Raw genomic sequence first — 55,438 nt, forward strand, 5'->3', positions numbered from 1 at the left:
GACCTGCGCAAGAAGCTCCTCTTCACGCTCGGGATCATCGTGATCTACCGGGTCGGGACGCACATCCCCATCCCCGGTGTCGACTACACGTCCGTTCAGCGGTGTGTCGACGAGGCGTCCGGCAACCAGGGCCTCTTCGGTCTGGTGAACATGTTCAGCGGCGGCGCGCTGCTGCAGATCACCATCTTCGCGCTGGGCATCATGCCGTACATCACGGCCAGCATCATCCTTCAGCTGCTGACCGTGGTCATCCCGCGTCTGGAAGCCCTCAAGAAGGAGGGCCAGGCCGGCACGTCGAAGATCACGCAGTACACCCGCTACCTCACCGTGGCGCTCGCCATCCTGCAGGGCACCGGCCTGGTGGCCACCGCCCGCAGCGGCGCCCTGTTCTCCGGTTGCTCGGTCGGCTCGAGCATCGTCCCGGACCGCGCGATCTTCACCACCATCGTCATGGTCGTCTGCATGACCGCCGGTACGGCCATGGTCATGTGGCTCGGTGAGCTCATCACCGACCGCGGCATCGGCAACGGCATGTCGATCCTGATGTTCATCTCGATCGCCGCGACGTTCCCGTCCGCGCTGTGGGCCATCAAGAAGCAGGGCACCCTGGCGGGCGGCTGGATCGAGTTCGGCACCGTCATCCTGGTCGGCCTGGTCATGGTCGGTCTGGTGGTCTTCGTCGAGCAGGCGCAGCGCCGGATCCCCGTGCAGTACGCGAAGCGCATGATCGGCCGCCGGTCCTACGGCGGTACCTCGACGTACATCCCGCTCAAGGTGAACCAGGCCGGTGTGATCCCGGTCATCTTCGCCTCGTCGCTGCTCTACATCCCGGCCCTCGTCGCCCAGTTCTCCAGCGGGACCTCCGGCTGGAAGACCTGGATCGAGACCAACCTGACCAAGGGTGACCACCCGATCTACATCAGCATCTACTTCTTGCTGATCGTTTTCTTCGCGTTCTTCTACGTGGCGATCTCCTTCAACCCCGAGGAAGTCGCCGACAACATGAAGAAGTATGGTGGCTTCATCCCGGGCATCCGGGCTGGCCGGCCGACCGCTGAGTACCTGTCGTACGTGCTCAACCGGATCACCTGGCCGGGTTCGCTGTATCTGGGTCTGATCGCCCTTGTCCCGACAATGGCGTTGATCGGTTTCGATGCGAACCAGAACTTCCCGTTCGGTGGTACCAGCATCCTGATCATCGTGGGTGTCGGTCTCGAGACGGTGAAGCAGATCGAGAGCCAGCTCCAGCAGCGCAATTACGAAGGGTTCCTCCGCTGATGCGTATCGTCCTCGTCGGGCCGCCGGGCGCCGGAAAGGGAACGCAGGCCACTCGCCTTGCCGAGAAGTTGCGCGTTCCGCACATCTCCACGGGCGACCTGTTCCGCGCCAACATCAGCCAGAAGACGGAGCTCGGGAAACTCGCGAAGTCCTACATGGACGCCGGCAACCTCGTCCCCGACGAGGTCACCATCGCCATGGCCAAGGACCGCATGGAGCAGCCGGACGCCGAACTCGGCTTCCTGCTCGACGGGTTCCCGCGCAACGTCTCTCAGGCCGAGGCGCTCGACGAGCTCCTCACCACCGAGGGCATCAAGCTGGACGCGGTACTGGACCTGGAGGCCCCGGAGGCGGAGGTCGTCAAGCGGATCGCCGGCCGGCGCATCTGCCGTAACGACTCCTCGCACGTCTTCCACGTGACGCACAAGCAGCCCGCGGCGGAAGGCGTCTGTGACGTCTGCGGCGGCGAGCTGTACCAGCGGGACGACGACTCCGAGGACACCGTCCGCACGCGGCTCGAGGTCTACCACACGCAGACCGAGCCGATCATCGACTACTACAAGACGCAGGGACTGGTCGTCACCATCTCCGCGATGGGCAAGGTCGACGAGGTCACGGCTCGCGCCATGGGCGCGCTCCAGCGTGACGAGGACGGCAAGTAGCAGCGTTCGAGATTTCGTGGAGAAGCCCCCGTCGTCCACCAGGACGGTGGGGGCTTCTTTGCTGTTTTTTGTCCGTGGACATGCAGGATCTTGGTTGTTAAGGTCGAGACGATCACTGCGGGGCGGCCGTCAACTGGGCTGTTCTGCAAGCTAGTTGGGTCGTTCTGCGACCTACGGGGAAACGGGGTATGTATGGCCAGGACCAAGTTCGCCCGCGCCGGCGTAGTCGCCGCGGCGGCTGTGACGCTGATCGGCTTCGCAGCCTCTCCGGCCGCCGCCGACAACCTGAAGATCAGCCTGCCGAACGGCCGCGGCACGATGGAGCACATCGACGGCGGCGACAAGTTCAGGGTCTGCGACACCAGGGCCGACGGCCACGGCGTCAAGGGTCAGCTTCGGGGCATCGATGCCAGAAACCACATCTTCGTCATCATGACCATCAACGACGGCGGCGACGCCGACTGTGGCGTCGCGTCGCACGACATTCGTCTCGACACGCCCCACGACATGGTGCTGTGTTGGAACGGCGGCGGCGCCTGCGTGATCTCGCGCGTCTTCGACGAGTGAGCCTCGCGCGCTGACGAGCAAGCCCCGGTCGCGTGTGTCGGCCGGGGCTTGCCCGCGTCTGGCGTGAAGGCCTTCGGCGCTTCGGCGTACGTCTGTACGTACGCGTATTCTGGTGTGCCGCAATACCCGTGGCCAGGAGGCGCAACTCATCATGGTGCAGATCAAGACCCCCGAGCAGATCGCCAAGATGCGGGCGGCGGGGCTGGTCGTCGCCGCCATCCACGCTGCCACGCGCGAAGCGGCGGTGCCGGGGGCGACCACCAAGGACCTGGACGAGGTCGCGCGCAAGGTCCTGGCGGAGCACGGCGCGAAGTCGAACTTCCTGGGGTACGGGGGCTTCCCCGCCACCATCTGCACCTCCGCGAACGACGTCGTCGTCCATGGCATCCCCTCCGACGAGGTCGTCCTCAAGGACGGCGACATCATCTCCATCGACTGCGGCGCGATCGTCGACGGGTGGCACGGGGACGCGGCGTACACGGCGTTCGTCGGGTCCGGTCACGCCCCCGAGCTGGTCGAGCTGTCGCGGGTGACCGAGGAGTCGATGTGGGCCGGCATCGCCGCCATGAAGCCCGGCAACCGCCTGGTGGACGTCTCGCGTGCCATCGAGACGTACATCCGCCGTCAGCCCAAGGCCGGCGGCGGGCGGTACGGGATCATCGAGGACTACGGCGGGCACGGCATCGGTACCGAGATGCACATGGATCCGCACCTGCTGAACTACGTCGACCGCCGGCGGGGGAAGGGGCCGAAGCTGGTCCCCGGCTTCTGCCTGGCGATCGAGCCGATGGTGTCGCTCGGCACTCCGCGGACCGAGGTCCTGGAGGACGACTGGACGGTCATCACGACCGACGGCACGTGGTCCTCGCACTGGGAGCACTCGGTCGCCCTGACCGAGGCGGGGCCGCTGGTGCTGACGGCTCCCGACGGGGGCAAGGCGAAGCTGGCGGAGTACGGCATCGTGGCGGCCCCGGATCCGCTGGGCTGAGTCGTCGCCCCCGTCGCCCCGGCCCGGCTGGTTAAGGATCTCCCCCTTGGGGCAGACTCTCTCGATTCGTCTTTCCGGGTGCGCTGACGTAGACTGACTCGTCGGCTCTCGTGCACCCGCATGCCTGCATGCGCCCGTAAGGGAAAGCAAGTGAGTCGATCAAGGTAGTCGATTCGAAGGGCGAAGCGTGGCCAAGAAGCAAGGTGCCATCGAGATCGAGGGCACTGTCGTCGAGTCTCTTCCGAACGCCATGTTCAAGGTCGAGCTCCAGAACGGCCACCAGGTCCTGGCACACATCAGCGGCAAGATGCGTATGCACTACATCCGTATCCTCCCTGACGACCGGGTCGTGGTGGAGCTGTCTCCGTACGACCTGACGCGTGGCCGGATCGTCTACCGGTACAAGTAGATCTTGCCCCTGCCCCGTGCACTGTCGTGTGTGCGGGGTTGCCGGCAACTGACCCGGAGAACCTCACATCCCATGAAGGTCAAGCCGAGCGTCAAGAAGATCTGCGACAAGTGCAGGGTGATCCGCCGTCATGGTCGGGTCATGGTCATTTGCGAGAACCCGCGCCACAAGCAGCGCCAGGGCTGATCGCAGACGGATCACACCCTCTGCACAGATATCGCAGAGACTTCGCGCGACGCGAGCAGATTGTGTTCATACGCAGAGCCCGGGCACGTAAGCATGCGTGCCCGATACCCCCGGTTCGGAGGCTGGGGACCCGGTCCGTACCAAATCTTCCAAGGGAAGAGGACGGCGGCTGGGAGTCGGTTCTGCGGAAGACCTCCGAGGATCAACTGGAGCCATTGAATGGCACGCGTTTCCGGTGTCGACATTCCGCGCGAAAAGCGCGTGGAGGTCGCCCTCACCTACGTGTTCGGCATCGGCCGGACCCTTTCCCAGGAGACGCTGGCAGCGACCGGCGTCGACCCGAACACCCGCGTTCGCGACCTCTCCGAGGAGCAGCTCGTCGCGATCCGCGAGTACGTGGACGCCAACATCAAGACCGAGGGTGACCTTCGTCGCGAGATCCAGGCCGACATCCGCCGCAAGGTGGAGATCGGCTGCTACCAGGGTCTCCGTCACCGTCGTGGTCTGCCGGTCCGCGGTCAGCGCACCAGCACGAACGCTCGTACCCGCAAGGGCCCGCGTCGCGCCATCGCCGGCAAGAAGAAGCCGGGCAAGAAGTAGTCCGCAGCGGACAACGCTTCATCAGCGGTCTTCGCTGTAGGACCGACCACCTCCCCGTAGGAGTAATAGATGCCCCCCAAGGGTCGTCAGGGCGCTGCCAAGAAGGTGCGCCGCAAGGAAAAGAAGAACGTCGCGCACGGCCAGGCGCACATCAAGAGCACGTTCAACAACACGATCGTGTCCATCACGGACCCGGCCGGAAACGTGATCTCGTGGGCCTCCGCCGGCCACGTCGGCTTCAAGGGCTCGCGCAAGTCCACGCCGTTCGCCGCGCAGATGGCCGCCGAGTCGGCTGCCCGTCGCGCGCAGGAGCACGGCATGCGCAAGGTCGACGTCTTCGTCAAGGGCCCGGGCGCCGGTCGTGAGACCGCCATCCGCTCCCTGCAGGCGACGGGCCTCGAGGTCGGCTCCATCCAGGACGTCACCCCGACCCCGCACAACGGCTGCCGTCCGCCCAAGCGCCGCCGCGTCTGATCTGACGTACGGCTGCTTGGTCTGAGGTTTTCGGGCGGTACGGCTCCCTCATAAGGGCTGTATCGCCCGTACCCTTGCAGTAGCAGAAGGGCGTCAAATAGCGGGCGCCCCTGACTGAAGGATCGCAACATGCTGATTGCTCAGCGTCCGTCCCTGACCGAAGAGGTCGTCGACGAGTTCCGCTCCCGGTTCGTGATCGAGCCGCTGGAGCCGGGCTTCGGCTACACCCTCGGCAACTCCCTCCGCCGTACCCTCCTGTCCTCGATCCCCGGCGCCGCTGTCACCAGCATCCGGGTCGACGGCGTGCTGCACGAGTTCACCACCGTGCCGGGCGTCAAGGAGGACGTCACCGACCTCATCCTCAACATCAAGCAGCTGGTCGTCTCCTCGGAGCACGACGAGCCGGTCGTGATGTACCTGCGCAAGCAGGGCCCGGGTCTGGTCACCGCCGCCGACATCGCGCCCCCGGCCGGTGTCGAGGTGCACAACCCCGACCTCGTCCTCGCCACGCTCAACGGCAAGGGCAAGCTGGAGATGGAGCTGACCGTCGAGCGCGGTCGCGGCTACGTCTCCGCCGTGCAGAACAAGCAGATCGGTCAGGAGATCGGGCGCATCCCGGTCGACTCGATCTACTCGCCGGTTCTCAAGGTCACGTACAAGGTCGAGGCCACGCGTGTCGAGCAGCGCACCGACTTCGACAAGCTGATCGTCGACGTCGAGACCAAGCAGGCCATGCGTCCGCGTGACGCCATGGCTTCCGCCGGTAAGACGCTGGTCGAGCTGTTCGGTCTCGCCCGCGAGCTGAACATCGACGCCGAGGGCATCGACATGGGTCCGTCCCCGACGGACGCCGCCCTCGCCGCTGATCTCGCCCTGCCGATCGAGGAGCTCGAGCTCACCGTTCGGTCGTACAACTGCCTCAAGCGTGAGGGCATCCACTCCGTGGGTGAGCTCGTGGCCCGCTCCGAGGCCGACCTGCTCGACATCCGCAACTTCGGTGCGAAGTCGATCGACGAGGTCAAGGCGAAGCTGGCCGGCATGGGTCTTGCCCTGAAGGACAGCCCGCCCGGATTCGACCCGACCGCCGCCGCGGACGCCTTCGGCGCGGACGACGACGCGGACGCGGGCTTCGTGGAGACCGAGCAGTACTGATCGGTCTCAGCTGCGGGCCCGGCTGTGGCTGGTCGCGCAGTTCCCCGCGCCCCTCGGGGCGCGGACCCTCCGGGCGTCTGGAAAGGCGCCCGGATCTCCGACAGGCGATCGTCTGCTCGGACACTGACCTCGGTACCTGATACGGCCGGGGCAGACACACAGGAGAAGAACCATGCCGAAGCCCACCAAGGGTGCCCGTCTGGGCGGCAGCGCCTCGCACGAGAAGCTGCTTCTCGCGAACCTCGCGAAGGCGCTGTTCGAGCACGGCCGTATCACCACCACCGAGGCGAAGGCGCGCAAGCTGCGTCCGTACGCCGAGCGTCTGGTCACCAAGGGCAAGAAGGGCGACCTTCACAACCGCCGTCAGGTGCTCCAGATCATCACGGACAAGAGCGTCGTGCACACGCTCTTCACCGAGATCGGCCCGCGCTACGAGAACCGTCCCGGTGGCTACACCCGCATCACCAAGATCGGTAACCGTCGTGGCGACAACGCGCCCATGGCCGTCATCGAGCTGGTCGAGGCGCTGACGGTCGCACAGCAGGCGACCGGTGAGGCCGAGGCCGCCACCAAGCGTGCGGTCAAGGAGGCCGACGAGGCCCAGGTCGAGGAGACCAAGGCCGACGAGGTCGTCGAGGACGCCAAGCCGGAGGCGGCCGAGGCCGCTGCCGAGGAGTCCAAGGACGCCTGAGGCTCCGCCTGACGTCGGAAGCGGGTTCGCCCTTCGGGGCGGGCCCGCTTTCGCGTTTTTGGAAGCGGACCCGGTCCTGAGAGGATCTCCACGTGAGCGACGAAGCACAGCCCGGACACGTACGGATACGTCTCGACCTCTCCTACGACGGGACCGGGTTCTCCGGGTGGGCCAAGCAGGCCGGGGGCCGGCGGACCGTGCAGGGGGAGATCGAGGACGCCCTGCGGACCGTGACGCGGTCGACGCGGACGTACGAGCTGACCGTGGCCGGGCGCACCGATGCCGGGGTGCACGCGCGGGGGCAGGTCGCCCATGTCGATCTGCCGGAGGAGGTCTGGCGCGAGCACCACGAGAAGCTGCTCAAGCGGCTCGCCGGGCGGCTGCCCAAGGACGTGCGGGTGTGGGCGCTGCGGGAGGCGCCCAGCGGCTTCAACGCACGGTTCTCCGCCGTCTGGCGGCGGTACGCGTACCGGGTCACCGACAACCCCGGGGGTGTCGATCCGCTGCTGCGGGGCCACGTCCTGTGGCACGACTGGCCGCTCGACGTCGACGCCATGAACGAGGCCGCCCGGCTGCTGCTAGGCGAGCACGACTTCGCCGCCTACTGCAAGCGGCGGGAGGGCGCGACCACCATCCGGACGCTGCAGGCGCTGAGCCTGGTGCGCGGGGACGACGGGATCATCACCGCGACCGTCCGGGCCGACGCCTTCTGCCACAACATGGTGCGCTCGCTGATCGGGGCGCTGCTGTTCGTGGGGGACGGGCACCGGAGGCCGGAGTGGCCCGGGAAGGTGCTGGGCGCGGGCGTACGGGACTCGGCAGTGCACGTCGTACGGCCGCACGGGCTGACGCTGGAGGAGGTCGGCTACCCGGCCGACGAACTGCTCGCCGCGCGCAGCAGGGAGGCGCGGAACAAGCGGTCGCTGCCCGGTGCGGCCGGGTGCTGCTGACCCGGCCTCTTCCCGCAGGTCGGCCAGGTCAGTTGTCGGCCGCCGCCGAGGCCTGGGCCTCGCCGCGCTGGCGGATGCGCTGGAAGGCGAACTCGGCGAGGTCGTCGCCCGTGGTGAAGGCCGCGGTGTCCTTCGTCGTCACGTTCTTGCCGTTGGTGAAGCCGGTGATCGTGAAGTAGGCGTACCGGCCGTAGGAGTTGGTCGTCGAGCGGCAGATCGCGCCCTCGCAGAAGGCCTTGACGTCGCCGCCGGTGAGGGCCTTGACGATGCTCCGGTCGTCGGCCTGGCTCTTGGCCTTGAGGGCCTGCGCCTCGGTGTCGAAGACGGCCACGCCGACCGTCACCGCGAGGTCGTCCTTGGTGTACGTGATCCGCATGATGCGGGTGCAGCCGTTGGCGGTGAGGACCTTGGCCAGAGTGCCCGCGGCGCCCGTGGTGCACGTGGTGCTGTCCGCCTTGGGGCCCTTTTTGTACACGGCCGAGCCCATGGTGAGCTGTGTGCCGGGGAAGAGGAGGTCGGGGCCGTTGGGGGCGGTGTCCTTGGCCTCGGCGGCGACGAACTCCTTCGGGTCCAGCGGGGGCGGGGCGCTGGTCGGCGCGAAGGACGGGTCGGTGGACGCGCTCGGCAGGTCGGCGGTCGCGGGCAGTGAGGCCGTCGGCCTGCTCGCCTCGTCGCTGCCGTTCGCCGACACCACGGCCATGGCCACGGCGGTGCCGATGGCGAGCGTGGCGAGCGCGCCGCCGCCTATGAGGAACAGCCGGCGGCGCTTGTTGCGTGTCTCGGACGCCTCGGCGAGCGCGGCCCAGTCCGGGGTCCGGCCGTCATCGCCGGAGGCCCACGGCTGCTGGGAGTTCGGTTTCCACGGATCCCACTGGGACTGAGGTCCCCCCTGCCCATAGCTCATGGGCCGCATCTTAGACGGGGAGCGGGGGTTGCTGTTCCGTTCCGACGGGCATCGCGGGACCCGGGGTTGCGGGCGGGAGTGCGGGCAAACGCGACATCTCCGGGTGGTTCGGTACGGCGTTCCCGCAGGCCGCCGTACCGGCCGTCGTGGCGCGTGTGGCGCGGGCCACTCGGGACGGGGGGTTCCGGCGGCGGTGGAGAGGGCGTGGCCGGGGCGGTGGGCAGGGTGGTGGCCGGGGCCGTTTTGACCCGGCCCCCCGGACGCGGGTATCCTGCATCTTCGTTGTGTATTGGCGCGCTCTTCTCACGGGACGGGCCCTTACACCGGTCCACCGGGCCGATGACCAGCGACCAGCACGCGGTATGCGTCGCCGCAGTGCGGTCTGGGCTGTCGTGATCGTCTTCGGTGACCTTGTCAGGACCATTCACTGAAGAAGCGAAGGCTACGAACCGTGCGTACGTACAGCCCCAAGCCCGGCGATGTGACGCGCCAGTGGCACGTCATCGACGCTCAGGACATCGTCCTGGGCCGTCTCGCCACCACTGCCGCGTCCCTCCTCCGGGGCAAGCACAAGCCGATCTACGCGCCCCACGTCGACACCGGTGACTTCGTCATCATCATCAACGCCGACAAGGTGCACCTCTCCGGCAACAAGCGGACCCAGAAGATGGCCTACCGCCACTCCGGGTACCCGGGCGGCCTGCGCTCCGTGCGCTACGACGACCTCCTGGCGAACAACCCGGAGAAGGCCGTCGAGAAGGCCGTCAAGGGCATGCTCCCCAAGAACACGCTCGGCCGTCAGATGCTCTCGAAGCTGAAGGTCTACAAGGGTGACGTGCACCCGCACGCGGCGCAGCAGCCTGTGCCGTTCGAGATCACCCAGGTCGCGCAGTAATTCCGGCCACACCGCCCCAAGCTGAAGAGAATCTGAGGAGAACCGTGGCCGAGACCACTGCCGAGCAGCCGCTCGAAGAGACCGAGCTCGTCGACATCGACAGCTACACCACCGAGTCCGAGGTCCCCGTCGAGGGTGAGTACACCTCGGAGTCCCTGGCCTCCCGCTTCGGCGAGCCCCAGCCGGCCGCCGGCCTGGGTCGCCGCAAGAACGCCATCGCCCGCGTCCGGATCGTCCCGGGCACCGGCAAGTGGAAGATCAACGGTCGCACCCTCGAGGACTACTTCCCGAACAAGGTGCACCAGCAGGAAGTCAACGAGCCCTTCAAGGTGCTCGAGCTCGAAAACCGTTACGACGTCGTCGCCCGCATCTCCGGCGGCGGTGTCTCCGGTCAGGCCGGCGCGCTCCGTCTCGGTGTCGCCCGCGCGCTGAACGAGGCCGACGTCGACAACAACCGCGCCGCGCTCAAGAAGGCCGGCTTCCTCACGCGTGACGACCGTGCGGTCGAGCGCAAGAAGGCCGGTCTCAAGAAGGCCCGCAAGGCCCCGCAGTACAGCAAGCGTTAAGCTTCGCTGCCTGCTCGTACGTATATCCGGGTCGGGCCGGGTTCGGCTCGCCCGTACGTACTCCGAACGCCCCGGCGGCACGCCACAGTGTCGCCGGGGCGTTCGTTTTCTCGCAGCCGTGGGCGTATAACGGCACAAGGTGCTCAAAGGCTTGTGTGATCGGATGTTCAGGGCATCCAATGCCTGGATGCGGGAGCCGCCGCGGATCGGCTGAGCCGTCCGACGCACCCGCACGGCTTTTGAAACTGACGCTTCCTCAGGAGGACAAGTGGGACGACTCTTCGGCACGGACGGCGTGCGCGGTGTCGCCAACGCGGATCTGACGGCGGAGATGGCGCTCGGCCTGTCCGTCGCGGCGGCGCACGTGCTGGCCGAGGCGGGTACCTTCCAGGGGCACCGGCCGGTGGCCGTGGTCGGACGGGATCCGCGCGCGTCCGGGGAGTTCCTGGAGGCCGCCGTGGTGGCCGGCCTGGCGAGCGCCGGTGTGGACGTGCTGAAGGTCGGCGTGCTGCCCACGCCCGCCGTCGCGTACCTGACCGGCGTGCTCGGCGCCGACCTCGGCGTGATGCTCTCCGCCAGCCACAACGCCATGCCCGACAACGGCATCAAGTTCTTCGCCCGCGGCGGCCACAAGCTCGCCGACCAGCTCGAGGACCGGATCGAGTCCGTCTACGACGAGCACCGCACCGGCGCGCCCTGGGACCGGCCGACCGGCGGCGGCGTCGGGCGCGTCCGCTCCTACGACGAGGGGTTCGACCGGTACGTCGCCCACCTCATCGCCGTCCTGCCGAACCGGCTCGACGGGCTGAAGATCGTCCTCGACGAGGCGCACGGCGCTGCGGCGTGGGTGTCCCCGGAGGCGTTCGCGCGGGCCGGCGCGGAGGTCGTGACCATCGGGGCCGAGCCGGACGGGCTCAACATCAACGACGGGTGCGGCTCCACGCACCTGGACAAGCTGAAGGCCGCGGTCATCGAGCACGGGGCCGCCTTCGGCATCGCGCACGACGGGGACGCCGACCGGTGCCTCGCCGTGGACCACACGGGCGAGGAGATCGACGGGGACCAGATCCTCGCCGTGCTCGCCCTGTCCATGCGCGAGCGGGGGGTGCTGCGCTCGGACACCGTCGTCGCGACCGTCATGTCCAACCTCGGCTTCAAGCTGGCCATGGAGCGGGAGGGGATCCAGCTCGTGCAGGCCGCCGTCGGCGACCGGTATGTGCTGGAGGAGATGAAGGAGCACGGGTACGCGCTGGGCGGTGAGCAGTCCGGGCACGTGATCATCCTCGACCACGCGACGACCGGGGACGGGACGCTGACGGGGCTCATGCTGGCGGCCCGGGTCGTCCAGAGCGGGCGCTCGTTGCGGGAACTGGCCTCTGTGATGGAGCGGTTGCCTCAGGTGCTGATCAATGTGCCTGACGTCGACAGGTCCCGTGTCGGGGACTCGGCCGAGCTTGCTGTTGCTGTTGGTGAGGCGGAGCGGGAACTCGGGGCCACCGGGCGGGTGTTGCTTCGGCCTTCCGGGACCGAGCCGTTGGTGCGGGTGATGGTCGAGGCTGCTGATATCGATCAGGCTCGGGCTGTTGCCGGGCGGCTGGCGGATGTTGTGAAGTCGGCGCTGGGTTAGGAGCCGGGTCGGGTTGGGGTTGGGGGTTCTGTTGTTTGCGGGCTGCGGGTGCTTCGTGGCTTGTCGCGCAGTTCCCCGCGCCCCTGGGGTGACTGCGCTAACCCGTGATTGATCGTTGCCGTGCCCAGAGCGCCTTCTGGGCCAGCAACGTCAGCGTGCCGGCCAGGATGATGCCCAGGAGGTTCAGCAGGAGTTGTTCTGTTGAGCCCCAGGTCTGTTCGGTGTCGCCGTAGCTGAGGGCTACGGCGGCGTTGGCGGCTGCCGGGACCGTCGTGACCGAGATGGCCACGCCCACCAGGGCGCCGGACTTCGCGGAGGTCAGGGAGAGGGTGCCGGCGATGCCTGCCAGGACGGCCACGATGAACGAGAACGGGTCGGGGGCGTAGACGAAGCCGGTCTGGGGGCGGGGGCCGTCCAACTGCTCCCTGCTGAACTGGCCGAGGGCGTCCATCAGGAGGCTGAAGCCCACCGTCACCGCCATGGCCACCGCGAAGCCGGCCAGCAGGGCGATCAGTGAGCGCAGGGCCAGGCGGGGTGCGCGCTGCACGATCGACGTGGAGATGCCGGCCAGCGGGCCGAACTCGGGGCCCACGGCCATCGCCCCCACGATCAGGACCGCGCTGTCGAGCACCACACCGCAGGCCGCGATCATCGTGGCGAGGGTGATGAACGCGATGTAGGTGATGGAGAGCGTCGACTCCTCGTGGGTGGCGTCCGCGAGGTGCTCCCACAGGACCGCGTCGGCGCCCTCGCCGGGCGCCTCCGCCTCGGCCTTGTCGGCGCGCAGGGAGAGCGACAGGTCGATGTTCTCCACGGCGATCGAGCCGGTCTTGTCCAGCCCCAACTGCTGGAGGCCGGTGAGGAGTTCGTCCCCCGCCTCGCGTGCCACGTCGCACAGGACGACGTCGCCGACCGGGTTGCGGGCCGCGCCCGGCACCACCACGAGGTGGGTGGTGCCGACGGTCTTCTCGATCAGGCGGACCACGTCGTCGGTCCGGTCCGACGGGGTGATCAGGCGCAGGTGCAGCATGGGGGCAGGGTAGCCGTCAGAGTTTGCGCAGCCGCAGGCGCTGCACCTTGTGGTCCTGGCCCTTGCGGACCACGAGGGTGGCCCGGCCGCGGGTGGGGGCGATGTTCTCCACCAGGTTGGGCTTGTTGATGGTGCGCCAGAGGGTGCGGGCGTAGTCGACGGCCTCCTCCTCGGAGACCTGGGTGTACTTGCGGAAGTACGAGTCGGGGTTCTGGAAGGCGGTTCGGCGCAGTTTCCCGAACCGGCTGAGGTACCAGCGCTCGATGTCCTCGGCGCTCGCGTCGACGTACACGCTGAAGTCGAAGTAGTCGGCGAGGCCGACGCGGGTGCGGCCGTCGTTGCCGGGGAGGGCGGGCTGCAGGACGTTCAGGCCCTCGACGATGAGAATGTCGGGGCGGCGGACGGTGAGCCTGCGGTCCGGCACGATGTCGTAGATCAGGTGGGAGTAGACGGGCGCTGTGACCTCGTCCTTGCCCGCCTTGATGTCGGCCACGAAGCGGGTCAGCGCGCGGCGGTCGTAGGACTCGGGGAAACCTTTCCGCGCCATCAGACCGCGGGCCTCCAGCTCCTTGGTGGGGAGCAGGAAGCCGTCCGTGGTGACCAGTTCCACGCGGGGGTGTTCCGGCCAGCGGGAGAGGAGCGCCTGCAGGAGGCGGGCGACGGTGGACTTTCCCACGGCGACGGAGCCCGCGACGCCTATCACGAACGGGGTCCCGGACTGCGAGCCCTGTTCGCCGAGGAAGGTGTTCAGGGCGCCGCGCAGGCCGTCGGTGGCGCCGACGTAGAGGTTGAGGAGGCGGGAGAGCGGGAGGTAGATGTCGCGCACCTCGTCGAGGTCGATGACGTCGCCGAGTCCGCGCAGCTTCTCGACCTCCTCGGCCGTCAGCGGCAGCGGCGTCTTCTCGCGCAGCGCGCTCCACTCGCTTCGGGTGAGGTCGACGTAGGGAGTCGCCTCCGGCCTGTGCCGGTGGGCGCTCCGGGGCATCGGGGAGACCGGAGAGATCACACTCCATTGTGAACGGAGTTTGAACGGGGTGGCGGGTGGGGTCCGTCACGGTCCGGGGAGTAGGGGGAAGTAAGGGGGGAGTGGTGTGGAGGGCAGGGGTGGGGTGAGGAGGGGGGAGTTGGGGTGAGGAGGGGGCGTACGGGCGTGGGAATTTCCGGAATCGGGCACGTGGAGGCTCTTTCGGGGCAGTGATCGGTCGTAGGCTGCCGCGCATGTGCGGAATCGTGGGATACGTGGGGTCTCAGTCGGCGCTCGACGTCGTCATGGCCGGACTGAAGCGGCTGGAGTACCGGGGGTACGACTCGGCGGGTGTCGCCGTGCCGGCCGACGGGGGGCTCGCCGCCGCCAGGAAGGCGGGCAAACTCGTCAACCTGGAGAAGGAGCTGACGGAACGGCCGCTGCCGGCCGGTACGACGGGCATCGGGCACACGCGCTGGGCCACCCATGGCGGGCCCACCGACGCCAACGCCCATCCTCATCTCGACAACGCGGGGCGCGTCGCCGTCGTGCACAACGGGATCATCGAGAACTTCGCCGCGCTGCGGGGCGAGCTGGCCGAGCGGGGGCACGAGCTGCTCTCCGAGACCGACACCGAGGTCGTGGCGCATCTGCTCGCCGAGGAGTTCTCCGTGACCTCCGACCTGGCGGAGTCCATGCGGCTGGTGTGCCGACGGCTGGAGGGGGCGTTCACGCTGGTCGCGGTGCACGCCGACGAGCCCGATGTGGTGGTCGGCGCGCGGCGGAACTCGCCGCTGGTGGTGGGCGTTGGAGAGGGTGAGGCCTTTCTCGCCTCGGACGTCGCCGCGTTCATCGCCCATACGCGGTCGGCGATCGAGCTGGGTCAGGACCAGGTGGTGGAGCTGCGCAGGGACGGCGTGACGGTGACCGGGTTCGACGGCCGTCCGGCGGACGTGCGCTCGTATCACGTCGACTGGGACGCGTCGGCCGCGGAAAAGGGGGGTTATGACTACTTCATGCTCAAGGAGATCGCCGAGCAGCCCAAGGCTGTCGCCGATACCCTGCTGGGCCGCATCGACGCCTCCGGGGCGCTGACCCTCGACGAGGTGCGGATCCCGGCCGCCGAGCTGCGGAAGGTCGACAAGGTCGTCATCGTCGCGTGCGGTACGGCCTTCCACGCGGGCCTCATCGCCAAGTACGCCATCGAGCACTGGACGCGCATCCCGTGCGAGGTGGAGCTGGCCAGCGAGTTCCGCTACCGGGACCCGATCCTGGACTCGACGTCGCTCGTCATCGCCATCTCGCAGTCCGGCGAGACGATGGACACGCTGATGGCGCTGCGGCATGCCCGGGAGCAGGGGTCCAAGGTGCTGGCCATCTGCAACACCAACGGCTCGACCATCCCGCGTGAGTCGGACGCGGTGCTGTACACGCACGCCGGGCCGGAGGTGGCGGTCGCCTCGACGAAGGCGTTCCTGACGCAACTGGTCGCCTGCTATCTGGTCGCGCTGTATCTCGGCCAGGTGCGCGGCACCAAGTGGGGGGACGAGATCCAGGACGTCGTCCGGGACCTCGCGCAGATCTCCGGCGCCGTCGAGCGGGTGCTGGAGACCATGGAGCCGGTGCGGGAGCTGGCGCGGTCGCTCGCCGGCAAGGACACGGTGCTGTTCCTGGGGCGGCACGTGGGGTATCCCGTCGCCCTGGAGGGTGCGCTGAAGCTGAAGGAGCTGGCGTACATGCACGCGGAGGGGTTCGCCGCGGGGGAGCTGAAGCACGGGCCGATCGCTCTCATCGAGGAGGATCTGCCGGTGGTGGTGGTCGTGCCCTCGCCGCGCGGGCGGTCCGTCCTCCACGACAAGATCGTGTCCAACATCCAGGAGATCCGGGCGCGGGGTGCGCGGACGATCGTGATCGCGGAGGAGGGGGACGAGGCGGTGGTGCCGTACGCCGACCATCTCGTACGGGTGCCCGTCACGCCGACCTTGCTCCAGCCGCTGGTGACCACGGTGCCGTTGCAGGTCTTCGCGTGCGAACTGGCGACGGCTCGCGGCAACGAGGTGGACCAGCCGCGCAACCTGGCGAAGTCGGTGACGGTGGAGTAAGGGGGGCGGTTCGGGCCGAGGCTCTGAGGGTGCTCAAGTCGCTTGGCAGGTGCGGAGTCTGACGGTCACGATGATCCGTATGACAGGGATCGCGGGACTGAACAAGAAGCAGGACTTCGTGCTGGTCATCCGGGACGCCGACGTGATCGCGACGGCGCTGCGCGAGGTGCTGGCCGAGGCTTCGGACGGGGAGCGGGCGGGGCTGGAGCGAGCGGTCGCGCTCGTCGAGGCCAGGGTCGCCGTCGGCGAGGCCCAGTTGCGCGCCGACTGGGTCCGCGCCCGGCTGGCCGCCGCCGGTTTCACGGGGGACGTCGCCTCGATCGCGGCGGTGAGGGCGCTGCGCAAGGCGGAGCCGACGCTGAGTCTGCTGGCAGCGGCTCTCCTGCAGAAGGACGCGGTGGCCCATCCGGAGTGATGCGGGGGGCTTCGGGCGGGTGCCTTGGGGGTGCTTCGGCGGTAGGTGTGGTGGCGGGTGCGGTGGCGGGCGGCCTTGTCTCACGGCGAGTCGGCCGCCCGCTCGCCCGCTTGTACCGAGCCTGAGCACGGGTTAGCCGCGTCTGCGGCTCCTTCGGGCCGTGTACAGCTTCCAGGTGGCGAAGGCCAGGGGGAGTTCCATGATCCAGACGCCGGTGACCGCGTCCCACTCCGGGTCGGCGGCCGCGGACTCGTCGGCGGTGATGATCCCGCAGAGCAGGCCCCAGGACACCGCCAGCAGGCCCACGAGGCAGAGGGCGGTGGTCCAGGCCCACGTGGCGCCGGTGCCTGCGGCGGATCGCGGTGCGGAGGTCGCCTTGCGGGGTTGCGGCTGGGGGATGTGGCCGGGGTCGCGGGCCGGCATCCGTACCGTCGCCTCGGAGGGGGCCGCCGCGTCCAGTGCCGCTATGCGCTCCGGGGTCACCCCCCGGTACAGCGTGGGTTCCACGGTGACCGAGAAGCCGTCGTGGCCGGTGAGGCTGCGGGCGCCGTCGGGGCGGGTGGTCATCGCCGCGCAGGCGTCGTAGCGCACGGTGATCGGGCCCCTGGGGGTCAGGAGGCTGACGCCCTCGGCGCCGATGACCAGGGTGACCTGCTCGTCCTCCAGGGACTGGTGGCGGGTGCCGGTGACGGAGGCGGTGGAGCACTGGGGGGCGAGGGTGAGGCCCGCCCAGTCGACGCCCCGGCCGGGGACCTGGAGCAGCGCGCCGTCCCAGGCCTCGCGGGCGACCTCGCGCAGGTCGTCCAGGGTCACCGCGTTCAGCTCCGCCTTGTGCTGCTCGGGGGTGAGGATGCGGTGCCCGAGCAGCAGGCTCAGCGCGTACGAGGGGAGGGTGGCGGCGCCGAGGTCGGGGGTGTCGTAGATCTTGAGGAGCTTGGTGCGGGCGGAGTCCAGTTCGGACTGCTCGATGCGGCCCGCGCGGAGGCGGGCGAGGGTGTCGACGAAGCCGCCGACGACCGCGTCCTGCTTCTGCGGGAGGGAGTCGGCGTACGCGGTGAGGGTGGCGAAGTCGGCGTCGCGCGGGGCGTAGTCGGCCTCCGCGGAGTAGGAGTAGCCGCCCTCCTGGCGCAGGTCCTGGAAGAGGGCCTTGCCCAGGACGTCCGCGAAGACACTGGCCGCGGTCGAGCGGCGCAGCACCGAGGTGAGGACGACGTGGCCGTCGTCGCCGCTGATGTACGCGGGGGTGGTGGGCAGGGCGCTGGTCGCGGCGGGGGCGGGGAAGCGGGTGCCTGCGGGGAGGGTGAGGTCCAGGCCCTCGGGGACGTGGTCGCTGGTGATCCAGAGGACCGCGTTGTCGCGGGTGAAGCGGGTCTGCGCCCAGTGGCGGACCTGGTCGGGGGTCAGGCTCCAGGTGCCCAGCTCGTTGTAGCTGGACAGGCCGTAGCCCTGGGCGCCGTAGCGCCACAGCGGCATCCGCTGCTGGGGGCCGCCGCCGCGGCCGGCCGCCTCCGTGCGGAGGATCTCCTTCTCCGTCTCCAGCCGTTCCATCGGCAGGTCGCGCAGCCCCGCGCACACGCTGTTGAGGTACGTGACGACCTCCTCCTCGCTGCCGTGGACGTGGAAGAGGGTGTATGCGTTCGCCGTCGCGCCGTTGTAGTGCAGGTCGGACAGGCCGAGGCGGTGCAGGGCGAGGTGCTCGACGAGGTGGGTGAGGCCGGCGGTGGCCAGGGTCTCGTCGGCGTGGCCCACCCGGAAGAAGAGACCGGCGGTGATCTCGTTGCCGGACGCGGGGGCGGGGGCGTAGAGGGTGGGGATGTGGTGGGTGGTGGTGTGGGAGATCAGGCCGGTGAGGGCGGCGAGGGCGTCCACGGTGCTGTCGTCGTGCAGGTCGGTGGTCATCGGCTGCCCCCTCCTCGGGTGTCCAGCGCGGACTTGCGGCAGTTGAGGAACGCCGACTTCTTGTCGGGCAGGTACTGCCACGGGAACTCGGACGCGCGGTCGCCGAGGAACGCGAAGTGCGGGGCCGCGTCAGCGAAGTGGCCGCCGAGCGAGAAGGCGAACGCGAACGCGTTGTGCGCGCCGATCGAGTTCCAGTCGGGCCGGTGGTCCGGGTGCAGTACGGAGACCTGGGCGGCGAAGCGCAGGTCGTCGCGGACCGGCAGCCCGCGCATGTAGGCCGCGTCCTCGCCGCCGGGCAGGTCGAGCCACTGCTCGATGTGGACGAGGGCGACCAGGGCGGCGGCGTTCGAACCGTCGGGGGCGGCGGTCGCGCACTCGCGGGCGAAGCCGTGCGCCGCGTCCCACGAGCCGCTCCACTTCGGGCACAACTGCTGGAGCAGTTGGGTCTGGGCGCGGTAGTGGTGGGGGTGGTGGGCGGCCAGCCGGTCGTAGCGGCGGCGGGCCTCCGCCTGCCCCAGTTGCAGCCCGCGCGCGGTCATCAGGCGGGCGGTCCAGGCGGGGGCGTACGCGGGGTGCTCGGCGCACACCTCGATCAGTATCTGCTCGGCCCGGCGCAGCCAGTCGTGGAACTGGCTGAACTGGTCCCGCGAGACGTGCTGGGCGCGGGCCCCGCTGCGGATGTCCCAGCCGATGTAGACGTACCGCTCGGCGAGGAGGGTGCGCGGGAGCGGGTCGGCGGGCTGGTCGGCGGCCGCCCGCTCCAGGAAGTCCTCGACGCCGGGAAGGTCGGCGAGGAGGCTGGAGGCCGAGGCGAGCTTGTCGACGGAGTCGAGCGCCGCGAAGCAGTCCCGGACGGCCGGCCAGTGCCCGGCCTGCGCGGCGCTGCGCAGCGGGATCAGCTCGGGTGTGTTGTCGTACGGGTCGAAAGTCGGGCCTGATGAGCCCGCGCCCATGGGTCTGGCGCTGGTGGTGCTGGTCATGCCGTCCGCCCCCTGGCGTCACTGTCCGCGGCGCGCGGGCTGGCCCCCCAGGGCGCGCGGCGGGGTTCGTCTTCTTCCTGACGTCGTCGAGCTTCACGTCATCAAGTTCGAGTCGAGGTCGGCAAGTTCGAGTTGACGTGATCAAGTCGCCGCAGGCTAGCAGCCGCCTGTGACAGCGCGGCCGTAGGGTGCTCGGCATGAGCATCATCGGGGTCGGTATCGACGTTGCCGAGATCGAGCGGTTCGCGGCGTCAATGGAGCGGACGCCGGGGCTTGCCCAGCGGCTGTTCCTGGAGAGCGAGTTGCTGCTGCCGAGCGGGGAGCGGCGGGGGGCCGCCTCGCTGGCGGCGCGGTTCGCGGCGAAGGAGGCGCTGGCCAAGGCGCTGGGGGCGCCGCCCGGGCTGCTGTGGACGGACGCGGAGGTGTACGTCGAGGGCAGCGGGCGGCCTCGGTTGCGGGTGCGGGGGAGCGTCGCCGCGCGGGCGGCCGAACTGGGCGTTCGCTCGTGGCATGTGTCGTTGAGTCATGACGCGGGCGTGGCTTCGGCGGTGGTGATCGCCGAGGGGTGATCGCCGGCGGGTGAGCCGACCGGGTGCGGTGAGCGGGGGGTGGTCCGCGTAGAAATGTGACACTTGGGTGGGGGAATGTCACATTTCCACAGCTCACCTACCCGTGATGCGGTGGTGGGGGCGGCCGGGGGAGACTCGGCGTATGCGTACTGCCTACTGCGTGGAGACCGTTCGTCGTGCCGAGCGGGCCCTGATGGCCCGGGTTCCGGAAGGGGCGCTGATGCAGCGGGCCGCCGCCGGGCTGGCCGCCGCCTGTGCGGATCTGCTGGGGCGGGTGTACGGGCGGCGGATCGTGCTGCTGGTGGGGAGCGGGGACAACGGGGGTGACGCCCTGTACGCCGGGGCTCGGCTGGCCCGGCGGGGGGCGGGGGTCACCGCTGTGCTGCTCGCGCCCGAGCGCACGCATGCCGGGGGGCTGGCGGCTCTGCGGCGGGCCGGGGGGCGCACGATCGCGGTTGGCGGGGCGGCCGGCGGGGGGTTCGGTGGCGCGGCCGGTGGGGCGGCTCGTGGGGTCGAGGAGGTTGTTCGGCGGGCCGATCTGGTGCTGGACGGCATCGTCGGGATCGGGGGGAGGGGCGGGCTGCGGCCGGAGGCGGCCGGGTTGGCCGCGGTGGTCGCCGGGGCGCGGGCTCTCGTCGTCGCCGTCGATCTGCCCAGCGGGGTCGACGCCGACACCGGGGAGGTGCGCGGGAGTGCGATCCGCGCCGACCTGACCGTCACCTTCGGCACGCACAAGCCGGGGTTGCTCGTCGATCCGGCGCGGGAGTACGCCGGGTCGGTGCGGCTCGTCGACATCGGGCTCGGGGGCGAACTGCCCGACCGGGCGGAGCTGGAGGCCTTGCAGCATGCGGACGTGGCCGCGTTGTTGCCGGTGCCGGGTGGGGAGAGCGACAAGTACCGGCGCGGTGTCGTCGGGATCGCGGCCGGGTCGGCCCGGTATCCGGGTGCGGCCGTGCTGGCCGTCGCGGGGGCGCTGCGGGGCGGGGCGGGGGCCGTGCGGTACGTCGGGCCGGCCGGGGACGCGGTCATCGCACGGTTTCCCGAGACGCTCGTGTCCGACCAGGGGCCCGGGCGGGCGGGGCGGGTGCAGGCGTGGGTCGTCGGGCCGGGGATCGGGGACGACGCGCGGACGGTGGCGGAGGTGCTGGCCGCGGAGGTGCCGGTGCTGATCGACGCGGACGGGTTGCGGCTGGCGGACGCCGGTGCGGTACGGGGGCGTGGCGCGCCGACGTTGATGACGCCGCACGCGGGGGAGGCGGCCGCGTTGTTGGGGGTGGCGCGGGAGGAGGTGGAGGGGGCTCGGCTGGCATCGGTGCGGGAGTTGGCGGCGCGGTATCGGGCGACGGTGTTGCTGAAGGGGTCGACGACGTTGGTCGCGGGTGCGGGTGCGGGTGCGGGTGCGGGTGCGGGTGCGGGTGCGGGTGCGGGTGTCGGGGGTGCGGGTGTGGTGCGGGTGAATGCCACGGGGACTGCTTGGCTGGCGACGGCTGGGAGTGGAGACGTGTTGTCGGGGCTTGCGGGGTCGTTGCTGGCGGCGGGGTTGAGTGCGTTGGATGCGGGGAGTGTGGGGGCGTATCTGCATGGGTTGGCGGGGCGGTTCGCGGCGGAGGGGGCGCCGGTGGGGGCGCAGGATGTGGCGGAGGGGGTTCGGGGGGCTTGGCGGGATGTGGTCAGGGGGTAGGGGGCGTGGTTTTTTCGCCCCCGCCGCCCCTACCCGTCCCATCCCGTCCCTGGGGGCTGCCGCCCCGCGCATCTTTGGCGACTTCAGTCAGTATTTCGTGGGCATCGCAGGCGGCATCCGTATTGAGCGCTCAGACGATTTTGCGTACAGCAAAGGCCCCTCTCAACTCTCGCCCGGGTTGAGAGGGGCCAGGGCCCTTTTCTGCCTTTCGCGATGACTAACGCTGCCTGTTGAGCGCAGGCTCTACCGGTACACCCCTTGACCACAACTCCTCTGCGTGCTCAGCAAATCGAGCGAACATGCCCCCGTCGTCGTACCGCCGCAAGTGCAGGAGTGGCGAGTCATGCCCGACCATTCGGGCGAGGTGAGGAGTAACCAGCGCCTCGTTGTCGAATCGGAACACGGACAGGGATACGTGATTTACCGCATCATCTGGGGTCGAGAAACGCGTTTCCAGACTCTCATGTGACCCGAGCTTGCCCAGGTGTTCAAGTGTGATGCGAATCCGCGTGGATACTGTGAGTGCCACATCTTCGATTATTTCTCGATTGCGCGTCACTTCCCCGTCCGGGTCGCCCAGGAGGAAGCGAACTCGACAGCCGCTGTCGAGCTTCTGGCGCAGGGTTGAGACGAATGCAGGCTGGTCGAGCCACAGGAAGTAATTCGTGTACCCCGCGAAGAATAGTTCTCCTGTGGCATTGGCGATCAGCTCACCCCATACGGTTGAAGGGCAAGAAGATCGGTACGGATAGGAACGGACGATCTCCCGGTCGCCACCGGTTTTAATGCGGTCCTTGACGACTTTCGGCCACAGCATTTCTTCGTCAACTCCCAACGCCTTGCAGGCGTCTTCCCGGTTCCGGGCGTGCGGGATCAGATCGGCGTCCGCAACCCATCGCTCAACGGTCTTGCCCGAAACGCCAACTCGGGCGGCAAGCTGCCGTGGCGTCAGTCCGGCGGACTGCATAGCTGAGCGTAGGGCGGTGTTCAAGGTTCCCCCCGGGGACGTTTGGGCGTTCTTCCACGCTACCGCCGAGGCGTCCCAGGTGTCGCGGCACCTGGGCAAAGACGTCCTTGATGGGCCGTCAGCATGGTCAGACAGCAAGTACCCCCGCGACCGTGCGACCGGTCCGGGGGCGTGGCCAACGCTTCAGAGGAGCGTCGACGTGACAGACCCTATCCGCACTGCACTCGAACGGGTCAGAGCCGTATTCCGGCCCTGTACCCCCGGCAGGTACCGACCTGCTACACCCCCCCCGCAGCGCCTCCAGTGCCCGCTAGGCGTCTCTCGCCGGACGTGTGGGGAGCGAGGCTGGTGACGGCCCGCAGGCGTCGCGGGCAACGTCACGCGCCGCTCGTGCAGGCTCCGCAGCCGCAGGCGCGCGCAGAGTGGTCGCCGCAGTCGTGGGAGTACACGGGCGCTCTCGTCCGGCCCTACGTCGAACGCCTGGGTGACCCGCCCAGGAACGCCGGTACAAGCGCCCAGGCAGACCCTTGGAGGGATGCCAGGTGAGCATGACCATTTCGGTGTACCGGATCAATCCGGAACGGGTGTTCGCACACCCGTGCGTGCAAAGCGCACGGTAAAGCCGGTACGGGTGCCGGAAGTGAGCACGAGCTACCCGACGTGCACGTGTACGGGCTGCCAGGGCCGTCCGGAAATGCTGCGCGCCAAATTGGCCGAAGTGAACAGGCGCAGTAGGGGAGAACTTTGATGCGTTCGATCATCAAGGCTGCGGAATGGATGCTGGGCGCAGAGGCCGCCGAGGGTGCCCCGCAGGGCATCTACTCGGCCGTGTGCATGACCTGTGGTGCGGAAGCGCAGCCAACCGACAACGAGCCTTTGCCGGTTGAAGTCTGGGCGCTGAAACACACGGGCCTCAATCCGACCCATCGGCAATTCAAGTCCATGGTCGAGACCTATTGGCGCGTGACTCCGGCGGAGGGCAACCCCTACCGCGAGAGCGACGTCCAGGACGCCTGACCACCCGCACAACCAGTACCAAAACTCGATGGCTGCCGCTCCGGGGCATCGCGAGGTGCAAGGGCAGTACCAAAGCCCCCGTTCCGGAAGATGAGTTATCGCGTCTGCCGGAACGGGTTGCAACACGGCGCGGGGACCGATTCCCCGGAGTGGTACAGCGAAGGGATAAGCACCATGAGCGCAATCCCCGAGTACGAGTTCGTCAGCGCGGCGGCCTGCCGTGACAAGAAGGTCGGCAACTGCCCGCAGGTGGCGGTGAACGTGCCGGGCACGGTGGCGTTGCGGGACAGTGAGCGTCCCGACACCGTCGTCACCATGACGGCTGAGCAGTGGGTGACGCTGACCTCTGCCGTCAAAGCCGGAGAGTTCGACCTGAGCGACTGAGCGCCTGAGCGCCTGAGACTTGAGCGCCTGAGACCTGAGAGAGGCCCCGTGAACGAGTGCCCCCGCTGTACCGCCGAGTGCCCTACGGACCCTGAGAACGGGCTTCCGTGGTGTCCACGGTGCGGGGTGCACTTCGGACTCTCGCAACCGTCGTGCCGGGGCCTGTGGTGGTGGCGCAACGCTGCCACTCGTGCCCCGGCACGACCGCGTGAGCACTGAGCGGGATGCCCCCGGCTCCCCGGCCGGGAGAGGCAACCTGTCTCATCCTCAGACTCTCCCGGAGGGGTTACCCCCAGACGGGCTGGATGGTTCGGACCGGCGTTTCAGCACGGCCTCCGTCGCCTCGTGGAGTCCAAAGCCGATGATCGGGATGAACACCACGAAGCACACGTCACGAGCGGTGCCCGGGGACATCGCGACGTGTGTCAGGGCGTCCGAGGCGAGGACGGCGAGGCCGTAGAGCAGCGAGTTGGTCGCGATCTGCTTCCAGTCGGTCCGCGTGCCGTTGTCTGTCACGTCTTCGCCTTCCGCTCCCGGGTGCCCCTCGTAAGAGTGACCCCACAGCGCGCCACCCCCGGTCGATGGGTGCCCCGCGCTTCCCTGATCGTGTGATCAGCGTACGAAATATGGCTCTTGTTCTTGCCGTCGTGTCCCTTCTCTCCCTCGGGGCCCCGGCTGCCCCCGCCCGCGCCGCCCCCGCGCCCCCCGACCCGCAGACCCAGCTCGTGCCCGGTGTGCCGCCGGGGGTGGATCTGCCCTGGCAGATCGACACGCCCGACCAGGTGCTCGCCCCCACGGTGTACGAGCCGTCCGCCGCCGAGGATGCCGTCGAGCCGCGGGATGCGGTGGAGGGGACGTATGCGCTGGTCGAGTACGTGCCGTTGGAGGAGGTTGCCCTGCGGGTGGCCTGTAGTAAGCGGGCGGGGCCTTATCAGCGGGCCGTCGAGCGGTGGCTGAAGTTGAAGGTGGACGGGAAGCAGTCCGCCGCCGATTGCCGGGCCGTCCGTGCGTTCCAGGTGAAGGAGAAGATCATTCCCGCCATCGGGTTCGCGGGGCCTGTCACGTGGGCTCGGATGCAGCTCATCTCGGCCAAGAAGAACCCGAACGCGAAGAAGAAGTGTCCGGTGCGGGCGTACCGGGTCGCCTGTGTGGATCTCGATCGGCAGGTGACGTGGGTGCAGAAGGGGGCGAAGGCCGTCTTCGGGCCCGTGTCGATGCGGAGCGGGCGGGCCGCCCATCCGACCCGTAAGGGGTGGCACACCGTCTACTGGCGGCACAAGAACCATGTGTCGACCCTCTACAACACCCCTATGCCGTATGCCCAGTTCTTCGACGGCGGCCAGGCCTTCCACGCCGTCTACGGGACCATCCACACCACCATCGGTTCCCAGGGCTGCGTCAATCTCACCCTCGGTGACGCGCGCAAGCTGTGGGGTGTGCTGAAGAAGGGCGACCGGGTCTACGTGTGGGGTCACCGGCCCGGTACCTAGGGGGCTGTCGGAGCGCTCTGAGACACTGGGCGCGATGAGTGAGACTGTCGAGCCGCCCGCAAACCCGTCGCGCACCCGTGCCGAGATCGACCTGGCCGCGCTGCGGGCCAATGTGCGGACCCTGCGGGCCAAGGCGCCGGGGGCGGCGTTCATGGCCGTGGTGAAGGCCGACGGGTACGGGCACGGGGCGCTGCCGTGTGCCCGGGCGGCCGTCGAGGCCGGGGCCGGCTGGGTGGGCACCGCCACGCCCGAGGAGGCGTTGGCGCTGCGCGCGGCGGGCGGGCTGCCGGCCGACGTCCGGATCCTGTGCTGGCTGTGGACGCCGGGCGGGCCCTGGCGGGAGGCGATCGAGGCCGGCATCGATGTGTCGGTCAGTGGGATCTGGGCGCTGCGGGAGGCCGTGGAGGGGGCGCGGAGTGCCGGGCGCACCGCTCTCGTGCAGCTCAAGGCCGATACCGGGCTCGGGCGCAACGGGTGTCAGCCCGGGGACTGGCCCGAGCTGGTCGGTGCGGCCCTGCGGGCCGAGGAGGCCGGATTCCTTCGCGTCACCGGGCTGTGGTCGCACTTCGCCTGTGCCGATGAGCCCGGGCATCCCTCCATCGCCGGGCAGCTCGGGCGGTTCCGCGAGATGGTGGCGTACGCGGAGGGGCAGGGCGTGCGGGCCGAGGTGCGGCACATCGCCAACTCGCCGGCCATGCTGACGCTCCCGGAGACCCACTTCGACCTCGTCCGCCCGGGCATCGCGATGTACGGCCTCTCGCCCAGCCCCGAGCTGGGCTCCGCCGCCGACTTCGGGCTGCGTCCGGTGATGACCCTCGCGGCCTCGCTCGCCCTCGTGAAGCACGTACCGGGCGGACACGGCGTGAGTTACGGCCACCACTACGTCACCCCCGGGGAGACGACGCTCGGGCTGGTGCCCCTCGGCTACGCGGACGGCGTACCGCGGCACGCCTCCGGGACCGGCCCCGTGCTGGTCGGCGGCAAGTGGCGGACGGCCGCCGGGCGCATCGCGATGGACCAGTTCGTCGTCGACCTCGGTGGCGACGAACCCGAGGCCGGCGCGGAGGCGGTCCTCTTCGGGCCCGGCGACCGCGGCGAGCCCACGGCGCAGGACTGGGCGCAGGCGGCCGGAACCATCGGGTACGAGATCGTCACGCGCATCGGAGCGCGCGTCCCCCGCGTCTATGTGAACGAGTCAGCGCAAGGACATCTGCCGGACAGGAGCGGTACGTGAGCGAGAGCAGCGCGGAGGCGGTGGCGAGTGCCGCCTCGGCGGCCGCCGCCGCCGTCTCCGCTACGGGGACGGGCGGGAGCTGGCGCCGGGCGACCGGTATCGCCGGCGCCGCGATAGGCGTGATCGCCGCGGGCGCCGCGGCCGGGGTCGCCGTGGAACGGATGACCGTGGGGCGGGGCATGCGGGCCAAGGCCCGGCTCGCCCTCGACTCGGCGGGGCCCTACGGCGGGCTGCGCGGCACCCCGGGCCGGGCGTACGCCGACGACGGCACCGAGCTGTACTACGAGGTCGACGACGTCGAGCCGCAGGGCGGGCCGCCCGGCCGGCGGCGGCGGCTCTTCGGGCGCAAGGCGCCGCTGCCCGTCACCGTCGTCTTCAGCCACGGCTACTGCCTCACCCAGGACTCCTGGCACTTCCAGCGGGCGGCCCTGCGCGGCGTCGTACGGACCGTGCACTGGGACCAGCGCAGCCACGGCCGCTCCGCGCGCGGCCACGCCCAGGCGCAGGACGGCGTGCCGGTCAGCATCGACCAGCTCGGGCGGGACCTGAAGGCGGTCATCGACGCGGCCGTGCCCGAGGGGCCGATCGTGCTCGTCGGGCACTCCATGGGCGGGATGACGGTGATGGCCCTGGCCGCCCTGTATCCCGAGCTGATCCGGGAGCGGGTCGTCGCCACCGCCTTCGTGGGGACGTCGTCCGGGCGGCTCGGCGAGGTCAACTTCGGACTGCCGGTCGCCGGTGTGAACGCGGTGCGGCGGGTGCTGCCGGGGGTGCTGAAGGCGCTCGGGCAGCAGGCGGCCCTGGTGGAGAAGGGGCGGCGGGTCACCGCCGATCTCTTCGCCGGGGTCATCAAGCGGTACTCGTTCGCGTCGCGGGACGTCGACCCGGCCGTGGCGCGGTTCGCCGAGCGGATGATCGAGGGGACGCCCATCGACGTCGTCGCCGAGTTCTACCCGGCCTTCACGGATCACGACAAGACCGGGGCGCTGGGCTGCTTCACCGACATGCCGGTGCTGGTGCTGGCCGGGATCGGGGACCTGGTCACGCCGAGCGAGCACAGCGAGGCGATCGCCGACGAGTTGCCGGGCGCCGAATTGGTTCTGGTGCCGGATGCCGGGCACTTGGTGATGCTGGAGCACCCGGAAGTCGTCACCGACCGCCTCGCTGATCTACTCGCCCGCACGGGGGCGATACCGACCACCGCTACCGTGAATGGCTGTGACTCCGCCTCCTCCTGACGGAGGTGGCTTCCAGCCTTCGGCTGCGGTCCAGCCCGAACCGACCCCTTGCGGGGTGTGAACAGTGTACTACTGCGAGTGAGTGACGATGGAAGAAAGTGCGGCATCGCCCCGGTCCGTTCGGCTGGTCGTCAACTCCCCTGGGCAGATGGGGGAGTTGGGCCGCCGGCTGGCCAAGCTGGTGCGCGCCGGCGATCTCGTGATGCTCAGCGGGGAGCTCGGCGCGGGCAAGACGACGCTCACCCGTGGGCTCGGCGAGGGGCTCGGCATCCGGGGCGCCGTGACCTCCCCGACGTTCGTGATCGCCCGCGTGCACCCCTCCCTGGGGGACGGTCCGCCGCTCGTCCACGTCGACGCGTACCGCCTGGGCGGCGGGCTCGACGAGATGGAGGACCTCGACCTGGACGTCTCGCTGTCCGACTCGGTGATCGTCGTGGAGTGGGGCGAGGGCAAGGTCGAGGAGCTGACCGACGACCGGCTCCAGGTCCGTATCCACCGGACCGTCGGCACTGTGTCCTCCCCGGGGACGCCCCCCGGAGCCACGGAGACGGACGAGGTGCGGCACGTCACCGTCACCGGGCTGGGTGAGCGGTGGGCTTCGGTGGACCTCGGCGTGCTCTCGGCCTGACTTCGTGGATATTCCGACAACGCGTCGGCAAGATGTTGCGTTCGGCGTCTTGTGCGTGGTCACATGGTATCCAGTTCGTGGTTAGGTCTACCTAACCACGCCCGCCCCCGAACTTCAGGAGGCGTCCATGTCGGCCATCGAGAACAAGCAGCCGCAGCCGTTCGCGGTTGTCGCCGGTGTGTCCATGCGTGACCTGCTGGCCTCGTGCGCGGCGGCCGAGGCCGTCTCGACACCGCCGCGGCTGCCCGACCCTGCGACGGTCGTGGAACAGCCCATGGAGCGCCCCAAGGCGGCGTAAGCCCTACGGGATCACGTGGGATCGCGCGGGATCACCCTTACGGGATCACGACCACCGACTGGCCGATCGTCGCGAAGCCCCACATCGCGTCGCCGTCCGCGACGCTCTCCCGGATGCCGCCCGTGCGCACCGTCGGGTCGGGCTCCGGCAGCGAGCCGTCCAGCGCCGCGCTGAAGCCGATCGTCACGTCGTCGACGGTGGCGAAGCGCACGACGTGCTCGACGGGGGTGCCGTCGGTGCCGGTGACGGCACCCGAGCGCGAGGTGACGGAGTAGTCGCCCGTGAGCGGGTCCACGCTGCCGGGGGTCACCTTGAACGTGCGGTTGACCTTGCCGTTCGCGGCGACCAGCCAGACCCGGTCGTCGTCCAGCGAGTACACGACCCGCGCACCCACTCCGGAGTCGGCCGGCAGCGCCGCCGGGTGCTCCTTGTCGCGGTGCGCCTTCGGCGCCGTCACGGGGGCGCCGCTGCGCCGCGGCTCGGCGAGGTCGGCCGGGGCGCTGGCCGACGCCTGGAAGGCGAGGAACCCGACCGTCGCGAGGGCCGCCACGGTGAGCCCGGCCACGAAAGTCGAGCTGTTGCCTGCCATCCGGGACCACCTCATCCGATCTGTCTGCTCTGGTTGTCTCTGGCTGTTCACCTACGGGTCTGTCCCGTACGTCACGTTTCGCGGTGACGCTAGCAGTCGGTGCGGCCTCCGTCGGCGCGGCCGTGCGCGGGGCGTGGGAGCCGTAGGCTGTTTGCGTGCTCTTGCTCGCTCTGGATACCGCCACCCCCGCCGTCACCGTCGCGCTGCACGACGGCACGGACGTCGTCGCCTCCTCGAGTCAGGTGGACGCGCGCCGGCACGGTGAACTGCTGCTGCCGGCCGTCGACCGGCTGCTCGCCGGGGCCGGGCTCAGGCTCGACGCCGTCACCGGGATCGTCGTCGGCATCGGCCCCGGCCCCTACACCGGGCTGCGGGTCGGGCTGATGACCGCCGACACGTTCGGCCTCGCGCTCGGTGTCCCCGTGCACGGTCTGTGCACGCTCGACGGCCTCGCGTACGCCTCCGACCTCGAAGGACCCTTCGTGGTGGCGACCGACGCGCGCCGCAAGGAGGTCTACTGGGCGCGCTACGCCGACTCCCGGACGCGGCTCTCGGGCCCCGCCGTGGACCGGCCCGCCGACATCGCCGACGAGGTGGCCGGGCTGCCGGCCGTCGGCGCGGGCGCGCTGCTGTACCCGGACGCCTTCCCGGACGCGCACGAACCCGGGCACGTCTCCGCGGCGGCCCTCGCGAGCCTGGCCGCGGAGCGGCTGGCCGCGGGCGAGGAGCTCCCGGAGCCGCGCCCGCTGTATCTGCGCCGGCCGGACGCCCAGGTGCCGAAGAACTACAAGGTGGTCACCCCCAAGTGACCGATGCCGTCAACCCGCCCGGCCACCCCGTGCTGCGCGAGATGCGCTGGTGGGACATCGAACCCGTGCTGGAGCTGGAGAAGGCCCTCTTCCCCGAGGACACCTGGTCCCGGGGCATGTTCTGGTCCGACCTGGCCCACGCCCGCGGCGCCGACGCGACCCGGCGGTACGTCGTCGCGGTCGACGAGGCCGGCGGTGGTGATGAGACCAGGGGTGGCGATGAGACCAGGGGCGGTGACGCGTCCGCCGGCGGCCGGATCGTCGGGTACGCGGGTCTCGCCGCCGCCGGGGACCTGGCCGACGTGCAGACCATCGCCGTCGCCCCTGAGTACTGGGGCACCGGACTCGGCGGCCGTCTGCTGACGGAGCTGCTGCGTGCGGCGACCGCCTTCGAGTGCGCCGAGGTCATGCTGGAGTGCCGGATCGACAACGTCCGCGCCCAGAAGCTGTACGAGCGCTTCGGCTTCGAGGCCATCGGCTTCCGGCGCGGCTACTACCAGCCGGGGAACGTGGACGCCCTGGTGATGCGACTGACCGACCCGTCCACATCCGTGGCAGGAACGCAAGGAACCGAGACCAATGGCTGACGAACCCCTCGTACTGGGGATCGAGACCTCCTGCGACGAGACCGGCGTCGGCGTCGTGCGCGGTACGACCCTGCTGGCGGACGCGATCGCCTCCAGCGTCGACGAGCACGCCCGCTTCGGCGGGGTCGTGCCGGAGGTGGCCTCCCGGGCCCACCTGGAGGCGATGGTCCCGACCATCGAACGGGCGCTGAAGGAAGCGGGCGTGAGCCCGAGGGACCTCGACGGCATCGCCGTCACGGCCGGTCCCGGCCTCGCCGGCGCCCTCCTGGTCGGCGTCTCGGCGGCGAAGGCGTACGCCTACGCCCTCGGCAAGCCCCTCTACGGCGTCAACCACCTCGCCTCCCACATCTGCGTGGACCAACTGGAGCACGGCCCGCTGCCCGAGCCGACGATGGCGCTGCTGGTGTCCGGCGGCCACTCCTCCCTGCTCCTGTCGAGCGACATCACCTCCGACGTCCGTCCGATGGGCGCGACCATCGACGACGCGGCGGGCGAGGCGTTCGACAAGATCGCGCGCGTGCTGAACCTGGGCTTCCCGGGCGGTCCGGTCATCGACCGGTACGCGCGCGAGGGCGACCCGAAGGCCATAGCGTTCCCGCGCGGCCTCACCGGCCCCCGCGACCCGGCGTACGACTTCTCCTTCTCGGGGCTGAAGACGTCGGTCGCCCGCTGGATCGAGGCCAAGCGGGCGGCGGGCGAGGACGTTCCGGTGCGGGACGTGGCGGCCTCCTTCCAGGAGGCGGTCGTGGACGTCCTGACCCGCAAGGCCGTCCGCGCCTGCAAGGACGAGGGCGTCGACCACCTGATGATCGGCGGCGGCGTGGCCGCCAACTCGCGGCTGCGGGTGCTGGCCCAGGAGCGCTGTGAGGCGGACGGCATCCGGCTGCGCGTGCCCCGTCCCAAGCTGTGCACGGACAACGGCGCGATGGTCGCCGCCCTGGGCGCGGAGATGATGACCCGGGGGCGGGCCGCGTCGAGCTGGGACCTGTCGGCGGACTCGTCCCTGCCGGTGACCGACCCGCACGTGCCCGGCACGCACGATCACGGCCACGACCACGTGCACGAGGTCAGCAAGGACAACCTCTACTCATGAGGACCATGCGGACCATGCGGACCATGCAGGTCATGAGGATGACGTCGTGACCGTCGCGTTGATGTGGGAGGCCCGGGCGGCGGAGGGCCGGGGAGCCGACCTCCTCGCCTGGGCGCGCGCCCGCGTCCAGGAACTGACCCCCCGTCCGCTGCGCCGGGAGACGTTCCGAGCCCCGCAGGACCGGGTCCTCGTCATCACGTGGTGGGACGCCGGGTACGACGACCCAGATCTCCCCGAACTCCCGGAGCCCGGCGCGGAGTTGGTGGCGCGGGCCGTGCACCGGTGGCGGTTCGAGGCGGTCGGGGAGCGACCGTCCTGGTACGGCGTCCGGTGCGTCTTCCGGCACGCGTCCCTGGGCGTCTACGAGGAGCGGGTCACCCTCTGGACCGCCCACTCCCCCGACGAGGCGATCGAGCGCGGTGAGGCCGAGGCCGCCGAGTACTGCGCGGACCTCGACGACGTCGAGTACGCCGGCTTCGCCGAGTCCTACGCCATGGACGCCGCCCCCGAGGACGGCGCCGAGGTGTTCTCCCTCATGCGCGAGAGCACGCTGCCGCCGGGGGAGTACGTGGCACGGTTCTTCGCGACGGGGGCGGAGCGGACGGGCGGCCACTGACCCGCAGGAAGCCGCCGCCCGCCCGCTAGGCCTGAGGCGCCGACAGCGCCCACACCGCCGTCAGCAGGGTGCCCGCGCACAGGGCGAAGGCCACGGCCGGGACAAGGCTTCCGCCGTTCAGGACGAGGCCGGTGAGGACGCCGAGGGCGGTGCCGGACACGGCCGTCACGGCACCTCGCCACCAGGGACGGACGGGGCGTACGACGGTGTCGGCGGGCAGGACGAACGCGTCCCGCAGGTCGCCCCGGACGGCCTCGTGGTCGTCGAAGTCCATGAACGCAGGGCGGTGCCCGCGCAGCCTTCCGAGGGGGACCAGACGGGTGCCGTCGGGGAGCGTGACGGCGGCCGGCCTCGGGCTTCCGGCGCCCGCGCGGTGCAGGGTCACCTCGACCTCGCCGGAGGTCCCGTCGAGCACCGGGTGCCACATGACGCGCTGCCAGTGGCGGGCGTCCTCGGGGCCCTTCAGCTCCATCCACGTCGTCGTCGGAGCCCGCCACGCCACGTAGCGCCGGCCGAAGCGGACGCGACCCGTCAGCCGGTGGCCTGGACGCCGCACGCTGAGCCGGAAGCGCAGGCCTCGCCAGGCCCAGACGCCGGTCAGGAGCAGGGCGGCCGCTCCGCCCGCGAGGACCGGGAAGATCAGCTCGTCCTCCGTCACCGTCTCGTCCCGGTCGGCCGGGAAGCCCGTGGGGGTCGGGTCGGCGGGGTCGTATGCCACGGGGAAGCGGGCGCCCTTGGCGTAGCGGCCGGTGTCGTAGACCGAGAAGCGCTGGACGTGCGTGTGGGCCCCGGCGTCCGTCCAGCGCACGCGGATGTCGTCGTCGTCGCCGATGCCGTCCTTGACGACGACGCCGACGGCCGTCCGCGTGGCCCGGTCGCGGGCGTCGGAGTGGCGCTGGGCGTGCAGGCCGAGCCAGGCGGCGAACAGGGCGTAGCCGGCGAGCGTGACGGCCACGCCCAGGAGGCCCACGCGCAGGGCGGGTCCGGGGCGTCTCATACGGCCCACTCCTTCGGTTCGGCGGACGCCCACAGGGTGCGTACCGGTTCGGGGTCGCCGCTGCGCGCGGCCTCGGCCAGCAGGTCGTGCAGGTCGACGACCCGGCCGTCGTCCGGCGCGGTGACGACCGACGTCAGCCAGCGGCTGGTGTACGTCCAGCCCGACAGGCAGAGCACCTCCGCGAAGGGCGGGCTCACGGCGCCGGCCAGGGCGGCCCGGGTGAGCGCCGGGCGGACGGTCGCCGGGACCCACCGCAGCTCGGGGTCGACGCGGCGGGCCAGCCCGGGCCAGGTGCCGTCGGCGAGGGCGTCCAGGGCCAGCGCCACCGCCTCCGTCGAGCTGTCGCGGCGGACGGCGTCGAGGAGGACGAGGCGGGTGTCGAAGCCGAGGTCGCGCAGGCGGCTGTGCGGCATGTCGAGGAGGCGGACCGGACTCACCTCGTCTTCGCGCGGCCCCTCTTCCGGATCCCAGTCCAGTCGGTTCAGCTCTCCGACGCACCACGCCTCGACGGCCGCCGCGGTCCGCAGGGTGAGCGGAGCCGTGCCGTACGGGGTCCCGGTGTGGGTGGGCAGTGCGGCCACGCGGTGGTCGAGGGGCGGGTGGTCGGCCGTGGCGTACGGGTCGACGGCGTCCTCCTCGGCGGCGGCGCGGGCGGCCCGGCGGGCGACGTGCGGGTCGCTCAGGGCGGCGTCGAGGGCGTCGTAGAAGTCCTCGGGCCAGGTGTCCTCGTCGGCGAGCGCCGAGAGCCAGCCCTCGCCGAGTCCCTCGAACGCGGCCCGGAGCAGGCCGGTCCGGCGCAGCGCCGCCGCGGTGTCCTCGGTGCCCGCGATCCGGGCGGCGTCGGCGTCGGCGGCCGTCTCGCTCTTCCGCAGGAGGGGCTGTGAGGCGCGGAGCAGGGGGCCCGCCAGGGGTGCGAGCGGGCGGAAACGGCTGTCCAGCCGTTCCGCCAGCAGTGCGCGGGCGGACCGCAGCAGGGTGTGGCGGCGGTCGCCCACGTGCTGCTCGTGCGCCAGCTCGTGCGCGATCACGGACGCCAACTGGGCCTCGGTCAGGTCGCGCAGCAGCGGCAGCCCGAGGAGGAGGACGCGGGTGTGCACTCCGGCGACCTGCGCGCGTCCCAGCGACGCCTGGACGTCGGGCACGATCCGCACGAGGAGCGGCTCGCGGAAGCCGAGCCGCTCGGCGACGTCCCGCACCAGCGCGGCCAGCTCCGGTTCGTCCCCGGGACGCACGGCCCGGCCGGGCAGCGCGCGGCGGGCCGCCATGAGCGCCCTGGCGACGTCGGTGGCGATCAGGAACAGCGGTACGGCCGCGAGCCATCGGGCGTCCAGGACGACGAACGTGACGAGCAGGACCGCCGCGACGACCGCCTTGGGCAGCCAGGCCAGCGCGAGCATGGCGAGGCCGAGCAGCCACTCACGGGCTCTGCGGTCGCCGCCGGCACCGGCACCGGTACCGGCGGATATGGGGGGTATGGGGGCGTCCATGATGTTCCCGTCGCGTTCCGTCACGTTCCCGTCGCGTGGTCGGACGGTCGGCGGATTCTGACACGGGGACGCCCCCTTTCCGCACTCAATACCTCAGCGGTCGTCAGTCGTCCGAGACCGTCGCCTCGCACCGCAGCCGCCGCCCCGCCCCCACCTCGCGCACCGGCCCGGTCAGCCGCAGCCGGGCGACTTCCCGCACCTCCGCGCTCGACGTCCCCAACCGCAGCTCCAGCGCCCCCGGTTCGACCACGCGCCGTCCCTCGCGGTCGGTGAACGCCGACAGGTCGCCGTGGAAGTGGAAGGTCACCCGCGCCGACCCGCCCGCCGCCAGCTCCAGTCGCTGGTAGCCGATCAGGCGTACGTCGGGACGCGTCACGCCGGCCACCGGGTCGTGGAGGTACAACTGCACGACCTCCGCGCCCGCCCGGTCGCCGGTGTTGCGGACCGTGACGGACGTGTCGTACGAGCCGTCCGTCGGGATCTCCGCGTCGGGGCCGGTGAAGTCCTCCCAGGTGAACGCCGTGTACGAGCGGCCGTGGCCGAAGGGGTACAGCGGGGTCGGGTCCAGGTTGCTGACCTGGCCGGCCAGGCCCAGGGGCGGCTGGAGGTAGGTCCAGGGCTGGCCGCCCGGCAGCCGGGGCACGCTCACCGGGAGGCGGCCGGAGGGGTTCACCCGGCCGGACAGCACCCCCGCGACCGCCGGACCGCCCTCCTCCCCGGGGAAGAACGCCTGGACGATCGCCCCCAGCCGCCCGTGCCAGCGGCCCAGCGCGTACGGGCGGCCGGTGAGCAGGACGAGGACGACCGGGACGCCCGTCGCCACCAGCGCGTCCAGCAGCTCGCCCTGGACGCCCGGCAGGGTGAGGTCGGCCACGTCGCAGCCCTCGCCCGAGGTGCCCCGGCCGAACAGGCCCGCCCGGTCGCCGAGCACGGCCAGACAGACGTCCGCCTCCGAGGCGCGCGCGATGGCCTCCGTGAACCCGGACGGATCCCGGTCCGAGACCCCGCAGCCTTCGGTGAACGTCACCTTGGCGTGCGGGAGTTCGGCCCGCAGGGACTCCAGGAGGGTCGGGATCTCGATGCCGAGCTCCGCCTCGGGGTGGTGGGTGAGGACATGGGAGGGGAAGGAGTAGCAGCCGAGCATCGCCATGGCGTCCGCCGCCCTCGGGCCCACGACCGCGATCCGGGTGTCGGGGGCGAGGGGGAGCAGGCCGGCGGGGTTGTCCAGCAGGACCACCGACTCCTCCGCCAGCCGGCGGGCCAGGGCGCGGTTCGCCGCCGGGTCGAGGTCGATCGACGCGGCGGTCTCCGACTCGCCTGTCTTGCCGGTCTCGCTGGTATCGCCTGTCTCGGCCACCTCAGCGGTCTCAGCCGTCTCGGCCACCTCGGCGGTCACAGCGGTCTCAGCGGTCTTCGGCTCCGGTCGCCAGTCCTCGTCCAGGAGGCCCAGCTCGCACTTCTGGAGCAGGACGCGGTGGGCGGCCCGGTCGACCAGTTCCAACGGGATCTCGCCGTCCCGCACGGCCGCGACCAGCACGTCGCCGTAGTACTTCACCGTCGGCAGCTCGACGTCGATGCCGGCCGCCAGGGCGAGGCGGGCGGCCTCGACGGGGGTGCCGGCGACCCGGTGGAGGGTCTGCAGGAAGCCGATGCCGAAGTAGTCGGCGACGACCGTGCCCGTGAAGCCCCACTCGTCGCGCAGGAGGCGGGTCAGCAGCTCGGGGTCGGCGGAGGCCGGGACGCCGTCGCGTTCCGTGTAGGCCGCCATGACCGAGCGGGCGCCGCCCTCGCGCAGCGCCATCTCGAAGGGGGGCAGGGTGACGTCCGCGAACTCGCGGGTGCCCGCCCGGACCGGGGCCAGGTTGCGGGCGCCCGCCGAGGACGCGTACCCGGCGAAGTGCTTGAGCGTGGCGACGATCCCGGCCGATTCGAGCCCGCGGACGTAGGCCGTGCCGACCGTGCCGACCAGGTACGGGTCCTCGCCGATCGTCTCCTCGACCCGTCCCCAGCGCGGGTCGCGGACGACGTCCAGGAGGGGGGCCAGACCCTGGTGCACGCCGACCGCGCGCAGGTCGCGGCCGATCGCCCGGCCCACCTCCTCCACCAGCGGCGGATCGAAGGCGGCGCCCCAGGCCAGCGGGACCGGGTAGGCGGTGGCCCGCCAGGCGGTGAAGCCGGCGAGGCACTCCTCGTGGGCGACCGCCGGGATGCCGAAGCGGCCGGCCGCGGCGATCCGCCGCTGGGCGAGCGCCAGGGCGCGGGCGCCGACCGCCGGGTCCACGGGAGCGGTGCCGAAGGAACGGGTCAGCTGGCCGAGCCCCCGGGTGATCAGCTCGTCCCAGTCGTAGTCGGCGGTCATGTCGTGCTGGTGCGGGGCGACTCCGTCGCCGTCCGTCGCGGCGCCGACCCACACGCCGTACAACTGCGCGGTCTTCTCCTCCAGGGTCATCCGGGAGAGGAGGTCGTCGACACGGGCGGCGGCGGGCAGGGCGGGGTCACGCCAGGGGGCGGTGGTCATGAGACTCCTGTCCCGAAGGATTCGAATGTTTCGCAACGTACTTCGAATGTTCCGGGAACCTATGGCGTCCCCATGGGTTCGTCAAGGGGTCGCGTGGGGATACGATCGCCGCCATGACACCCTCGGAGCCAGTGGAAACGCGGACAGAAGCGCGGTCGAAGCAGACCGCGACGCTCGCGGAGATCGCTCGTGAGGCCGGCGTATCGGCACCGACTGTTTCGAAGGTCCTCAACGGCCGTGCCGATGTCGCCCCGGCGACCCGCACCCGCGTCGAGGACCTGCTGCGCGCCCACGGCTACCGGCGCCGCCGCGCCGAGGCGACCCGCTCCCCGCTGATCGACCTGGTCTTCCACGAGTTGGAGAGCGCCTGGGCGATGGAGGTCATCCGGGGGGTGGAGGACGTGGCGCGGGACGCCGGGCTGAGTGTCGTGCTGAGTGAGAGCGCGGGGCGGCTCACACCCGGGCGGACCTGGGCCGACCAGGTCGCCGCCCGCCGTCCGCACGGCGTCGTGCTGGTCCTCTCCGGGCTCGACGAGTCCCAGCGGGCGCTGCTGACCAGCCGTTCCATCCCGTTCGTGGTGATGGACCCGGCGGGCGACCCGGGCGCCGACGTGCCGTCCATCGGTGCGACCAACTGGCAGGGCGGGCTCGCCGCCACCCGGCATCTGGTCGAGCTGGGGCACCGGCGGATCGGGGCGATCAGCGGGCCGCCGCAGATGATGTGCAGCCGGGCCCGGATGGACGGCTACCGGGCCGCGCTGGAGACGGCCGGGCTGCCGGTGGACACCGGGCTGGTCATGACCGGCGACTTCCACCACGAGACCGGCTACCGCCTCGGCCGCGAGCTGCTCGACCGCCCCGACCGGCCCACCGCCGTCTTCGCGGGCAACGACCTCCAGGCCCTCGGCTGCTACGAGGCCGCCCGTGAGCTGGGACTCCGTATCCCGGAGGACGTGAGCGTGGTCGGCTTCGACGACCTGCCGGTGGCCCGCTGGGTCGGGCCGCCGCTGACGACCGTCCGCCAGCCGCTGACGGAGATGGCGGAGGCGGCGGCCCGGCTGGTGCTGGAACTGGGCCGGTCGACGTCCGAGGAGGCGCCGACGGCGACGCGGGTGGAACTGGCGACGAGTCTGGTGGTGCGGGCAAGCACGGCCGCGCCGTCTGTTTCCCAGCCAGCCCCTTAGAGGCTGCTGTGGCTGGAAGTTGACGTATTGACGGGTGTGGAGGACGCCTCCACACTCCTCCGAAGTCAATCGGTTGGACGACCGAAACTTTCGGAGGCACCCGCAATGAGATCCTCCAGAACATCCCCCTCCCGAACACGCTCCGCGGGGACCTGGCTGACCGCCCTGGTCACCGGGGCCACCGCCGCCGCGACGCTGCTCGTCGCGGCCCCCGTGTCCCACGCGGCCGACACCCCGCTGCGCGACCTCGGCACCGCCAAGGGCAAGGTCATCGGTACGGCGGTCACCGGATCCAAGCTCACCGGGACCTACGGCGACGTCGCCGGGGCGCAGTTCAACTCGCTGACCCCCGGCAACGCCATGAAGTGGGGCTCGGTGGAGCCGACGCAGGGCACGTTCAACTGGGCGGAAGCCGACCAGATCGTCGCCTTCGCGCAGGCCCACAACCAGCAGGTGCGCGGCCACACCCTGGTCTGGCACAGCCAGAACCCGAGCTGGCTGACCAACGGCAGTTGGACGTCGGCCCAGCTCAGCACCCTGCTCCAGAACCACATCAACACCGAGGCGGGCCGCTACAAGGGCAGGATCGCCGCCTGGGACGTCGTCAACGAGCCCTTCAACGAGGACGGCACCTACCGCTCGACCCTCTGGTACAACGGCCTCGGCACCGACTACATCGCCAACGCCCTGACCTGGGCGCGAGCCGCCGACCCGGCCGCCAAGCTGTACGTCAACGACTACAACGTCGAGGGCGTCAACGCGAAGTCGACCGCCCTGTACAACCTGGTCAAGTCCCTGAAGGAGCGTGGGGTTCCGATCGACGGGGTCGGCCTCCAGGCCCACCTCATCCTCGGCCAGGTCCCATCCACCTTCCAGCAGAACATCCAGCGCTTCGCCGACCTCGGCGTCGACGTGGCGATCACCGAGCTGGACATCCGGATGGCGCTCCCGGCGGACAGCGCGAAACTCGCGCAGCAGAAGGCCGACTACAAGGCGGTCACGGCCGCCTGCGTGGCGGTCGCGCGCTGCGTGAACCTCACCGTGTGGGGCTTCGCCGACTCCGACTCCTGGGTCGACAGCACCTTCCCGGGCTACGGGGCGGCGACGCCGTACGACGCGAACTACGCGCCGAAACCGGCGTACTACGGCATCGCCGAGGCGCTGGGCGGCGGTACGACGACGCCTCCGCCGACGGGTGCGTGCACGGCGACGTACAGCGTGGGCAGTCAGTGGAGCACCGGGTTCACCGGCAACGTGACGATCTCCTGCTCGGGCGCCTCGCTGTCGTCCTGGAAGGCGACCTGGACGTACGGCGCGGGCCAGCAGATCACCCAGGCCTGGAACGCCACGTGCACCCAGTCGGGCACGGCCGTCACGTGCGCGAACGCCTCGTACAACGGGACGGTCCCGGACGGCGGTTCGGTGTCGTTCGGGTTCAACGCGAACTGGAGCGGCAGCAATCCGGTGCCGACGGTGACACTGGGCTGATCCCGGCTGATCCCGGCTGATCCGGCCGATCGCGGGCTGATCCCGGGCTGACGGCAGACGTGACGGGACACGAAGCGAGCGGGCCGGACAGCGGACGGACGGGTGGGTCGGCGGGCGACCGTGCTGAAGGCCGCCGGCCTCACCCTGGCCGCCGCTCTGGTGGTGGCCCGGGAACCGGCGGCGAGCGCGCTGTGGAAGTCGCTGAAATAATTCTCCGGCGAGGGCGTCGATCCGTGTCGATCGGGCCCGCTCCCGTTCGACGCATGGGTGAGAGGCCGGAAAGGACCGGCTCACCTCACCGCAACCGGACCCGAGGAGTCACCATGCCCCGGGCGCGGGCCTTGGAGTGCCGTTGACTCGAAACTCCGTTCTCCCTGTGCCCCTTGAGGACTACAGTGATCCAGCCGCTGTAGAACGGCTGTGTGGTCGGCCTGGGGAAACCCCATGGGGAGAGACGCCGACCCCGCCCGCACGCGGCACTTCTGACGTCATATGACCCGGGGGGTCGACAACTTGAGACTGTTCACGCGCCGCCGTACCGCGATGCTCGCCACCGCGGTGGTGCTCGCCGCAGCGGGCACCCTGGCCGCCGCACCCGGAGCCGTCGCCGACGACGCCGGACCGTGGCCCGGCACCGAGGGCCGGATCCTCAGCGACGGCGGGTCGCTGGTAGACCCCGCCACCGGCAAGGTCAGCCGGATCCCCAACGTGGGGAGCTACGCCACCTGGGCGCCGGACGGCAGCCGGCTGGCCAGCGTGTCCGGCCAGATCTCCACCGTCCTGCCCAACGGCACCAAGAAGATCGTCCTGCCGTGGGCGCAGGGCCTGCGCTCCAGCGCCCCGTACGAGGACCTGACGTTCTGGTTCGGCGGCCGTTACGTCGTCTTCGCCAGCGGCGGCCAGCTCGCCTACGGTCCCTCCGACGCCGCGTGGGCGCCCGGCCCGCTGCTGCCGGCGAACCTGGAGCCGGCCACCGTCTGCGACTCCGAGCCGAGCGTCGGCCCGACCGGCCTGGTCGCGTTCGAGCGCCGCGCCGGCAGTTGCGGCGCCGACGCCGCCGGCGTGTACGTCTTCGACAGCAACGCCAAGACGGTCAAGCTCGCCGTGGCGAACGCCGAGCAGCCCGCCTGGTCCCCGGACGGCACGAAGCTGGCGTTCGTCCGCAAGGACACCGACGGCACCCCGCAGATCTTCACGGCGAACGCCGACGGCACCGGCGTCCAGCAGCGCACCACCGGCCCGCGCCGGTTCGCCAACCCGTCCTGGTCGCCCACCGGCAAGCGGATCGTCTTCGACGCCCACACCTCGCCGAACAGCGACGACGTGCACACCACCGAGTACGTCGACCTGGCCACCGGCGACCTCACCAAGGTCGGGGACACCGCGACCGGCGACAACCCCAACTGGCAGCCGCTGCGCAAGAACACCACCGCCCGGGTCTGGGGCGCCAACCCCTACCTCACCGCCACCGCGTCCTCCCGCTGGACCTGGAACACCATCGGCCAGAGCGTGCCCGGCCTGATGACCGCCAAGTCCGCGGTGCTGGTCAACCAGGACGACCCGGCGTACGCCGTCACCGCGCCCGCCCTGGCCGGCCGGAAGGAGGGCCCGGTGCTGATGACGCCGAAGACCGGGCTGTCCTCGACGACGAAGAACGAGCTGAAGCGGACCCTGAAGCCGGGCAAGCCCGTCTACCTGGTCGGCGGCACGGCCGTCCTCGCGGCCACGGTCGCCACCCAGGTGAAGGCGCTCGGCTACACGCCCGTCCGGCTGACCGGCGCGGACCGCTACGCGACCTCGGTCGCGGTGGCCAAGACCATCAGCTCCGCCCCGAAGTACGTCTTCCTGGCCGGCGGCACCGAGTACCGCGCGGCCCTCTCGGCGGCCGCCGCGGCCGGTTCCGACGGGGCGGCCAGCGCGGGCGGTGTCGTCCTCACCAACGGCAACAAGCTGCCCGCGTCGGCGCAGTCGTACCTGAACAGCCTGAACCCGGACAAGACCATGATCATCACGGTCGGTGCGGCGGCGAGGTACGCGCTGACCCACGCGAGCTTCTCGCGGTGGCCGTCGACGTACTCGTACTACCCGATCTCGGGCACCACGGACCCGTCCATCTCGGTGGCCATCGCCATGTTCTGGTGGTCCGCGCCGAACCAGACCGCCCTCGCCTACTCCGGCTCCTGGCGCGACGGCGTCTCGGCCGCCTCGGCGATGAACGTCTTCGCGCCGCTCCTGTGGACCAGCAGCGCCGCCACCCTGTCGCCGGAGGTCAACAACTACCTCCAGCGCGAGTCCGCCGGCGTCAACTTCATGGCGGCCTTCGGCGTCAACGGCTCGATCTCACCGGCCGCGCTGAACACGGCGGGCGCCACGATGAGCGCGGGCAGCGCCTACGTCGAGTACTTCCCGTACTTCAACGGCGTCATCCCGCCGAGCGCGGGGCAGACCGCCTCCTTCGCGCTGGGCACCGACGACGGCCGGACCGCCGCGACGACGCCCGCCGCCCCGGCGCAGCGCTCCGCCGCCCCGGCCGACGCCCACCGGAACCTGGCACCGCTCAAGACGCTCCACCGGCAGTAACAGCGGCAACGGAACCAGCGGCAGGCCCGGCGGGGGCGCCGACGAGCATCGTCGGCGCCCCCGCCACCCGCGTCAGGAACACGGTCACGGAGTTCCGCCCCTGGGGCTTGGGCAGCACCTTCTTGCGCAGTTCCTCCGGCTCGACGGCCGACCCCCGCTTCTTCACGGTGAGGATCCCGACCTCCCGCTCCCGCAGCAGCGCCTTCAACTTCTTGACGTTGAACGGGAGTCGGTCGCTGATCTCGTAGGCGGACGCGTACGGGGTCGGGCGCAGCTCGTCCGCGGTGACGTAGGCGATGGTCTCGTCGATCAGCCCGCCGTCGAGCTCCCGGGCCACGTCGGCGACCAGATGAGCCCGGATGACGGCGCCGTCGGGCTCGTACAGATACCGCCCGACCTGCCGGACCGCCGGGTCGGGCAGGCCGGCGCCGAGCAGCGTCCGCGGCCCCGGCAGCAGGGTCGCCCGGACGGCCCCCGGCTCGCCGGCCCCGAACCACAGCACGGCCTCCTTCACGTCCCCGCCGTCCGAGATCCACTCGGCCTCGGCCTCCGCGGGGATCGCCTCGTGCGGCACACCGGGCGCGATCTTCAGGGCGGCGCGGGGCGCGGCCAGCGCGGCCCCGATCGCCCACGACAGGGGCGGCGAGTAGCCCTCCGGATCGAAGATGCGCCCGCGCCCGCCGCGCCGCGCCGGATCGACGAAGACGGCGTCGTAGCCGCTCGTGTCGACGTCCGTGACGTCCGCCTCCCGCACCTCGACGAGGTCGGCGAGCCCGAGCGCGTCGGCGTTCGCGCGCGCCACCGCCGCCGTCAACGGGTCCCGGTCCACGGCCAGCACGCGGATCCCGGCCCGCGCAAGCGCGATCGCGTCGCCGCCGATCCCGCAGCACAGGTCGGCGACGGAGGTCACGCCGAGCGCCTTCATCCGCGCGGCCCGGTAACCGGCGACACTCGCCCGCGTCGACTGCTCCACCCCGTTCGGCGTGAAGAACATCCGCCCGGCGTCCGACGCCCCGAACTTCGCCGCCGCCCGCTGCCGCAGCCGGGCCTGCCCGAGGGCGGCGGACACCAGTTCGGCGGGGTGCTCGCGGCGCAGCCGGGTGGCGACGGCGAGCTCGTCGGCGGGGTCGGTGCCGCGCACGGCGTCGAGGAGGGCGCGGCCCTCGGGGGTGAGGAGGGGCGCGAGGTCGTTCACCGGGTTCACCGGGCCATTGTGGGCCAGTCGGTGGACGGTGCGCTTCCGGCGGCGGTGTCGGGCGGGGTTCGGGGGCGGTGACTGCGAGGATCCGGCGCCATGGGACCTGTCGTACAAAATGATGACAAGGGTGGCTGTTCTGCACGCCCAAATCGCCACCCGGTGCCGCGCCTTGCGGGAATGCGCCCTACGGGAATGCGCCTGGCCGGAATCCGAAGCGCGGCAGCCGTCCTCACCCTGGCCGCCATCGCGACGGGCTGCGCGGGAGGCGGCACAGGCACAGGCACCGGCAGCGGAGGGGGAGAGGGAGGCAAGGGAACGGGAACCCGCCCCGCACCGGGCGGCCAGCAGCCGGACCGGGCGGCGTCCCCCGAGGCCCCGCCCGCCCGCGCCCTGCACTCGTACGCCTCCAGACTCCGCGCCGCCCGGCAGGCCCGGGTCGCCGCGGCGAAGCGCTGGGGTCTGAGGAAGGTCCCGCTGACGCCCCCGGCCCCGCCCGCGCACAAGGCGGAGATCCCGACCCGTGAGGGCTTCGAGGTGGACGACCACGAGGAACTCGGCCTCCCTCCGGTCTTCACGACGATCCCGACCAAGGACAAGGTCGTCTTCCTCACCATCGACGACGGCGCCGAGAAGGACCCCGCGTTCCTGCGGATGACGAGCGAACTGCGCATCCCCTACACGGCCTTCCTCAGCGACTACCTGATCAAGGAGGACTACGGCTACTTCAAGAAGATGCAGGCCCAGGGCGTGGTCCTCAACAACCACACCCTCCACCACCCCTACCTGCCCGCCCTCTCCTACGCCCGCCAGAAGCGCGAGATCTGCGGCATGCAGGACGTGATCGAGAAGCACTACGGCAAACGCCCCGCCCTCTTCCGGCCGCCCTACGGCAACTACAACCAGGACACCCTGCGCGCCGCGAAGACCTGCGGCGTGCGCTACGCCCCGCTCTGGGACGAGGAGGTCTTCGTCGACCACTGGGAGTACCGCGAGTCGGACCAGGACCTCCACCCCGGCGACATCGTCCTGAGCCACTTCCGAGGCCGCGGCGACTGGAAGGGCACGATGCCCGACATGGTCCGCAGGTTCCTCGACAAGGTCACGGCCGAGGGCTACGCGGTGGCCCGCCTGGAGGACTACCTGTGAGAACACGGGCCCGCCCGAAGGCAAGGCTGCTCCAGACGACCCTGACAGCCACGACGGTGTTGATGACGCTGACAACCCTGACGACCCTGACGGGTTGCGCCCAGTCCGTGGACCCGATCGAACGCCTGGGCAGGAAGGCCGCGGCCCGGGTCGACCCACCCGTCGTCCCACCCGCCCAGGCCCCGTACCGCCGCTGGGGCCTGACGACCCCTCTGCCTCCCGCCCCGCCCCGCCCGGCCACCCGCCCCCTCGCGGGCAGCCCCGGCACGGCGGCCCTCCCCCCGGTCGTCGACCATGTCCCGACCACCGACAAGGTCGTCTTCCTCACCTACGACGACGGCGCCGAACGCGACCCCCGCTTCGTCGACATGGTCCGCGAACTGCGCCTCCCGGTCAGCGTGTTCCTGACGGACACCGTGGTCGGCCCCGGCTACGGCCACTTCGCCCGCCTCCAGTCCGTCGGCGCGAACATCCAGAACCACACCCTGGACCACCCGGCCCTGCGCGGCCTGCCCTACGCCGGCCAGCGCGCCGAGATCTGCGGCCAGCAGGACAAACTCCGCTCCCGCTTCGGCCTGCGCCCCCGCCTCTTCCGCCCGCCCTACGGCACCTACGACACCACCACCCGCCGCGCCGCCGCCGACTGCGGCATCGCCGCGATCATCCTCTGGCGAGCCTCCATGGGCCCCACCGACCTCACCTACACCCACGGCTCCCCCCACCTCCACCCCGGCGACATCATCGCCGTGGACCCGGACGAGACATCGGGCCCCGGCATGCGATCCAGAACGGCACGACTACTGCGCCGGGTACAGGAAGAGGGCCTGACGGTGGGCAGGTTGGAGGACTACGTCTGACGGTTCTTCGCGTCTCCGGTCGGGGTCTGTCTTTCAGCCCGATGGGGGTCCCCCTCTGGCGGAGTTCGAGGACGAGGCCCCTTAAGGGCCGACGGCGGGGGCCTGGGGGCGGCAGCCCCCAGCCAACGCCCACACCGACAAACGGCGACAAAGAACGCTCACGTCAGCCGAAAAACCTGCCGACGCGCCGCCGGAATTGGCACTCCGCTTGACCGAGTGCTAATCGCAGTCATAGTCTCGCTTCTGGCACTCCCCCCTGGAGAGTGCCAACAGCGACGGGCAGGTCCGGCACCCGCGACGACGGATCCACCTGGTCGCCACCTCAGACAGTTAACCCCGTGAGATCTCCGAAGGGGGAGGTCGGATCGTGACGACCACCAGCTCCAAGGTTGCCATCAAGCCGCTCGAGGACCGCATTGTGGTCCAGCCGCTCGACGCCGAGCAGACCACCGCCTCTGGCCTGGTCATCCCGGACACCGCGAAGGAGAAGCCCCAGGAGGGGGCTGTCCTCGCGGTGGGCCCGGGTCGCTTCGAGAACGGCGAGCGCCTGCCGCTCGACGTAAAGGTCGGCGACGTCGTCCTGTACAGCAAGTACGGCGGCACCGAGGTGAAGTACAACGGCGAGGAGTACCTCGTCCTCTCGGCTCGCGACGTGCTCGCGATCATCGAGAAGTAATTCACCCAGTTTTGCAGTGAACTGCGCCCCTGGCCCCCGCGACTTTGTGAAGCCGGGTGCTGGGGGCGCCGTTCGTCCCACGTTTTCCGAGAGGGCTGAACCGCTTCCATGGCGAAGATCCTGAAGTTCGACGAGGACGCCCGTCGCGCCCTCGAGCGCGGCGTCAACAAGCTTGCCGACACGGTCAAGGTGACGATCGGCCCCAAGGGCCGCAACGTCGTCATCGACAAGAAGTTCGGCGCACCCACCATCACCAACGACGGCGTCACCATCGCCCGCGAGGTCGAGCTCGACGACCCGTACGAGAACCTCGGCGCCCAGCTCGTGAAGGAGGTGGCGACCAAGACCAACGACATCGCGGGTGACGGCACCACCACCGCCACGGTCCTGGCCCAGGCGCTCGTCCGCGAGGGCCTGAAGAACGTCGCCGCCGGCGCCTCCCCGGCCTCCCTGAAGAAGGGCATCGACGCCGCCGTCAAGGCGATCTCCGAGGAGCTGCTCGCCTCGGCCCGCCCGATCGACGACAAGGCCGACATCGCCGCCGTCGCCGCGCTGTCCGCGCAGGACACGCAGGTCGGCGAGCTCATCGCCGAGGCGATGGACAAGGTCGGCAAGGACGGTGTCATCACCGTCGAGGAGTCCAACACCTTCGGTCTGGAGCTGGACTTCACCGAGGGCATGGCCTTCGACAAGGGCTACCTGTCGCCGTACTTCGTGACGGACCAGGAGCGCATGGAGGCCGTCCTCGAGGACCCCTACATCCTCATCAACCAGGGCAAGATCTCCTCGATCTCCGACCTGCTGCCGCTGCTGGAGAAGGTCATCCAGACCAACGCCTCCAAGCCGCTGCTGATCATCGCCGAGGACCTGGAGGGCGAGGCGCTCTCCACCCTCGTCGTCAACAAGATCCGCGGCACGTTCAACGCGGTCGCCGTCAAGGCCCCGGGCTTCGGCGACCGTCGCAAGGCGATGCTGCAGGACCTGGCCGTCCTCACCGGCGCCACCGTCATCTCCGAAGAGGTCGGCCTCAAGCTCGACCAGGTCGGCGTCGACGTGCTCGGCTCCGCCCGCCGCGTCACCGTCACCAAGGACGACACCACGGTCGTCGACGGCGCCGGCAACCACGAGGACGTCGTCGGCCGCGTCAACCAGATCAAGGCCGAGATCGAGAACACGGACTCCGACTGGGACCGCGAGAAGCTCCAGGAGCGCCTCGCGAAGCTGGCCGGCGGCGTGTGCGTGATCAAGGTCGGCGCCGCCACCGAGGTGGAGCTGAAGGAGAAGAAGCACCGTCTCGAGGACGCCATCTCCGCGACCCGCGCCGCGGTCGAGGAGGGCATCGTCTCCGGTGGTGGCTCCGCTCTCGTCCACGCCGCGAAGGTCCTCGAAGGCGGCCTTGGCAAGACCGGCGACGAGGCCACCGGTGTCGCCGTCGTGCGCCGCGCCGTCGTCGAGCCGCTGCGCTGGATCGCCGAGAACGCCGGCCTGGAGGGCTACGTCATCACCTCCAAGGTCGCCGAGCTCGACAAGGGCCAGGGCTTCAACGCCGCCACCGGCGAGTACGGCGACCTGGTCAAGGCCGGCGTCATCGACCCGGTCAAGGTCACCCGCTCCGCCCTGGAGAACGCCGCCTCCATCGCCTCCCTCCTCCTGACGACCGAGACCCTGGTCGTCGAGAAGAAGGAAGAGGAAGAGCCGGCCGCCGGCGGCCACAGCCACGGCCACTCCCACTGACACACGTCGGTACACGGCAGTACGGCACAACGGCACCACGGCAGTACCGAGGCCCGGCACCCTGCAGACAAGGGGCGCCGGGCCTCGGCGTTTCTGTTTCAGCGCTCCGGCTCTGTCACCGCTCCAGCGCGTCCAGCGCCCCCAACTGCCCCATCAGCCCGAGCCGGTCGTGCTCCCACCAGGCCTCGGCGATCTTCCCGTCCGCCGTGCAGCGGTGGATCGTCGTCCCGGTCATGGTCACGTTCCGGCCGGTCGCCGGGATCCCCATGAAGTCGCCCTTGTGGGTCCCGTTCCAGGTCCACCGGGTGCACACGCGGTCGTCCTGGCAGATCTGGTCGTCGACCCGGAACGCGAAGTCGAAGGCGGCGCGCCACATCTCGACCTCGCGCCGCATCGCGTCCATGCCCATGGTGTCCTGCTCGTTGGACGGATCATGGTCGTGGTAGTCCTGGGCGATCAGCCCGTCGAGCGGCGGCAGTTCGCCGTGCATGGCGATCGCCTCGAAGAACCGCCGCGCGGTGCTCGCGTACAGCGTGTCGTCGCGGACGACGTCCAGATCGGTGAAGGTCGGCATCTCGTCGCACAGCGCCACCAGCTCCTGGAAGACCTTGCCGGTCTCCGGGAGGTTCGAGTTCCGCATCGCCTCCTCGTACGACGGGAACTCCACGATCTCGATGAAGTGCGAGGCGTCGGAACGGTCCTTGCCGACCACCGCGTGCGTCGCGGTCCGCTTCCCCTTGGTCTGTTCGACCCATGTGTCCATCAGCCGGTCCATCTCGTCGAACCGGCTGGTCCTGCAGTCGATGAGCTGTACGAACGTCATGACGCCGCCTCCGGCCCCCCTGGGTCCGGTCCCCGTCACGCCCATCCTCCCACCGGAGCGCCGACGTCACCTGCCCACCGCCCGGACGGTCACTGCGGCCCGTACTTGCGCCCCGTCTTCGAGCTGATCCCGCCCAGCAACGCCCGGGGCGTCACCTTCACCAGCCCCATCAGCGCCTTGTAGCGCGGGTCGGGGATCGACAGCGACTTCCCGCGCGACAGATCCTCCAGCGCCGCCGCGACCAGTTTGTCCGCGTCCAGCCACATCCACCCCGGGATGTTGTCCGTGCCCATCCCGGCCCGCTCGTGGAACTCCGTGCGCACGAACCCCGGGCACAGCGCCATCAGCCGCACCCCGGTGCCCGCCAGGTCCTTCGCCGCGCCCTGTGTGAACTGCACGACCCACGCCTTGGACGCCCCGTACGTCCCGCGTGGCACGAACGCCGCCACCGACGCAACGTTGACGACGCCCCCGCGCCCGCGCGCCCGCATCGATGTCGCCGCCGCGGACGTCAGCCGCAGCACGGCCTCGCAGTGCACCTTGAGCATCTTCAGCTCGTCGGTCATGGACACGTCGAGGTAGCGGCCCTTGTTGCCGAAGCCGGCGTTGTTGATCAACAGGTCGACGGGGTTCTTGCGGTCGGCGAGCCGGGCGGCCACCGTCTCGATGCCGTCGTCCGTCGCGAGGTCGGCCGTCAGCACCTCCGCCTCGATGCCGTGCCGGTCGTGCAACTCGGTCGCCTGCTCGTGCAGCCGCTCGGTGTTCCGTGCCACGAGGACGAGATCGTGCCCGTCCGCCGCCAGTCTGCGCGCGAACGCGGCGCCGATGCCCGCGGTCGAACCCGTAATGAGAGCCGTTGTCATGGCAGAAGGTTAGTGACCCGGAGTCCCCGCGTCCGCTCCCTGCACGCGCCCTCCCAAAGGTGAAGACCCGGTGAGCATCCCACCCGTGACAAGCGGTGCCACGGCGAACCGGAAGTCAAAGCACCGGCGCACAATTACCGCCCGCACCCAAGCCTCCCTTATGCTCCCCGCATGATCGAGGCCCGTCATCTCCGCGTCCTGCGTGCCGTGGCCGCCACCGGATCCTTCTCGGCGGCCGGGCGCGAACTGGGCTGCACCCAGCCGGCCGTCAGCCAGCAGATGAAGGCCCTGGAGGCGTCCGTCGGCACGCCCCTGCTGGTCCGCGGCGGACGCGCGATGCGTCTGACCCAGGCGGGCGAGGCCCTAGTCCGGCACGCGGCCGGCATCCTCTCCGGGCTGACCGCCGCCGAGGAGGAGGTCGCCGCCATCGCGGGCCTGCGGGCCGGCCGGGTCCGCCTGGTCTCCTTCCCCAGCGGCAGCTCCACCCTCGTCCCCACCGCCCTCGCCGCCCTGCGCGCCGCCCACCCCGGCACCCGGGTCTCCCTGGAGGAGGCCGAACCGCCGCGGTCCGTCGAGCTGCTCCGCGAGGGCGACTGCGACATCGCGCTCGCGTTCCGCTACGCGCGCGTGCCGGGCACCCCGGCCGCCGAGGAGTGGGACGACCTCGTCGTACGGCCCCTGCTCACGGACCGCCTGGTCGCCCTCGTACCCGAGCGGCACCGGCTCGCGGGCGCGCAGGCCGTCGCCATCGCCGACCTCGCCGCCGAGCCGTGGATCGCCGGCTGCCCGCGCTGCCGCGGCCAACTGGTCCAGGTGTGCGAGAGCGCGGGCTTCACGCCCCGCATCGACTTCGCGACCGACGACTACCCGGCGGTGGTCGGCCTGGTGGGCGCCGGCCTCGGCGTGGCCGTCCTGCCCCAGCTCGCGATCGACTCCGTACGACCCCGTGGCGCCCGCGCGGTGACGCTGGAACCGGCGGTACGGCGGGAGATCGTCGCCCTCACCCTGCCCGACCTGGCCCAGGTGCCGGCGGTGGCGGCCACGCTGGAGCAGTTGGGGCGGGCGGCGGCGCGCCAGTAGCGACGCGCCCAGGGAGTGACGCGCCAGCAGAAAAAGAGGGCACGCGCGCGTGCCCTCCCTTTGAAGAAACGTTCCTTCATGTGTTCGAAGCGGCGTCTCTCGCACCTGACGACGCCGTCACGAGGCGGTTGCGCGCCCGCCCCATGAGCTCCTCGCGCTCGTCCTCGGTCAACCCGCCCCACACGCCGTACGGCTCGCGTACGGCCAGTGCGTGCGCCGCGCACTGCGCGCGGACCGGGCACCTCATGCAGACCTCCTTGGCCGAGTTCTCTCGAGCGCTCCGAGCCGCCCCGCGCTCACCCTCTGGATGGAAGAAGAGCGAACTGTCCACTCCGCGGCAGGCAGCCAGGAGCTGCCAGTCCCACAGGTCCGCGTTCGGTCCGGGAAGGCGGGAGAAATCTGCCATTGCGTGACCCCTTGTAGCCGTTCTGAGCGGATACGGTGCCCACGACCGTACAACTACGATCTAAGGAGATGAAAATATGACTCATTGCGAATCTAGCCTCAGACACCAGCAAAAGGGAAGAAATAGGGCCGAATGGGGCACGGGTTGTGATGAAAGCTTGAGGGTCCGTGTGGCTGACTCCTCTGTGTCCGCGCCCTCACGTAGAGTGCCGAAGAATGCATGCAGCCCCGTAACTCTTTCGAGTGACCGTCGTTGAGAGTGCGGTGGCGGTTGGAAACACAAACGCTCGGGCAGGCGTCCGAGAGGTCGACCGCACAGGTGACGATTCGTAACAGCCTGGAGGCACAAGGTGACGCGCATCAGCTGCGGAGGGCGGCCATGACTTCCGTCCTCGTCTGCGACGACTCCCCGCTTGCCCGAGAGGCGCTCCGCCGCGCGGTCGCGACCGTGCCCGGTGTCGAGCGCGTGACGACGGCGGCCAACGGCGAGGAAGTCCTCCGCCGCTGGGGTGCCGACCGCTCGGACCTGATTCTGATGGACGTACGCATGCCCGGACTGGGCGGCGTCGAGACCGTACGGCGGCTGCTGTCCGCCGACCCCGGGGCACGCATCATCATGCTGACCGTCGCCGAGGACCTCGACGGCGTCGCCCTCGCGGTCGCCGCCGGCGCCCGCGGCTACCTGCACAAGGACGCCTCGCGTGCGGAGCTGCGCGCGACCGTCACCCAGGCCCTCGCCGACCCGACCTGGCGGCTCGCCCCGCGCCGGCTGCGCTCGGCCGAGATGGGCGCGGCGCCCACGCTCACCGCGCGTGAGATCCAGGTGCTCGAGGGCATGAGCCACGGCCGCTCCAACGCGGAGATCGGCCGTGAGCTGTTCCTCTCCGAGGACACCGTCAAGACGCACGCCCGACGGCTGTTCAAGAAGCTCGGCGCCTCGGACCGCGCGCACGCCGTGGCGCTCGGCTTCCGGTGGGGACTGGTCCGTTAGGGACCGTTCCCGCCCGCCCGGCCCGCGGCCAGGACCGGTCCGAAGCCGGACAGGTCCTGGGCCGTCCGGCGGATCGGACCGGTCGGATCGGACCGGTTCAGGGTGACATCGGTCATTCAGTGAGGGAGCGGGGTCATGGGTGAACCTCCCTGCTCAGACGCGGTCCGGAGGCCGGGCGAGCCCCCCTCCCGCCGCACGGCGAGCGGGAGCGGCATCCTGCCTCGCCGGGTGCCCGCTGCTCGTTTCGCCGCGGATGCCGCATCCTTGAGGTGTGGAGTTCCTCGGGGACGAGTCGGTCGAGCGGAAGGGGAGGGCGCAGGGGATGAGTGCCGGCGCACCTGCTCATAACGCTTCGGTGCACAACGACGGGCACGGTGCCGCGGCCACTCCGGCCGCAGTGCACCATGGACCGATGCGCGATGACGAGGCGGTCACTGCCGTGGGGACGATCGGGGCACTCGTCCATCGCGCCGTGGACGGCGACGAGCAGGCCACCCACGACCTGCTGGCCCACGTCCACCCGCTGGCGCTGCGCTACTGCCGCACCCGGCTGTCCCGGCTGCCCGGCGACGCGCGCCACTTCGTGGAGGATCTCGCCCAGGAGGTCTGCGTAGCGGTCCTGCTGGCCCTGCCCCGCTACCGGGACACCGGCAGGCCCTTCGAGGCCTTCGTCTTCGCCATCGCCGCCCACAAGGTCGCCGACCTGCAGCGCGCCGCCATGCGCCACCCCGGCTCGACGGCCGTGCCGTCGGACGAGATGCCGGAGCGGCCCGACGACTCCCTCGGACCCGAGGAGCGCGCCCTCCTCAGCAGCGACGCCGAGTGGGCCAAGAAACTCCTGGCCAACCTCCCCGAGAACCAGCGGGAACTGCTCCTGCTGCGCATCGCGGTGGGCCTCACCGCCGAGGAGACCGGCCAGATGTTGGGAATGTCACCCGGCGCGGTCCGCGTGGCCCAGCACCGGGCGCTGAGCAGGCTGCGGGCACTCGCCGAGCAGTAGGAGGCCGGACCAGTCCCGGCAACAGCGCCTTCGGTGAACAGGCCGCTCTCCGATTCCGTACGAACCTACGAAGCCCGCAGTCACACGCGACCGTGGAATTCGGGAGGTGCGCTTCCCGTTAGCATGGACATCCGCACCGATCAAGGCCATTTGGGGAAGGTGTCATGACTGCCAACGTCGACGGAGTGCCCGGAAAATTCGCGACCCTCGGGCTCACCTACGACGACGTGCTGCTGCTGCCGGGCGCATCCGAGGTGCTCCCCAACGCGGTCGACACCTCGTCCCGCATCTCTCGCAACGTCCGCGTCAACATCCCGCTGCTGTCGGCGGCGATGGACAAGGTCACCGAGTCCCGTATGGCGATCGCGATGGCCCGTCAGGGCGGCGTCGGCGTGCTGCACCGCAACCTCTCCATCGAGGACCAGGTCAACCAGGTCGACCTCGTGAAGCGCTCCGAGTCCGGCATGGTCACCGACCCGATCACGGTGCACCCGGACGCGACGCTCACCGAGGCCGACGCCCTGTGCGCCAAGTTCCGCATCAGCGGCGTCCCGGTCACGGACCCGGCCGGCAAGCTGCTCGGCATCGTCACCAACCGTGACATGGCCTTCGAGTCCGACCGCAGCCGTCAGGTGCGCGAGGTCATGACGCCGATGCCGCTGGTCACCGGGCACGTCGGCATCTCCGGCACGGACGCCATGGAGCTGCTGCGCCGCCACAAGATCGAGAAGCTTCCCCTGGTCGACAAGGCGGGCGTCCTCAAGGGCCTCATCACCGTCAAGGACTTCGTCAAGGCCGAGCAGTACCCGCGGGCCGCCAAGGACGGCGAGGGCCGCCTCCTCGTCGGCGCGGCCGTGGGCGCCAGCCCCGAGGCGCTGGAGCGCGCCCAGGCCCTCGCCGAGGCCGGCGTGGACTTCCTGGTCGTCGACACCTCGCACGGCCACAACAGCAACGCCCTCAGCTGGATGTCGAAGATCAAGTCGAGCGTCCGCGTCGACGTGATCGGCGGCAACGTCGCCACCCGCGACGGCGCCCAGGCCCTGATCGACGCCGGTGTCGACGGCATCAAGGTCGGTGTCGGCCCCGGCTCGATCTGCACCACCCGCGTGGTCGCCGGCATCGGCGTCCCGCAGGTCACCGCCATCTACGAGGCGTCCCTCGCCGCCCGCGCGGCCGGCGTCCCGCTGATCGGCGACGGCGGCCTGCAGTACTCCGGCGACATCGGCAAGGCGCTCGCCGCCGGCGCCGACGCGGTGATGCTGGGCTCGCTGCTCGCGGGCTGCGAGGAGTCGCCGGGCGAGCTGCAGTTCATCAACGGCAAGCAGTTCAAGTCGTACCGCGGCATGGGCTCGCTGGGCGCCATGCAGTCCCGCGGCCAGGGCAAGTCGTACTCCAAGGACCGCTACTTCCAGGCCGAGGTCGCCGCCGACGACAAGCTCGTACCCGAGGGCATCGAGGGCCAGGTGCCCTACCGCGGCCCGCTCGGCAACGTGCTGCACCAGCTCGTCGGCGGTCTGCGCCAGACCATGGGCTACGTGGGCGCCGCCACCATCGAGGAGATGGAGTCCAAGGGCCGCTTCGTCCGGATCACCTCCGCGGGCCTCAAGGAGAGCCACCCGCACGACATCCAGATGACGGTCGAGGCGCCGAACTACAGCAGTAAGTGACGTCCACGCGCGCGTGAAGCGTTCGACACACGGTCGGCAAGGGGGCCCGGAGACACTCCGTGGCCCCCTTGTCGTACCCGTCGGCGATACTGGAAGACGCTGAACGCATCAGGGAAAGGCCACACACGTGACTGAGATCGAGATCGGGCGCGGCAAGCGCGGCCGCCGGGCGTACGCCTTCGACGACATCGCCGTCGTCCCCAGC

Annotated in this window: 55 protein-coding genes and 1 pseudogene (2 of these 56 only partly in view); 41 read left to right on the forward strand and 15 right to left on the reverse strand. The window is 70.7% G+C overall.

Annotated features, from left to right (window positions below; genetic code table 11):
- From secY to truA, 11 genes are all read left to right on the forward strand, one after another.
- Positions 1-1,278, forward strand: partial view of a preprotein translocase subunit SecY gene (secY, locus tag OG352_RS26245; RefSeq protein ID WP_329220218.1) — the 3' portion only. It extends 36 nt beyond the left edge of the window; the window shows 1,278 of its 1,314 coding nt (coding positions 37-1,314); its start codon lies off the left edge, out of view; it ends in the stop codon at positions 1,276-1,278.
- Positions 1,278-1,940 carry an adenylate kinase gene (locus OG352_RS26250; protein WP_329220219.1) on the forward strand — a complete coding sequence of 221 codons (663 nt, stop codon included), beginning with the start codon at positions 1,278-1,280 and terminating at the stop codon, positions 1,938-1,940. Before secY ends, OG352_RS26250 begins: the two co-directional genes overlap by 1 nt.
- A 192-nt stretch (positions 1,941-2,132) precedes the next feature.
- On the forward strand, positions 2,133-2,507 hold the full coding sequence (locus tag OG352_RS26255; RefSeq protein WP_329220220.1) for a hypothetical protein: 375 nt from the start codon (positions 2,133-2,135) through the stop codon (positions 2,505-2,507).
- A gap of 151 nt (positions 2,508-2,658) precedes the next feature.
- On the forward strand, positions 2,659-3,495 hold the full coding sequence (map, locus tag OG352_RS26260; protein WP_329220222.1) for a type I methionyl aminopeptidase: 837 nt from the start codon (positions 2,659-2,661) through the stop codon (positions 3,493-3,495).
- Positions 3,496-3,682: 187 nt separating this feature from the next.
- Positions 3,683-3,904, forward strand: a complete 222-nt coding sequence (gene infA / locus OG352_RS26265) for a translation initiation factor IF-1 (protein WP_003948620.1) — start codon at positions 3,683-3,685, stop codon at positions 3,902-3,904.
- A 72-nt stretch (positions 3,905-3,976) separates the two neighbouring features.
- Entirely contained in the window at positions 3,977-4,090 is a 114-nt protein-coding gene (gene rpmJ / locus OG352_RS26270) for a 50S ribosomal protein L36 (protein ID WP_003998809.1), read from the forward strand.
- 219 nt (positions 4,091-4,309) lie between these two features.
- Positions 4,310-4,690, forward strand: a complete 381-nt coding sequence (gene rpsM / locus OG352_RS26275; protein WP_020132619.1) for a 30S ribosomal protein S13 — start codon at positions 4,310-4,312, stop codon at positions 4,688-4,690.
- Between the two features lie 69 nt (positions 4,691-4,759).
- The gene (rpsK, locus tag OG352_RS26280; RefSeq protein WP_010354218.1) at positions 4,760-5,164 is read left to right on the forward strand and encodes a 30S ribosomal protein S11; all 405 of its coding nucleotides are present in this window, start codon (positions 4,760-4,762) and stop codon (positions 5,162-5,164) included.
- Between the two features lie 129 nt (positions 5,165-5,293).
- The gene (locus OG352_RS26285) at positions 5,294-6,316 is read left to right on the forward strand and encodes a DNA-directed RNA polymerase subunit alpha (RefSeq protein WP_306949759.1); all 1,023 of its coding nucleotides are present in this window, start codon (positions 5,294-5,296) and stop codon (positions 6,314-6,316) included.
- A 172-nt stretch (positions 6,317-6,488) separates the two neighbouring features.
- A complete protein-coding gene (rplQ, locus tag OG352_RS26290) occupies positions 6,489-7,007 on the forward strand; it encodes a 50S ribosomal protein L17 (protein WP_329220226.1) in 519 nt (172 codons plus the stop codon).
- Between the two features lie 92 nt (positions 7,008-7,099).
- Positions 7,100-7,957, forward strand: coding sequence for a tRNA pseudouridine(38-40) synthase TruA (truA, locus tag OG352_RS26295; RefSeq protein WP_329220227.1), 858 nt, complete (start codon positions 7,100-7,102; stop codon positions 7,955-7,957).
- Between the two features lie 28 nt (positions 7,958-7,985).
- On the opposite strand, the gene OG352_RS26300 is transcribed toward truA, so the two are convergent.
- A complete protein-coding gene (locus OG352_RS26300) occupies positions 7,986-8,861 on the reverse strand; it encodes a hypothetical protein (protein ID WP_329220229.1) in 876 nt (291 codons plus the stop codon).
- A 451-nt stretch (positions 8,862-9,312) separates the two neighbouring features.
- On the opposite strand from OG352_RS26300, the gene rplM reads away from it, so the two are divergent.
- The 3 genes from rplM to glmM all read left to right on the forward strand — a co-directional run bounded on the left by rplM (position 9,313) and on the right by glmM (position 11,949).
- Positions 9,313-9,756: a 50S ribosomal protein L13 gene (gene rplM, locus OG352_RS26305; protein ID WP_020132189.1), complete on the forward strand. Its 444-nt coding sequence runs from the start codon at positions 9,313-9,315 to the stop codon at positions 9,754-9,756.
- A gap of 44 nt (positions 9,757-9,800) precedes the next feature.
- On the forward strand, positions 9,801-10,322 hold the full coding sequence (gene rpsI, locus OG352_RS26310; protein ID WP_329220231.1) for a 30S ribosomal protein S9: 522 nt from the start codon (positions 9,801-9,803) through the stop codon (positions 10,320-10,322).
- Between the two features lie 268 nt (positions 10,323-10,590).
- Positions 10,591-11,949, forward strand: coding sequence for a phosphoglucosamine mutase (glmM, locus tag OG352_RS26315; protein ID WP_329220232.1), 1,359 nt, complete (start codon positions 10,591-10,593; stop codon positions 11,947-11,949).
- Between the two features lie 97 nt (positions 11,950-12,046).
- Here the strand turns inward: glmM and OG352_RS26320 are convergent, their stop codons facing one another.
- Both OG352_RS26320 and coaA read right to left on the reverse strand, forming a co-directional pair.
- Positions 12,047-12,979, reverse strand: a complete 933-nt coding sequence (locus OG352_RS26320; protein ID WP_329220233.1) for a DUF389 domain-containing protein — start codon at positions 12,977-12,979, stop codon at positions 12,047-12,049.
- Between the two features lie 16 nt (positions 12,980-12,995).
- On the reverse strand, positions 12,996-13,964 hold the full coding sequence (gene coaA / locus OG352_RS26325; protein ID WP_329220234.1) for a type I pantothenate kinase: 969 nt from the start codon (positions 13,962-13,964) through the stop codon (positions 12,996-12,998).
- A 233-nt stretch (positions 13,965-14,197) separates the two neighbouring features.
- Between coaA and glmS the strand changes: the two genes are divergently transcribed.
- Both glmS and OG352_RS26335 read left to right on the forward strand, forming a co-directional pair.
- Positions 14,198-16,045: a glutamine--fructose-6-phosphate transaminase (isomerizing) gene (glmS, locus tag OG352_RS26330; RefSeq protein ID WP_329220235.1), complete on the forward strand. Its 1,848-nt coding sequence runs from the start codon at positions 14,198-14,200 to the stop codon at positions 16,043-16,045.
- A 79-nt stretch (positions 16,046-16,124) separates the two neighbouring features.
- The gene (locus tag OG352_RS26335; RefSeq protein WP_329220237.1) at positions 16,125-16,460 is read left to right on the forward strand and encodes a hypothetical protein; all 336 of its coding nucleotides are present in this window, start codon (positions 16,125-16,127) and stop codon (positions 16,458-16,460) included.
- A gap of 132 nt (positions 16,461-16,592) precedes the next feature.
- Here OG352_RS26335 and OG352_RS26340 read toward each other — a convergent pair whose 3' ends face one another.
- Both OG352_RS26340 and OG352_RS26345 read right to left on the reverse strand, forming a co-directional pair.
- Entirely contained in the window at positions 16,593-18,359 is a 1,767-nt protein-coding gene (locus OG352_RS26340) for a M16 family metallopeptidase (protein WP_329220239.1), read from the reverse strand.
- A complete protein-coding gene (locus OG352_RS26345; protein WP_329220241.1) occupies positions 18,356-19,339 on the reverse strand; it encodes a hypothetical protein in 984 nt (327 codons plus the stop codon). The genes OG352_RS26340 and OG352_RS26345 overlap by 4 nt, the downstream gene beginning before the upstream one ends.
- 197 nt (positions 19,340-19,536) lie before the next feature.
- Between OG352_RS26345 and OG352_RS26350 the strand changes: the two genes are divergently transcribed.
- Positions 19,537-19,908 carry a holo-ACP synthase gene (locus OG352_RS26350; protein WP_329220243.1) on the forward strand — a complete coding sequence of 124 codons (372 nt, stop codon included), beginning with the start codon at positions 19,537-19,539 and terminating at the stop codon, positions 19,906-19,908.
- Positions 19,909-20,050: 142 nt separating this feature from the next.
- Complete coding sequence (locus tag OG352_RS26355) at positions 20,051-21,589, forward strand: NAD(P)H-hydrate epimerase (RefSeq protein ID WP_329220244.1); 1,539 nt, start codon at positions 20,051-20,053, stop codon at positions 21,587-21,589.
- 217 nt (positions 21,590-21,806) lie between these two features.
- Here the strand turns inward: OG352_RS26355 and OG352_RS26360 are convergent, their stop codons facing one another.
- A complete protein-coding gene (locus OG352_RS26360) occupies positions 21,807-22,556 on the reverse strand; it encodes a helix-turn-helix domain-containing protein (protein WP_329220245.1) in 750 nt (249 codons plus the stop codon).
- A 747-nt stretch (positions 22,557-23,303) separates the two neighbouring features.
- Between OG352_RS26360 and OG352_RS26365 the strand changes: the two genes are divergently transcribed.
- The gene (locus OG352_RS26365; RefSeq protein ID WP_329220246.1) at positions 23,304-23,573 is read left to right on the forward strand and encodes a DUF7848 domain-containing protein; all 270 of its coding nucleotides are present in this window, start codon (positions 23,304-23,306) and stop codon (positions 23,571-23,573) included.
- 174 nt (positions 23,574-23,747) lie between these two features.
- Positions 23,748-23,957: a DUF397 domain-containing protein gene (locus OG352_RS26370; RefSeq protein ID WP_329220247.1), complete on the forward strand. Its 210-nt coding sequence runs from the start codon at positions 23,748-23,750 to the stop codon at positions 23,955-23,957.
- Positions 23,958-24,224: 267 nt separating this feature from the next.
- Here OG352_RS26370 and OG352_RS26375 read toward each other — a convergent pair whose 3' ends face one another.
- Entirely contained in the window at positions 24,225-24,473 is a 249-nt protein-coding gene (locus tag OG352_RS26375; RefSeq protein WP_329220248.1) for a hypothetical protein, read from the reverse strand.
- A 110-nt stretch (positions 24,474-24,583) separates the two neighbouring features.
- Between OG352_RS26375 and OG352_RS26380 the strand changes: the two genes are divergently transcribed.
- The 5 genes from OG352_RS26380 to OG352_RS26400 all read left to right on the forward strand — a co-directional run bounded on the left by OG352_RS26380 (position 24,584) and on the right by OG352_RS26400 (position 28,845).
- Positions 24,584-25,447, forward strand: a complete 864-nt coding sequence (locus OG352_RS26380) for a L,D-transpeptidase family protein (protein WP_329220249.1) — start codon at positions 24,584-24,586, stop codon at positions 25,445-25,447.
- Between the two features lie 34 nt (positions 25,448-25,481).
- On the forward strand, positions 25,482-26,681 hold the full coding sequence (gene alr, locus OG352_RS26385) for an alanine racemase (protein WP_329220250.1): 1,200 nt from the start codon (positions 25,482-25,484) through the stop codon (positions 26,679-26,681).
- On the forward strand, positions 26,678-27,919 hold the full coding sequence (locus OG352_RS26390; RefSeq protein WP_329220251.1) for an alpha/beta fold hydrolase: 1,242 nt from the start codon (positions 26,678-26,680) through the stop codon (positions 27,917-27,919). The genes alr and OG352_RS26390 overlap by 4 nt, the downstream gene beginning before the upstream one ends.
- An 88-nt stretch (positions 27,920-28,007) precedes the next feature.
- Positions 28,008-28,547 carry a tRNA (adenosine(37)-N6)-threonylcarbamoyltransferase complex ATPase subunit type 1 TsaE gene (tsaE, locus tag OG352_RS26395; RefSeq protein ID WP_443072339.1) on the forward strand — a complete coding sequence of 180 codons (540 nt, stop codon included), beginning with the start codon at positions 28,008-28,010 and terminating at the stop codon, positions 28,545-28,547.
- Positions 28,548-28,674: 127 nt separating this feature from the next.
- Entirely contained in the window at positions 28,675-28,845 is a 171-nt protein-coding gene (locus tag OG352_RS26400) for a hypothetical protein (RefSeq protein ID WP_329220253.1), read from the forward strand.
- Between the two features lie 37 nt (positions 28,846-28,882).
- Here the strand turns inward: OG352_RS26400 and OG352_RS26405 are convergent, their stop codons facing one another.
- Positions 28,883-29,434, reverse strand: coding sequence for a hypothetical protein (locus OG352_RS26405; protein WP_329220255.1), 552 nt, complete (start codon positions 29,432-29,434; stop codon positions 28,883-28,885).
- Positions 29,435-29,589: 155 nt separating this feature from the next.
- Here OG352_RS26405 and tsaB point away from each other — a divergent pair, with 155 nt between their 5' ends.
- The 4 genes and pseudogenes from tsaB to OG352_RS26425 all read left to right on the forward strand — a co-directional run.
- Positions 29,590-30,243 carry a tRNA (adenosine(37)-N6)-threonylcarbamoyltransferase complex dimerization subunit type 1 TsaB gene (gene tsaB, locus OG352_RS26410; protein WP_329220257.1) on the forward strand — a complete coding sequence of 218 codons (654 nt, stop codon included), beginning with the start codon at positions 29,590-29,592 and terminating at the stop codon, positions 30,241-30,243.
- Between the two features lie 41 nt (positions 30,244-30,284).
- Positions 30,285-30,830: a ribosomal protein S18-alanine N-acetyltransferase gene (gene rimI, locus OG352_RS26415; protein WP_329223968.1), complete on the forward strand. Its 546-nt coding sequence runs from the start codon at positions 30,285-30,287 to the stop codon at positions 30,828-30,830.
- The gene (gene tsaD / locus OG352_RS26420) at positions 30,823-31,923 is read left to right on the forward strand and encodes a tRNA (adenosine(37)-N6)-threonylcarbamoyltransferase complex transferase subunit TsaD (protein WP_329220259.1); all 1,101 of its coding nucleotides are present in this window, start codon (positions 30,823-30,825) and stop codon (positions 31,921-31,923) included. The genes rimI and tsaD overlap by 8 nt, the downstream gene beginning before the upstream one ends.
- A 46-nt stretch (positions 31,924-31,969) precedes the next feature.
- Positions 31,970-32,224: pseudogene (locus OG352_RS26425) on the forward strand (hypothetical protein); the annotation flags it as partial.
- Between the two features lie 340 nt (positions 32,225-32,564).
- On the opposite strand, the gene OG352_RS26430 reads toward OG352_RS26425, so the two are convergent.
- The 3 genes from OG352_RS26430 to OG352_RS26440 form a co-directional block, all read right to left on the reverse strand.
- Positions 32,565-33,536: a hypothetical protein gene (locus OG352_RS26430; protein ID WP_329220261.1), complete on the reverse strand. Its 972-nt coding sequence runs from the start codon at positions 33,534-33,536 to the stop codon at positions 32,565-32,567.
- Positions 33,533-35,023, reverse strand: a complete 1,491-nt coding sequence (locus tag OG352_RS26435) for a M48 family metalloprotease (protein ID WP_329220263.1) — start codon at positions 35,021-35,023, stop codon at positions 33,533-33,535. Before OG352_RS26435 ends, OG352_RS26430 begins: the two co-directional genes overlap by 4 nt.
- A 103-nt stretch (positions 35,024-35,126) precedes the next feature.
- Positions 35,127-37,541 (reverse strand): glycoside hydrolase family 3 N-terminal domain-containing protein, encoded by a 2,415-nt coding sequence (locus OG352_RS26440; protein WP_329220265.1) that lies wholly within the window; start codon positions 37,539-37,541, stop codon positions 35,127-35,129.
- A 113-nt stretch (positions 37,542-37,654) separates the two neighbouring features.
- Between OG352_RS26440 and OG352_RS26445 the strand changes: the two genes are divergently transcribed.
- From OG352_RS26445 to OG352_RS26455, 3 genes are all read left to right on the forward strand, one after another.
- Positions 37,655-38,725 carry a LacI family DNA-binding transcriptional regulator gene (locus OG352_RS26445; RefSeq protein ID WP_329220267.1) on the forward strand — a complete coding sequence of 357 codons (1,071 nt, stop codon included), beginning with the start codon at positions 37,655-37,657 and terminating at the stop codon, positions 38,723-38,725.
- A 105-nt stretch (positions 38,726-38,830) separates the two neighbouring features.
- Positions 38,831-40,213: an endo-1,4-beta-xylanase gene (locus OG352_RS26450; protein WP_329220269.1), complete on the forward strand. Its 1,383-nt coding sequence runs from the start codon at positions 38,831-38,833 to the stop codon at positions 40,211-40,213.
- A 513-nt stretch (positions 40,214-40,726) separates the two neighbouring features.
- On the forward strand, positions 40,727-42,793 hold the full coding sequence (locus OG352_RS26455) for a cell wall-binding repeat-containing protein (RefSeq protein ID WP_329220271.1): 2,067 nt from the start codon (positions 40,727-40,729) through the stop codon (positions 42,791-42,793).
- Here the strand turns inward: OG352_RS26455 and OG352_RS26460 are convergent.
- Complete coding sequence (locus OG352_RS26460) at positions 42,771-43,988, reverse strand: THUMP-like domain-containing protein (RefSeq protein WP_329223969.1); 1,218 nt, start codon at positions 43,986-43,988, stop codon at positions 42,771-42,773. The genes OG352_RS26455 and OG352_RS26460 overlap by 23 nt on opposite strands.
- 195 nt (positions 43,989-44,183) lie before the next feature.
- Between OG352_RS26460 and OG352_RS26465 the strand changes: the two genes are divergently transcribed.
- The 4 genes from OG352_RS26465 to groL all read left to right on the forward strand — a co-directional run bounded on the left by OG352_RS26465 (position 44,184) and on the right by groL (position 48,404).
- On the forward strand, positions 44,184-45,137 hold the full coding sequence (locus tag OG352_RS26465) for a polysaccharide deacetylase family protein (protein WP_329220274.1): 954 nt from the start codon (positions 44,184-44,186) through the stop codon (positions 45,135-45,137).
- Between the two features lie 62 nt (positions 45,138-45,199).
- Entirely contained in the window at positions 45,200-45,994 is a 795-nt protein-coding gene (locus OG352_RS26470) for a polysaccharide deacetylase family protein (RefSeq protein ID WP_329220276.1), read from the forward strand.
- A gap of 367 nt (positions 45,995-46,361) precedes the next feature.
- Positions 46,362-46,670, forward strand: coding sequence for a co-chaperone GroES (gene groES, locus OG352_RS26475; RefSeq protein WP_020132158.1), 309 nt, complete (start codon positions 46,362-46,364; stop codon positions 46,668-46,670).
- Positions 46,671-46,778: 108 nt separating this feature from the next.
- Positions 46,779-48,404 (forward strand): chaperonin GroEL, encoded by a 1,626-nt coding sequence (groL, locus tag OG352_RS26480; RefSeq protein WP_329220278.1) that lies wholly within the window; start codon positions 46,779-46,781, stop codon positions 48,402-48,404.
- A 115-nt stretch (positions 48,405-48,519) separates the two neighbouring features.
- On the opposite strand, the gene OG352_RS26485 is transcribed toward groL, so the two are convergent.
- On the reverse strand, positions 48,520-49,227 hold the full coding sequence (locus OG352_RS26485; protein WP_329220280.1) for an ester cyclase: 708 nt from the start codon (positions 49,225-49,227) through the stop codon (positions 48,520-48,522).
- 89 nt (positions 49,228-49,316) lie between these two features.
- On the reverse strand, positions 49,317-50,090 hold the full coding sequence (locus OG352_RS26490; protein WP_329220282.1) for an SDR family NAD(P)-dependent oxidoreductase: 774 nt from the start codon (positions 50,088-50,090) through the stop codon (positions 49,317-49,319).
- Positions 50,091-50,261: 171 nt separating this feature from the next.
- Between OG352_RS26490 and OG352_RS26495 the strand changes: the two genes are divergently transcribed.
- Positions 50,262-51,170: a LysR family transcriptional regulator gene (locus OG352_RS26495; RefSeq protein ID WP_329220284.1), complete on the forward strand. Its 909-nt coding sequence runs from the start codon at positions 50,262-50,264 to the stop codon at positions 51,168-51,170.
- A gap of 76 nt (positions 51,171-51,246) precedes the next feature.
- Here OG352_RS26495 and OG352_RS26500 read toward each other — a convergent pair whose 3' ends face one another.
- Entirely contained in the window at positions 51,247-51,576 is a 330-nt protein-coding gene (locus OG352_RS26500) for a WhiB family transcriptional regulator (protein WP_093777510.1), read from the reverse strand.
- Between the two features lie 378 nt (positions 51,577-51,954).
- Between OG352_RS26500 and OG352_RS26505 the strand changes: the two genes are divergently transcribed.
- The 4 genes from OG352_RS26505 to OG352_RS26520 form a co-directional block, all read left to right on the forward strand.
- Positions 51,955-52,566, forward strand: a complete 612-nt coding sequence (locus OG352_RS26505; RefSeq protein WP_003948568.1) for a response regulator transcription factor — start codon at positions 51,955-51,957, stop codon at positions 52,564-52,566.
- A 412-nt stretch (positions 52,567-52,978) separates the two neighbouring features.
- The gene (locus OG352_RS26510; protein ID WP_189718553.1) at positions 52,979-53,566 is read left to right on the forward strand and encodes a sigma-70 family RNA polymerase sigma factor; all 588 of its coding nucleotides are present in this window, start codon (positions 52,979-52,981) and stop codon (positions 53,564-53,566) included.
- A 164-nt stretch (positions 53,567-53,730) separates the two neighbouring features.
- Entirely contained in the window at positions 53,731-55,233 is a 1,503-nt protein-coding gene (gene guaB, locus OG352_RS26515) for an IMP dehydrogenase (RefSeq protein ID WP_329220290.1), read from the forward strand.
- 127 nt (positions 55,234-55,360) lie between these two features.
- Positions 55,361-55,438, forward strand: the beginning of a protein-coding gene (locus OG352_RS26520) for a GuaB3 family IMP dehydrogenase-related protein (RefSeq protein WP_329220292.1). 1,047 nt of this gene lie beyond the right edge of the window; 78 of the gene's 1,125 nt are visible here — the first part of the coding sequence; its start codon is at positions 55,361-55,363; its stop codon lies beyond the right edge, outside the window.

It is taken from the genome of Streptomyces sp. NBC_01485, assembly GCF_036227125.1.
Lineage (GTDB): Bacteria > Actinomycetota > Actinomycetes > Streptomycetales > Streptomycetaceae > Streptomyces.

Bases quoted from the DNA above. Each gene is read 5' to 3' on its own strand.
- OG352_RS26250 (WP_329220219.1), top strand. From the start codon at position 1,278: ATGCGTATCGTCCTCGTCGGGCCGCCGGGCGCCGGAAAGGGAACGCAG.
- OG352_RS26255 (WP_329220220.1), top strand. From the start codon at position 2,133: ATGGCCAGGACCAAGTTCGCCCGCGCCGGCGTAGTCGCCGCGGCGGCT.
- map (WP_329220222.1), top strand. From the start codon at position 2,659: ATGGTGCAGATCAAGACCCCCGAGCAGATCGCCAAGATGCGGGCGGCG.
- rpmJ (WP_003998809.1), top strand. From the start codon at position 3,977: ATGAAGGTCAAGCCGAGCGTCAAGAAGATCTGCGACAAGTGCAGGGTG.
- rpsM (WP_020132619.1), top strand. From the start codon at position 4,310: ATGGCACGCGTTTCCGGTGTCGACATTCCGCGCGAAAAGCGCGTGGAG.
- rpsK (WP_010354218.1), top strand. From the start codon at position 4,760: ATGCCCCCCAAGGGTCGTCAGGGCGCTGCCAAGAAGGTGCGCCGCAAG.
- OG352_RS26285 (WP_306949759.1), top strand. From the start codon at position 5,294: ATGCTGATTGCTCAGCGTCCGTCCCTGACCGAAGAGGTCGTCGACGAG.
- rplQ (WP_329220226.1), top strand. From the start codon at position 6,489: ATGCCGAAGCCCACCAAGGGTGCCCGTCTGGGCGGCAGCGCCTCGCAC.
- OG352_RS26300 (WP_329220229.1), bottom strand. From the start codon at position 8,861: ATGAGCTATGGGCAGGGGGGACCTCAGTCCCAGTGGGATCCGTGGAAA.
- OG352_RS26320 (WP_329220233.1), bottom strand. From the start codon at position 12,979: ATGCTGCACCTGCGCCTGATCACCCCGTCGGACCGGACCGACGACGTG.
- coaA (WP_329220234.1), bottom strand. From the start codon at position 13,964: ATGCCCCGGAGCGCCCACCGGCACAGGCCGGAGGCGACTCCCTACGTC.
- glmS (WP_329220235.1), top strand. From the start codon at position 14,198: ATGTGCGGAATCGTGGGATACGTGGGGTCTCAGTCGGCGCTCGACGTC.
- OG352_RS26335 (WP_329220237.1), top strand. From the start codon at position 16,125: ATGACAGGGATCGCGGGACTGAACAAGAAGCAGGACTTCGTGCTGGTC.
- OG352_RS26340 (WP_329220239.1), bottom strand. From the start codon at position 18,359: ATGACCACCGACCTGCACGACGACAGCACCGTGGACGCCCTCGCCGCC.
- OG352_RS26345 (WP_329220241.1), bottom strand. From the start codon at position 19,339: ATGACCAGCACCACCAGCGCCAGACCCATGGGCGCGGGCTCATCAGGC.
- OG352_RS26350 (WP_329220243.1), top strand. From the start codon at position 19,537: ATGAGCATCATCGGGGTCGGTATCGACGTTGCCGAGATCGAGCGGTTC.
- OG352_RS26355 (WP_329220244.1), top strand. From the start codon at position 20,051: ATGCGTACTGCCTACTGCGTGGAGACCGTTCGTCGTGCCGAGCGGGCC.
- OG352_RS26360 (WP_329220245.1), bottom strand. From the start codon at position 22,556: ATGCAGTCCGCCGGACTGACGCCACGGCAGCTTGCCGCCCGAGTTGGC.
- OG352_RS26365 (WP_329220246.1), top strand. From the start codon at position 23,304: ATGCGTTCGATCATCAAGGCTGCGGAATGGATGCTGGGCGCAGAGGCC.
- OG352_RS26370 (WP_329220247.1), top strand. From the start codon at position 23,748: ATGAGCGCAATCCCCGAGTACGAGTTCGTCAGCGCGGCGGCCTGCCGT.
- OG352_RS26380 (WP_329220249.1), top strand. From the start codon at position 24,584: ATGGCTCTTGTTCTTGCCGTCGTGTCCCTTCTCTCCCTCGGGGCCCCG.
- alr (WP_329220250.1), top strand. From the start codon at position 25,482: ATGAGTGAGACTGTCGAGCCGCCCGCAAACCCGTCGCGCACCCGTGCC.
- tsaE (WP_443072339.1), top strand. From the start codon at position 28,008: ATGGAAGAAAGTGCGGCATCGCCCCGGTCCGTTCGGCTGGTCGTCAAC.
- OG352_RS26400 (WP_329220253.1), top strand. From the start codon at position 28,675: ATGTCGGCCATCGAGAACAAGCAGCCGCAGCCGTTCGCGGTTGTCGCC.
- OG352_RS26405 (WP_329220255.1), bottom strand. From the start codon at position 29,434: ATGGCAGGCAACAGCTCGACTTTCGTGGCCGGGCTCACCGTGGCGGCC.
- rimI (WP_329223968.1), top strand. From the start codon at position 30,285: ATGCGCTGGTGGGACATCGAACCCGTGCTGGAGCTGGAGAAGGCCCTC.
- tsaD (WP_329220259.1), top strand. From the start codon at position 30,823: ATGGCTGACGAACCCCTCGTACTGGGGATCGAGACCTCCTGCGACGAG.
- OG352_RS26430 (WP_329220261.1), bottom strand. From the start codon at position 33,536: ATGAGACGCCCCGGACCCGCCCTGCGCGTGGGCCTCCTGGGCGTGGCC.
- OG352_RS26435 (WP_329220263.1), bottom strand. From the start codon at position 35,023: ATGGACGCCCCCATACCCCCCATATCCGCCGGTACCGGTGCCGGTGCC.
- OG352_RS26440 (WP_329220265.1), bottom strand. From the start codon at position 37,541: ATGACCACCGCCCCCTGGCGTGACCCCGCCCTGCCCGCCGCCGCCCGT.
- OG352_RS26445 (WP_329220267.1), top strand. From the start codon at position 37,655: ATGACACCCTCGGAGCCAGTGGAAACGCGGACAGAAGCGCGGTCGAAG.
- OG352_RS26450 (WP_329220269.1), top strand. From the start codon at position 38,831: ATGAGATCCTCCAGAACATCCCCCTCCCGAACACGCTCCGCGGGGACC.
- OG352_RS26465 (WP_329220274.1), top strand. From the start codon at position 44,184: ATGCGCCTGGCCGGAATCCGAAGCGCGGCAGCCGTCCTCACCCTGGCC.
- OG352_RS26470 (WP_329220276.1), top strand. From the start codon at position 45,200: ATGACGCTGACAACCCTGACGACCCTGACGGGTTGCGCCCAGTCCGTG.
- groL (WP_329220278.1), top strand. From the start codon at position 46,779: ATGGCGAAGATCCTGAAGTTCGACGAGGACGCCCGTCGCGCCCTCGAG.
- OG352_RS26485 (WP_329220280.1), bottom strand. From the start codon at position 49,227: ATGACGTTCGTACAGCTCATCGACTGCAGGACCAGCCGGTTCGACGAG.
- OG352_RS26490 (WP_329220282.1), bottom strand. From the start codon at position 50,090: ATGACAACGGCTCTCATTACGGGTTCGACCGCGGGCATCGGCGCCGCG.
- OG352_RS26495 (WP_329220284.1), top strand. From the start codon at position 50,262: ATGATCGAGGCCCGTCATCTCCGCGTCCTGCGTGCCGTGGCCGCCACC.
- OG352_RS26500 (WP_093777510.1), bottom strand. From the start codon at position 51,576: ATGGCAGATTTCTCCCGCCTTCCCGGACCGAACGCGGACCTGTGGGAC.
- OG352_RS26505 (WP_003948568.1), top strand. From the start codon at position 51,955: ATGACTTCCGTCCTCGTCTGCGACGACTCCCCGCTTGCCCGAGAGGCG.
- OG352_RS26510 (WP_189718553.1), top strand. From the start codon at position 52,979: ATGCGCGATGACGAGGCGGTCACTGCCGTGGGGACGATCGGGGCACTC.
- guaB (WP_329220290.1), top strand. From the start codon at position 53,731: ATGACTGCCAACGTCGACGGAGTGCCCGGAAAATTCGCGACCCTCGGG.